Here is a 57,671-nt window from a genome sequence, read left to right as displayed (position 1 = left end):
AGCGCAGCAAAAAACTTACTCCGTTCTACATAACAAAAACCCCATCCAAGCGCCCGCCACGGCAAACTAAAATGAGGTCTCACAACATTTATGTATCCATATATCCATCATTCATGCATAAAACAACGTAGAAACGCCTGCCAGTCCCGCGAGGAAGAAGAACAGTCCGCCGAACCGGGTAGAAAAAAGATACAAACCGGAAGGCTCGGTACCGTCGTTGCTCTTCCAGCTCTCGGTCAGCACCCAGAGAACTTTCGGCTTCGTAAACATTACAGCCCCCACCAACAGCAGTAAAATATATAGCACAGACATGACAACATCTCCTTTGCGAGGAATCGTATCTTTCGTGCACACGCCACGCGGACGGACTTCCCCAGCCCAAAATTGGCATATGCAGAGCAGCTGCTTTTCCCCGTACGATTGGTGTTCCCACCTATGGGGCTTTGTCCGGGTAGCAGTCTCTTATTTAGCAAAAGCGCCAGCCGAAAAACGGCTTATGACCGTGTATCAGACTGGCGCAATTTTCTTGTATCCTATTCGGTTAAGCCAAGCAGAATCCATCAGACCGTTCCGCCCTGGACAACCATTGCTACACGACGAGGAATATCGCAGGCTCCTCGCAAAGCTCGCATTTTACCGGCGGGTCCCAGTTGGCAAAATGCGTCTCCTTCAGATCCACCACATCCGGTGCATCCTCAAATTCATCTACAAATTTGTCAATCGCCAGTTCAACATGTTTTTTACAAATACAGTACATAGTCGGGTATGCAGCTCCATCTCTTGCGGCGTTCAGCCCTTGGTTAGTTGTAGTTGAAATTAATCCTCTTCTTCTGTCATCTCAGCAAGGGTGAAAGAGGCTGTGTTGAGCTCTCCGTCACGGTAATAAGTAACTTCAATTGTATCACCAATTTGTTTTTTTGTGTACAGGTACTTGCGCAGCTCCATCATGCTGCCAATATCCTGGCGGTCCAGCTTCACGATTACATCGTTGAAGTTCAGTCCTGCCTTTTTCGCCGGGCCGACTGCCTCCAGGATGATCACGCCGCGCTTGACCTCTTTGGGCAGCTTGAGCTCCAGGCCGCTGTCCTTGCTGTCCGGCTTCTTCTTGCTCGAATCGGAGAATGCCTGCTGAGCGAAATACTGCTCCAGATCAAGTGTATACACACCCAGATAAGGCCGCTTCACCTTGCCGTATTCAATCAGGCTATCCACAATCGGCATCGCATTATTTATCGGAATGGCGAATCCTAATCCCTCTACGCCGTAATCGGCTACCTTCATGCTGTTGATGCCGATCAAGCGTCCGTTCAGATCAATCAAGGCGCCACCGCTGTTGCCCTGGTTAATGGAGGCATCAATCTGGATGACCTCCTGCTCCCAGTCGTAGACGCCATCCTGATTGAGCGAAACCGGAATAAGCCGCCGGGTCTTGCTGACGATCCCCATCGTGAGCGAGTCGCCCAGTCCAAGCGGATTGCCAATCGCAATAACTGTCTCTCCATCCCGCAGGGCGGTCGAATCTCCGATCTCCGCGGTCGTCTCAATTCCCTTCCCGTCTACCTCCAGTACCGCCAGATCCGTAATCTGGTCTTTGCCAAGCAATTTCGCGCTCCGCACTTGTCCGTCTGCGAGCACGACTTTAATCGACTCCGCACCATTGATAACATGATAATTCGTAATAATCCGTGCTTTGCCGCCTGCCTTTTCATAGATAACCCCCGAGCCAAGGCTGGCAGTCTGGTATGGCGATTCTCCATTTCCTTCATCCGCCTGCTTGCGGCCGGGGCTGGCCTTCTGCTCATTAATAATGCTGACCACAGCCGGTCCAATCTTCGCTGCTGCATGAATCGGCCGCTCATAAGGGTCCATCACCTGGATCGTGTTCGCCGATACCGGCTTGATGGCTGCCCTGCCGCTGGAATCAAAGATCAGGCTGAACAACAGAACTGCGGCGAGCGCACTGACAAAAGAAGACATGAAAGCGATTCGCACCGGGGTCCAGCGTATCTTGAAGCCATACCTCGGCGGCATGGGCTCCATCTGCTCTGAGCGAGCCCTTCGCGACACCTTGGTCGAATAGAAATCGTCATCGAACAAACTCATGATTGATCGCTCCCCTCGATGCAGCACACATCAAGACTATTATTTCCATATGATTTTTATTGTAATCCTCTTATTTTTCAGGAATGTTTTCAGAACTTGTAGACTACACTGTTAGTAGAGTCGTATTGCAGTTGCTAGATTGTCCAAGTGACTTCGCAGTGCATCACACAATACTGCTTTCACTATAAGAAACGTTGCTTGCAAGCGTCGAAACCTATTGCTATTTCAATTATACCTTACTTCCATTAAAAAGGAGCGATAAAAATGAGCACTTCCAAAAATGCCTGGGAACAGGTCAACCTTGCCGCCTCAATTGCTGATCTGAAGGATAATCACTACCAGTCCCTGCTTGCACTCAGCGCGATGCTGGAGCTTCTTATCGATAAGGGCCTGCTCACCAGAGAAGAAGTCGCCGCGAAGGCCGCCGTCCTTGACCAGGAGCTGACCAACACTATCTCCGCTTCACTTCGTCCCATTCGGTAGGACGGTCATGATATGTATCCTTGATGGCAAATTCATCCCGCTTGAAGAAAAATCCGCGGTTCTCTAATATACTATTCACCGTAAGCTTGGCCAAATCCATCTGATTATGGTCCAGACTGAGGTGCGCCAGATAGACCCGCTGCGTCCTGTCCGTCATTAATTCGCATAGCGCATCGCCCGCAGCTTCATTGGACAGATGGCCCATATCGCCGAGAATGCGCCGCTTGATATTCCACGGATACCGGCCTACCCGCAGCATGTCCACATCATGATTGGACTCCAGCACGATCACATCGGATTCAATGACCTGCTGCTTGACCTTCTCGCTCATATAACCAAGGTCCGTCACCAGGCTCAGCTTCGTATTCCCATTGTAAATACAATACCCGACAGGCTCTGCCGCGTCATGGGATATCGCGTACGATTCCGCCCGCAGCCTGCCCAGCACGCCGCCGAACTCTACCGAGCTGCCGGTCGGCAATATTTTGCGCTTATCCTCGGCGATTGCACCGACATGCTTGTGCATCTCTTCCCAGGTCGCTTCATTGGCGTAGATCGGCAGATCATACTTGCGCGCCATGGCCCCAAGCCCCTTGATATGATCCGAATGCTCATGCGTAACCAGAATCGCGTCCAGTCCGCTGGCTTCTACCTCGCGCTCCTTCATAAGCTGCTCCAGCTTCTTCGCGCTCAAGCCCGCATCGATCAAGATCATTGCATCATCCGACTGGACAATCGTCGCGTTCCCCGTCGAGCCGCTCGCCAGTACTGTAAACCGTAATCCCATACTTCTCTTGCCTTCCCTCTCCCTACGGGCCTTCTTCTGCCTTGCCGGCAGCTTCATTCTGTATGACGACCTCTGCGGTCAATGCATTAATATAATAGATTTCCCCGTCCTCCAGCAGCACCCTCCACGATGGAGTAGCTACCTGCATATCCGTATCAAAGAACAAGCCATGATAGCCAAGGCGTATATCCTTAATCGCCGATCCCGGCTGGAGATACTTCTCGATCAGCCGCCCGATCGCCTTCGAGGCTGACAGCACCGCCTGCTCTCTCGACTTGCCATGCTTGACCTGCTCTACTGCCAACTGTCTAAAAGCAATGATCTTCTGATTGCTGTAGCGCAGCTCAAGCCGCACATCGAACATCGGCAGCTTGTCCTGCATCCGGTACAAGACGAATACACCATCCGTGCCATACGTGCTGGCCTCCGAATCAAAAGCATAATCCCCCAGCGAAGGAATCGTGTCCCCCAGTTCGTCTAGAAGCTCCTTCTCATTGAAGACAATCCGGGTGTTGACTGGCGTCTTAAGCGGAATTTCCCCTGACGTATCCGGAGATTTCTTAAAACGGTACTCCAAATCCGGCAGCACAGGCGTCCCCGCCGGTATCTTGCCGATCAGACGCACATTTTTCTCCTGCATAATGCGCTGAATTTCCGGAGGAAGGTCCGTCATATCCATATTGGATTCGAGCCGCTCGCGGACATCCAGCCACAACTGATAGCCTAGCAAAATATTCAGCATAATAAACGCAAATATCAATACGCTCTTGGCTCTCCTCCAATCCATGGACCTTAACCTCCCAACCATTAAATTTGCAGCTGTATCCTTATCCGCCCTGTACCGCTTTTTGCTGCTCCTTGTCCTTGGACAGCGCCGTTCCGGCAGAAGAATGGGACGCTGCATTTGCAGGCGTATTCTCGTTCTGCGGCGGCAGGCTCCCTGCCGGCAGCGCCGGACTTAGAATCTCGCTTGTCCCGTCCTTTAACCGGATTGCCCATACCGGAGTCAGCCTGATCTCCTTCTCCTTCGTCAGCGAAGGTCTGAGAGCCGGATATACTGCTTCCACCTCAGATCGTCTGTGATAGCTGGAGAGCACCTGCTCCAGCTGCTCTCCCCCCGGCAGATACCGGATACGCTTATCAGCTTTGCCATTGCTGATCGTCATGAGCGACCGCTCATATTCCGTGACATTGCCCTGCTGGAGCATCAGCTCCATCAAGCCAAACCGGAAACTCGGCAGGCTCATGATAGGCAGCGACTGATAATATTGCCTGAACTCAATGACGCCGCTCTCCTTCGGATTGATGAACCGGTGCAGGCCATCCCAGCCGCCATGCTGATTGATGAAGGAAATCGCCGAGTACACATTGCTGCTGAGCTGATCCTTGCTGCTCGAAGCCGCGACCGGGTCTGTGTACTTAATCCACTGGCCGTCCTGTTCAACCTGCATTCCCCGCTTGCCGTCCGTATAGATTTGCGTCCCGCTGCGATCTTCGATCGTGCGGGTGCTGCTTGGATCGAAGAACAGATTTTTCTGCATCTGTTCCGGTGAGTAGGTCTCATACTTGATCACCGACTCGACCGCCTCCAGCGGCTTCATTGGCAAATACAGCTCGCCATCATTGGTCTTATAAGGCGCCCAGTATTCTCCATATCCTACATATTCCTGCACATCGCTGATCGTCAGATCCGCGCGGATCGATTCATATACAATGCCGGACTGCGAGCTGAAGAAGTATACCCGCACCTCATCGCGGTCCGCGACCTTGTAAATCCAGATCCGGTCAATATGATCATTCAGGAACACCAAATCGCCATCCAGCTTCATGATCTTTTGCAGCAGTTCTACAGGTACGCCATAGCCAAACCGCAGCTCAAGACCCAGCTCCCCCTTGCGGATGGAGCTCCAGTCCTGAACATTCACCATATTGCGCTCGAAGCCCTTGAACTCCCGGCCCCGCAGCTTCTCCAGTATACGCTTGTAGAACTCCGTATCCGGATACAAGACCGTATGCTTGTCCTCTCCCAGATGAAGCACAATATCCTCAGGGAAGACCAGGTTTTCCACCCGCTCCTCCTTGCCGATCTTCTCCGTCTGCACATAATCCTGCTCCGAGGAGACGATCGGGCCAAGGCTCGGGAAGCTGTAGGCGAGAAAATAGCTTTGCAGCAGGCTGAGCACGACCAGGAAAGCCAGCAAGCCTGTCTTGAACTTCTCTATCATTCTGCCGCCCCCCTCTCCTGCAAGGTAGGAAGGGTGAAGGTAACGATTGTGCCCTCGTTCCATTCCGACTCCAGCGCAATCGTTCCTCCATGCGCTTTGATAATTTCCCGGGCAATGGACAGGCCAAGGCCGGTGCCGCCCATATTTCTGGAACGTGCTTTATCTACACGATAGAACCGGTCAAAAATCCGGCTCAAATCCTTCTTGGGGATCCCGATTCCCGTATCCTTCACGCTGATGGAGATCGAGTCCGCACCTGTCATCCATGCAGACAACTCTATATGCCCGCCGTCCACCGTATATTTGATCGCGTTGGATACAAGATTATCCAGTACCTGGTCAATCTGGTCACGGTCCAGCCATACCGGCGTAATCTCATCTGCGATCCGCACATCGGCAATAATGGCCTTCTGGCGAAGCTGGAATGAGAAGCGGTCGGCAACCTCCTCCAGCATCTCCGCAATATCCGTCTCCTGCCGCCTTAGCGGAGCCTGGCTGGAATCCAGTCTCGACAGATGCAGGAGGTCCGTCACCAGACGGATCATGCGCTCCACCTCCGTGCGGATAACGCCGACGAACCGCTCGCCAAGCTCCTTCTCCTGCAGCGCGCCGTCCTCCAGCGCCTCCGCATAACTCTTGATCGTCGTGAGCGGCGTGCGCAGCTCATGGGATACATTCGCCACGAACTCCCGCCGCGACTGCTCCAGTTTCTCCTGCTCCGTCACATCCTGCAGCACGACAATCGTACCCGATGCACTCTTGTCTCTTCTGTGGATCGGTGTGAACGTTACCCGCATCGTGTAATCATGCTCATACTCCGGTGCTTCCTTCCGGATCATGATGACCTGCTCGGAAGGGCCGCGAAGCTGTGCCATCCGTTCTTCACTCAAGCCAAGCAGCTCTGTAAGAGACACACCATCGCCGGTCTCAATATCCAACATTTCACGTGCCCTGCGGTTCGTCACGACCACAATGCCGTGCTCATCCGTCGCGATCACGCCATCGCTCATATTGGTGAGAATGGAAGCAAGCTTCTCCTTCTCCTCCTCATTGGCCGACAGCGCCTCTTGCAGCCTGCTCGTCATTTCATTGAAGGCCTCGCTGAGCTGCCCGATCTCGTCATCGCCGTGCACCGGCACCTGCTGGTCGAACCGCCCCTCCGCCACCTGTGTCGCATGCCGGGTCAAGCCCTTGATCGGGTTCGTAATCGTATGCGCCAGCAGCACACTTAAGATGCCGGTCAATCCAAGCGCAATCAGCATCCCCGACATGAAGATGCCGTTCACCCGGTTAATCGTCTCGAACAGCTCATTCATCGAAGCGACAATATAGACTGCGCCAATGATTTTGCCTTCGTAGAAGGCAGGTTTGGCGACCACCTTTTTGCGGACATTGTCCTCCCCGATCATTTCCTGCTCATTGTCCCGTATCCCCTGCAGCGCACGGCTGACCGCAAGTGTCGTATTTTTACGCCCGACATAGGACTGATGGGACTGCATGGAGGTTGTAAGCACCTTGCCGCTTGCATCCAGCACCTGAATTTCCGCTTCGTTAATACTGAACAAAGTGCTCACAATATCCCGCAAGTCCTCAATCGTCTGCTCATCCGTCATATTCGCATTCTGCGGAGAAGGCGAGAGCGTCTGCTCGACAAACTTGGTTAATATATTCGCTTGCTCATTCAGATTATTCGTAAAGGATTCCATCAGCGATGTCTTCATCGTGCTAATAAAATATACACCAATCAGCTGCATGCCGATCAAAATCAGCAGTACATAAATAATGATCAGCTTCACCTGTATCGTGCGGAAGATACGGGCTCCCTTCATCGATAACCAAAGCCTCCTGACTTCGGATTGCGCATCAGATACCCAAGGCCTCTGCGTGTCAGAATATATTCCGGACGGCTCGGGTCATCCTCAATCTTCTCCCGCAGTCTGCGAATCGTCACATCCACCGTCCGCACATCGCCGAAGTATTCGAAGCCCCATACAGCCTGAAGCAGATGCTCCCGGGTCATGACCTTGCCGCAGTTGCGGGCCAGATAATAGACCAGCTCATATTCCCGGTGCGTCAGATCAAGCGGCTCCCCGTCTTTATAGACCACATACATATCCGTATCGATAAACAGATTGAACAGTTCCAGCCCCTGGCGTTCGGCAGGCTTGCTGTCCGCGGACTGATTGTCGCCTCCGGCAGCTACAAGCTCGGCTGTCTTCTGCTGTCTGCGCAGATGCGCCTTCACTCTTGCAAGCAGCTCGCGGGTGCTGAACGGCTTCGTCACATAATCATCCGCACCCATCTCCAGGCCCAGCACCTTGTCCAGCTCCGTATCCTTTGCTGTCAGCATAATGATCGGCGTCTGCAAGCGGGTTCTGATCTCGCGGCATACATCCATGCCATCCTTCACCGGCAGCATCAAATCGAGCAAAATCAGATCCGGCTCTTCCTCAAAAGCGAGCTGCACCGCTGTCCCGCCATCAAATGCGCAGATGACCTGGTGGCCTTCCTTTTCCAAATTAAATTTGATTATATCTGCAATCGGCTGTTCGTCATCGACAACCAGTATTTTTCCACGCATCATTTCACCGCCCCGTCCAAGCTTTGTTTCCTTTTATTCTAACATACCTGCCTGCCTGTATCCCAATTAAAGTTCTTTTAAAAGATTGTCCGGGAAGCTCCCATTTCAAAACATCCGGCATACTCGGTTGCGGCCGGCTTTAGGATTCAGGAGCATCTATACATGCGGCCATTTTTGATTGTTCACGGTATCTGCTTCCCGGTCAGTCCGAACATGAAAAGGCATCCCCCCGGGCCAAAGCCGGTAAGGATGCCTGATATTAAATAAGTGCGGGAATCTTCTGCTCGTTATGATTCGCTGCACCAGGCAGCGGTTTATAAATAACTAAGCGGATTTTCTGAGGTTCCGTTCTTAATGATTTCGAAATGCAGATGTGTTCCGGTCGATCTTCCTGTGTTACCCATAACACCAATCTGATCGCCCTTCTCCACGATTTCGCCCTGGCTCACTGTGAAGCTGCTCAAGTGGCCATACAGCGTCTTATAACCGTTCTTATGATCCAGGATGACTACATTGCCATACCCGCTTTTTTGTCCTGCGAATTCAACAACCGCTTCATCCGAAGCCTTGATTGTTTTGCTTCCCAGAATGTCCAGTCCCTTGTGCTGGCGTCCCCAGCGCTTGCCGAAGCTGCTCGAAATCTTCGCATTGCTGACCGGCCATGAGAACTTGCCGCTTCCTTCACCGCGAATCACCTTCGTGCCTTTCACAATAATCGAAGGAATTGCTGCTTCAATTACTTCTTCATTCACAATCTCTTCGCTCATCAGATAGCCGTTCTGCTTAACCAGCTTATAGGTGACGAGCTTCTTGCCCGGCTTGCCCTCCGTTATGACCTTGGATTCGCCGGCCCGCATCTCTTCATTCTTCTGCACTGTAACCGGAGGCTCTACCTTCTCCGTCTCTTTCAATTCTTCTTCCGTCTGTACCGTTACCGCCGGTTGAATGACCGTTAAATCCAGCACATCCCCGACTTTAATAATATCGTCTTCAATCCACGGGTTGTTCTGGTAAATGACTTGTCTGGATATATCAAACTTGGACGCGATGCAGCCTACGCAGTCGCCTTCCTGTACCGTATATTTCGTCGGCTTGTTCGTTCCCTTCGTCAACCGCTTGAACAGCTCATCCTCAGCTGTAATACGGTCAGGCGAAATATCAATATTGGCTGTGGCAACGTTCTCCACAATTTCAACTTTCTTCAGTTCCTTGGACTCTACTGTGACGGTATCACCGCCAAAGGATAGAGCCTTTACCTGCAAACCGCCCTTGGAGGACTTGGCTGCTGAAGCGGAAGCATATTGTGCCTGGACCTTCTCCAGCACACGCTCCGCGGTCTCACTGTCGGGCGCAATGCCGATCAGCTTGCCTTCTACCCGTACTTCAACACCAACCGCATGGGTTTTTACCAGTCCGCCCAGCTTCTCCAGTGTCTCCTCGCTGTTCGGTACCGCCTTGAAGCCGCTGCTCTCGGTGTATTCCAGCTTCCCGGCTGCCAGCACCATCTGGATGCCCGGATTCGCCTGTTCCACCTGCTTCTGCTTCTCTGCCAGCAGATCCTCTACCTGCTGTGGATTGCTAATCGTTCCGATTTCTTGCCCGTCTCTATATACATGATAGTAATCAACTGTGTTGGAAGAGATATATTGCTGTGTGCCAAACCCCGCTATAGCCAGCAAAGCCAGTGCGCTACCGGCAATAATGTATGGCTTTCTTCCGCGTGATACGGTCAGCGGTCTTGAACCTGCGGTGCTGCCTGCAGTCTTGCTCTGTAGATTTGTTCCTTTGAATCCTAGCTTGCGAATGCCGGTATGCAACCATTGTCCTACTTTCCGCAATGGATTCTTATCCCTGAAAACGGCCATGATCTGCTCCTTCTTAACGCATTCTCTAGTAATGTACAAAGTTTCGACAAAATCAATAGGTTAAAATCACCAAATCTTGTCACCCTGTGCTCTACTTTATCACACGCCAAAGAGGATGTTCAACCGAATCAGGGATAATGAAAGATTAATATTTTTTTAGAATCTTCATTAAGGCCTGGTATTCTTCGTCATTTAAATACTGCGCGACAATCTGCTGAATGTCCTGAAGCTCGCTCTCCGTGAGGCCGTCCTCCATATAAGTGGAGATCTTCTGCCACGCTTCCTGGGGCAGCTTGTCGATTAATAAAGTGAAGAGCTGCTGCCTGTCCTCGCTGCTGAGCTGCTCCTTGGTGCTGGTCAACTGATCCGGAGACATCACCAGCGGGTCTGAACCCGGATCTCCATTTCCCGGCATCCCTCCGGCGCCAGCCGCTCCTCCCGATACAGCGCCTGAATTCGCCTTCGGTCCGGTACCACCGCCAATCTCTACTGACAACGGAGGGGTATTTTCCTCATCATCTTCTCCGGCAGCCCCGGAAGCTCCTGATGCACCAGTATCCTCTGCTGTCGGCCCTTTCCCGGCCCCGGTATTCGCGTCCCCAATTGCGCCGGCTGAGCCTGTATTCCCGCTCCGTGTCTGTCCAGGCTCGTCTGCATCTCTACTGCTTCCGGGGCTGCTATCGTTCATCCCTTGCTTTGTGTCTCCTGTACTTGGCTTGCCGGAAGAAAACGGCGTCTGCCCGTCAGTATCTGTGCTGTTCCCGGTTGCCGTAATCGGGCCTTCTGCAGTAGGGTTTCCGATTTCCTTCGAACCGCCCCCGGAAGAGGATCCCCACAGGCTTTTCCATACGCCGGACAACGCAATCGGCGGCACCTCAATCGGCAGATTATACTGCTTCACCAGATTTTGCACATAGCTGTTAATAATAAAACCCGTCGTCCATATCGAAATTACACTCACTACCAACGCCGCTGCCGCCCATTTGCCAATCCAACCTGCAATCTTCCACATCTGCATCATCCTTTCCGTTTGCCCATGCTCTCTAAGCCATGCAGCGCAAAAGACCCCATATAAGATGAACCACTTATTTGCCGAAAGAGCCTTGTGCCTCTACTAGCATTATGGGCAATCCGGAGCAGAGCCAACCGTGCAAGACAAAAAAACAGCCCTCCCTGCTTCACAAGGGGCTGACCCCAATGAAGCCGGAAAGGCTGCTTAACGATAGGTTTGATTCTTATTCGTAGATAGACACAACAGGGTTTGTCTGCTCACGGTTGCGTCCTACAGAGAAGATCGCAATCGGAATGCCTGTCAGCTCGGATACACGCGCGACATAGCGTTGAGTGGACTCTGGAAGGTCCTCAAGCTTCTTCGTGTTCGAGATATCCTCGCTCCAGCCTGGAAGCTCTTCATATACAGCTTCACATTCAGCCAGCATCTTCAAGCTCGCAGGGTAGTGCTGAATCACTTCACCGCGGTATTTGTAGCCTGTGCAGATTTTGACGGTCTCAAGTCCGGTCAATACATCCAGAGAGTTCAGGGACAGACCTGTAATTCCGCTTACGCGGCGCGCATGGCGCACAACTACGCTGTCGAACCAGCCGACACGGCGCGGACGTCCGGTTACCGTGCCATACTCATGGCCAGTCTCGCGGATTTGATCGCCAATCGCATCATGCAGCTCTGTAGGGAACGGGCCGTCGCCGACACGGGTTGTATAAGCTTTCGCTACGCCGATAACCTGCTGAATTTTGGATGGGCCTACACCGGAACCGATACATACGCCGCCTGCAGTCGGGTTGGACGAAGTAACGAACGGATAGGTACCTTGGTCAATGTCCAGCATAACCCCTTGAGCGCCTTCGAACAGAATGTGCTTGCCTTCATCGATTGCATCGTTCAGAACGACCGATGTATCGGTGACGTATGGGCGAAGCTTCTCGGCATAGCCCAGGTACTCTTGGATGATCGACTCAGCATCTACCGGCTCACCGCCGTATACCTGCTGAATCACTTGGTTTTTCTCTGTAACCAGATGACGGACCTTCGCTTCGAACTCCTCCGCATCCATCAGGTCGGCAATGCGGATGCCCGCTCTCGCCGCTTTGTCCATATAGCACGGGCCGATCCCTTTGCGGGTCGTTCCGATCTTGTTGTCGCCCTTGCGATCCTCTTCCAGACCGTCCAGAATCATATGATACGGCATGATGACATGCGCGCGGTCACTGATCTTCAGGTTGGCGCTGGAGAATCCATTATCATGAATGTATTGAATTTCATCAATTAATGCTGCCGGATTGATTACCATTCCGTTACCGATGACACAAGTCTTGTCATTGTTGAAAATACCGGATGGAATCATGGTCAGCTTATATTTCTTATTGCCGATAAGAATGGTGTGGCCAGCGTTGTTTCCGCCTTGATAACGAGCGACGACATCGGCGCCATCTGCCAAATAATCCGTGATTTTGCCTTTACCTTCGTCTCCCCATTGCGTTCCGACAACAACAACTGTTGACATTCCCATACCCCCGATTCAAATATAAAACATGAAGTAATATGCTTGATTAATAGTGACAAATAATATCCGTATGCCCGCACGCTTGCAAGCAAAACGGCTGCCAAGGCCTTCAACCCGGCAGTAAATGATAGCACGCGAAGAAGAGGCTCTTCTTCCCGACCGTGCTTGGTTATCAACACTGCATCTCGATAAAGCAGCACTATAAGTGTAGCAGTATGAAAATTCAATGTCAACAAAAAACGAACAATAATAAGGACTAACCTATTATTGTTCGTAAACCCCACTCATGAAGCAGCTCCCGGCTCCTGATGGGTCCGGTCGAGCGACACGAATTTATTGTAGTTCTTCAGGAAAGCCAGTTCTACCGTTCCGACTGGCCCATTCCGCTGCTTGGCAATAATGATCTCGATAATGTTCTTCTTTTCGGATTCTTTATCGTAGTAGTCATCCCGGTAAAGGAACGCGACAATATCGGCATCCTGCTCGATCGAACCGGATTCCCGAAGGTCAGACATCATCGGACGCTTGTCCTGCCGCTGCTCTACGCCCCGGCTGAGCTGTGACAGCGCAATAACCGGAACCTCCAGCTCCCTGGCAATATGCTTGAGCGTCCGGGAAATTTCGGATACTTCCTGCTGGCGGTTCTCCCCGGCTTTGCCCCGGCCCTGAATCAGCTGGAGGTAGTCGATCAGAATCATCCCGAGTCCCTTCTCCTTCTTCAGCCTCCGGCACTTGGCCCGGATCTCTGCCACCGTAATACCCGGTGTATCATCGATAAAGATTTCCGCCTCCGACAAGGAGCCAATTGCCATCGTCAGCTTCTCCCAGTCGTCCCCCTCCAGATGACCTGTACGCATTCTTGTCGCATCGACATTCGATTCCGCACAGATCATCCGCTGAACGAGCTGGGCCGCGGACATCTCCAGACTGAATATGGCAACCGTCTCCCGCGCACGCACACCGACATTCTGGGCGATATTAAGCGCGAAAGCCGTCTTTCCTACGGAAGGACGGGCAGCAACAATGATCAGGTCGCTGCGCTGGAAGCCCGAAGTCATTCTGTCCAAATCCGTGAAGCCCGACGGAATCCCCGTCGATCCCCCTTTATTGGAATAGAGATGCTCCACCCGCTCGAAGACCTCCATCAGCACATCCCGAATGGAGATGAAGCCGCTGCTGGCGCGCCGGTTGGAGATTTCCATGATCTTCTGCTCAGCTTCGCTCAGCAGCATTCCGATATCATCCGAAGCCGCATAGCCATTCGTCACAATTTGGGTCGCAGTGCGGATAAGCTTGCGGTACATGGATTTCTCTTCGACGATCTGGGCGTAATAATCTACGTTGGCCGCCGTCGGCATACTGCCTACAAGCTTCGCCAGATAGCTGACGCCGCCAATCTCCTCCAACTGCTGCTTGTCCTGCAGACTCGCGGTCAATGTGACCAGATCAATCGGCTGATTCGCCTCTCCCAGCTCAATCATCGCTTCAAATATCAATTGATGGGCCGTGCTGTAAAAATCCTCGCTGCGAATGCGTTCCATTGACGAGATCAAGGCTTCGCTTTGCAACAAAACAGAGCCGAGCACAGCTTGCTCGGCTTCCATATTTTGCGGTGGTACTCTATCAAACATCAGATCCGGGTCCATGGTTCCAGCTCCTTACCCGAGTTCATTATTCTTCAACTGCGTGTACACTTACCTTTGCTTTCACCTCAGGGTGAATCTTGATAGCAATCTGAGTCACTCCCAGCGCACGAATCGGCTCATCCATCTCGATTTTGCGCTTGTCGATTTTGACACCCTGTGCAGCCAATGTCTCCGCTACCTGCTTGCTTGTAATGGCTCCGAACAGTCTGCCGCCTTCGCCGGCTTTGGTTTTGATGACAACCTTCATCTCCCCAAGTTTGACCGCAAGCTTCTCGGCATCCTCTTTTTCCTTATCCTTGCGCTTTTGCTCGGCCGCATTCTGCACTTCCAATGTTTTCAGGTTTCCATCCGAGGCCAGCTTGACGAGATTTTTCGGAAACAGAAAATTGCGCGCATACCCTTCCGATACTTCCTTGATTTCACCTTTTTTGCCTTGACCCTTTACATCTTGCAGGAAAATGACTTTCATTCGAACAACCCCTCTTCCTCTTCGATTTCTTTAAGCACCTGCTTCAGCCGCTTGGCTGCTTCCTTTGGCGAACACTCAAGTTGAGCAGCCGCATTCGTCAGATGGCCTCCGCCCCCCATGCGTTCCATAACAACCTGGACATTCATATGTCCAAGCGAGCGGGCGCTAATCGCGATAAATCCATCCGGACGTTCCCCTATAACAAAAGAAGCAAGCACATCATTCATATTGAGCAGCGTATCCGCTACCTGTGCAATCATCAGCTGCGAATATTTGCGATTCGGCTCCGTCACCGCAATCGCAATATGCTCGTGCACGATCTCCGCCTGCTTGATAATATCGGCTTTCTTCACATAATCATCAAGGTCTTCCTTGAGCATTTTCAATATCAGCGTAGAGTCAGCACCGTTGCGCCGCAGGAAGGAAGCCGCTTCAAACGTTCTTGCTCCTGTACGCAGCGAAAAACTCTTCGTATCAACCGTAATCCCTGCGAGCAAGGCGGTCGCCTCCGTAACATCCAGAGATACACGCTCATGGATGTACTGGAGCAGTTCGGTAATCAGCTCGCATGTCGATGAGGCATACGGCTCCATGTAGACAAGCAGAGGGTTATGAATAAATTCCTCGCTGCGGCGATGGTGGTCGAGCACAACGACCCGCTCTGTCATCGACAGGAGCTTCGGCTCCTTAACCATTGAAGCGCGGTGCGTATCAACCACGACAGCGAGCGACTTTGGTCCGATCAGCGTCAGCGCCTGCTCCGGCGAGATGAACCACTTGAACAGCTTCGGCTCCTCCCGGATCATCTCCATCATTCGTGTGATCGCAGGGTTGATACCCTCAATTACGATGTATGCCTCTTTATCAAATATCTGCGCCGCCTTGAGCACCCCGATTGCTGCACCGACCGAATCCATATCCGGCATCTTGTGGCCCATAATGACCACATTGCTGCTCTCCTTGATCATGTCACGCAGAGCATGGGCAACAACACGCGCTCTGACACGCGTGCGCTTCTCTACAGCTCCGGACTTGCCGCCGTAGAATGTTTGCTTCTCGCCAATCTTGATAGCAGCCTGGTCGCCACCGCGTCCTAGCGCAATATCAAGGCTGGTCTGCATCCACTGCCCCAACTCAATCGCATTCGCGCCGCCTGCTCCGATGCCGATGCTCAGTGTCATCGGAATTTTCTGTTCCTGCGTCATCTCGCGGACCTGATCCAAAATCGCAAATCGCGATTGCTCAAGATGCTTGAGCGTAGCGTAATCTGTAATAAATAAATAACGGTCGGAGGTCAGACGCTTCAGGTACAAGTGATGCTTCTGCGCCCAATCCGTTATTTCACTGGTTACCTTGGACAGCAGAGCGGCACGCTGCTGCTCATCCATCCCTTGCGTAACCTCTTCCAGATTGTCCATCATTACAGTACCGATCGCAAGCTTCTCATCCTCGTACTTCCTCTCCAGCGTCCAGCGCTGGGTGATGTCGCGGATGTAGATCAGACGTTCATCCGGCTTCACTGAAAAGGAGTACATTTTGGAGCCTACAGCCACCTCGCTCAACAGCTCTTTCCCTTTTACAGGCTGCCAGGCAGGAAACAGCTCCTTGAGCGGTTGCCCGATGAAGGACTCCCCCTCCAGCATTTCAGCCACGAAAGGATTATGCCACTCCACGATCTTGTCTTCGTTATAAAGGACAACTCCAAATGGCAGCTCGCTGATTACCTCATTGCCTGCCTTCTTGACACGATAGGACAAGGTGTTCAAATAAGCCCTCAGATCTTTGCGGAACGCACGCTCTGCAAAGAGGGTAAACAGCCCGTATCCGATCGTTGCCAGCAAGCCGAGCACTGCTGCAAGCCAATGAAGCCAGCTTAAGGCAGCCGTCATTGCAACCATAACAACAAAAGCGCAAATATGGTGCAAGCCGTGCCATCTTTTTACCAAAAACTTCGGCATTCTTTATCCGCCCCTGTATTTATGTTCTTTTGAACGATTTGCGAATCGGAAATGCTGTATCCAGCACCCCGATCAGACTAAGCGGCGGGAACAAGAAGACGGGTACCGCCAGTAATAGAGGAACAGCCTTATGCCATCTCTTCTGGTCGGCCACAAAAAAGAAGAAGCCTACAGTTTGAATCGCAAACACTAACCGCAAAAGAGGGATCATATTAATGAGTACAACACTGATGTAAGAATTATGATCTCCTGTCATGAAAAGTTCCAAAATCAGCGCCGCGACATAGTAGAAAACAAGCGACTTGGGCATCATCCAGTCCTTGGCGTGCGGCATTCCTGAAATCTCCTGACCATAGGCCCTGTTCAGCACTCTTCTGCTGATCCAGTGCGCGCTCACAGCCAGCACGAATGACAAGATGATGAACACAAGCGGTATGGACTGCATCATTAACTTGATGAGCGCATCGGTCATCGCATCATTCCATACCGGAGGCATCAGACCTTGCTGGCCCAATTCACGGACCGAGTTGCGGAACAGATTGCCAAGCTCCGATACCAGAGATACCCTCAAAATAGCGGAGAACAGCAAAAGCTCCAGCAGCATCTGGGCTAACAGTACAATCGTCGTTACCGTCAATACGGTTCTCGCCTGCGCCTTCCGCTGGTACATATGCCCTGCGACAATCGAAGGCACCAGGAAGAACAGCCCGAAGATCAGTACCGCCGGACCCATCAAGGCATACGCTAAGCCAAGTGTGATGACAACATAAAGAGCAAACAGCTTGCGCGGCAAAGTGGTGTACAGCACAATGAAAGGAACCATGATTAAGACACTTGCTAAAATGTTGATGACCGGTATCGTCATCATTAACAGCAGCACGATGGCTGCGGCGCTCCATAGCACCGATTTCAAACCGGTATTCAAGCCGTTCACCTCTTGCATTTTATAAGCTTGCGGACAAGCTTTACTCCCCATTATACCATAAACATGGCTCTGCCATAAACTTTTGACCGCTGCCAGGCCCTTGCGAAGAAATGCCAATCTGCAAACCAGGCCCGGGCGTAAAGTATAAATCAGGCCGGTAGCATCTACCGGCCCTGCAAATTTATTATGCCTCTTGTTTCATAGAAAATTTCATCATGGCTTCCGAGCAATAATCAATAATATCGCTGCGCCGCACAATTCCGATAAAGCGGTTCATATCATCGACGACGGGTACAAAGTTTTGAACCTTGGCAAGGGAAATCAGGTCCTCCATATTGGCATCGATCTGCACAGCCAGATTTTTCAGCCGTCTGGGGATGTCGGCCAGCTTGACCTTATGGCACTGCTCAAATGTAATTTCCGGATGATTCTTCATAAACCAGAGCAAATCACCCTCTGTTACGGTGCCAGCATAGCCGCCCTCCTGATCGAGTATCGGCACTGCGGTGTAACGGTGATATTCCATGCGCTCCAGCGTCTGTCTAAGAGTCACTTCCTCAGTAACAAATATAACATCCTGTTTAGGTAACAAGAAAAACGCAATATTCATAATTGTAAAACACTCCATTCCTAAATGGTAAGTTGCACTCTTACCCTGCCTAGTCTATTTTAACGTTTTTTGGCATTACAGTTCAATGGCATTCCACCTGAATATTAAACCGCTGCCATATCGCTCAAACCGAAATTGTTAAATTGAAAGCCCTGAACGGGCAAGGAAATTATATCCTGCTCATTCAGGGCTTCGTTAGCCAGGCTATGGATTATTCCTTGCCGGATTGATCCGTCTCGGGGACAGGCAGCTGATTCAGCGTGAGGGAATCATCCATCCAGCTCTTGATCCATTGTTTGGCTTGCTCTACATCTTTGTCATTCAGGAAGAAGTACCATGGCCCGCCATTCACCAGACGATGTCCGTCGCCTTTAAGCGTGTAGCTGTATACCGTACGCTTATCGAGCATGGATTTGCCAAGACCGATGATTTGCTCCGGATTCAAGTCGGTAGTAAAATTGTCCCCCATAATATCAAATAATCCGGGAAGCTTCGACAATTGGGATAAGTGGGTCGCTTCATTCATCAAGTTGGTAATAAAAATCTGATGGCGGCCCGCGCGGCTGCTGTCGCCTCCCGCATCCTCACGGTAACGGACATAATTCAGAGCATCCGTCCCGTTATAGCGGTCCTGTCCGCCTTTGATCGTGAATTTTTCATGATCATATCCTTTATTGACAATATCCTTGTCAATCGGCAGCGGAATGCCTCCAAGCGCATCAATCGCCTCACGGAAGCCTTTGAAGTTGATCGCAGCATAATGATCGATTTTTATCCCCAGCAGTTCCTCTACAGTAGCTACCGAAAGGTCGGCCTTGCCAAATGCATAAGCGTGCGTAATTTTATCCTTGGACTTGCGGCCCGGAATGTCCACAAAGGCATCACGGGGAATCGAGAGCATCAGCAGCGCGCCGTCCTTCGGCCGCACCACCGTCACAATCATGGTATCCGAGCGCCCTCTCTCCTTATACCTCTGGTCAATCCCAAGCAGCAGCATTGTCATCGGCTTCTTGTAAGCTTCGCTTAATTCTCCCCCGGACTTGTTCGTATCCGGCCGCTGCAGCGGCTTGTAGCTCTGCCCCAGTTTATTTTCCACATGATCAGACAGGAATTGATCAAAGCCCCACAGTGCCAGCGCAGTCCGGTTAAAGTAGCCCACGCAGCCCAGCAATACAATAAGTGCAATGATAGCTGTCAGCCATACTTTTTTATTTAATCGACGCATGACGCATTTCTCCTAACCCTAATTTGTAAATCCCTACCCCAGTTGACGATCTAAAATTGCAGGAAGTTACAAAAACCAAGCGGTCAAATTATTCCTCTCCCCTTTAAAAAGAGGAAGTCACAGGTCTTTACTATGTGTAGGGCGGGACATTTTCATGTGTGCGTATAGACCGTTGTCAGCATTATGCAAGATAGGCGTTTCATGAAAACCTGTAGCGACGGCTGTAATTCTCCTCCATAAGCAGCCATCTGTACCGATACAGTTGGCTCTGAAATGCATTGTGCAATCTATCACCCGCGCATACAATGAGTCTATCAATAACGGTTGAGATTATTCTAAAGAAAAAATAAAACTTTATTAAATAAGGGGGAACCAATCATGTATACCATGACAAAAGAAGAAGTCAAGGCATATCTGAACCGTATTGGAATCGCAGAGATTCAGCCGCCAACCAAGAATTTTTTATTTGAGCTGCATAAGGCGCATGTAAGCAAAATTTCCTGGCAGACTGTCGATATTTATATGGGGGATCCCTCCGGCATCGATATCGAGCAGTCCATTGCGCTTATTTTAGGCAATCGAAGCGGCTATTGCTTTCATCTGAATGGGGCATTCAGCACTTTGCTTCGCACCCTTGGCTATCAGGTTTCAATGCACCGGGCAGGAGTACAGCCGCCAGGCACAGAGCCGCGTATCAATTCTTTCCATTTAGGGCTTACCGCTACCCTGAACAATGAGCAAGGGGAAACAGAAACCTACATTGTTGACGCCGGGCTCGGGGACATGCCTTATGAACCGCTCCCTTTACGCTTCGGAACCTATAAGCACGGCCCGCTTACCTATCAGGTGGTACAATCTGAAGTGGCTGCCCAAGGCTGGCGTCTGCTGCATGATCCGCGGGGCTCCTCTGTCGGCGTAGACTTTGATTCTGCTGTTGTTTCAGATATGGAGGAGTTCAAGCCGAAGCATGAATTTTACAGCCAGTCGGCAGACTCGCCATGGACCAAGCTATTCCTGGCCAAATTGCGCAATGAACACGGAAGCTATGAATTAAGAGGCTGCATGTGGAATACAATTGATATTAATGGAGTCAAAAAAACGGAGATTACGAACAAGTCCCAATGGCTGGAGTTACTGGGTGATGTGCTTGGAGAACAGCTCGTCCGGTATAACAGTCTGGAGCGGGATGAGCTGTGGAAAAAAGTATATGCTTCACATGTTGAATGGAAGAAGTCCGTTGAACGAAGCAAATCATAAATCTCATCCAAATCATTAATCATTATCAAATAAAAAACAGCCCTGAGGGGCTGTTTTTTATTAAAGAAAGGCTGCTCAGCCAAGTGGCAGGGCAGCCTTTCAATGAAGCTCGAACTATTCCGTTGTGTATGGCAGCAACGCCACTTGACGTGAACGTTTGATGGCAACAGTCAGCAGGCGCTGGTATTTAGCGCTAGTGCCTGTTACACGACGTGGCAAGATTTTGCCGCGCTCGCTGATAAACTTACGGAGCAAGTCGATGTCTTTATAGTCAATGTGAGTAATTTTGTTTACAGTGAAGAAACATACTTTACGACGTTTGTTACGTCCGCCTTTACGGCCGCCGAATTTGCGTTCTGGACGCTCATCGCCGCCTTCTCTTTGCTTAAAGCTCATTCGTCATTCATCCTTTCATCTAAAATGGCAGATCATCTTCTGAGATATCGATCGGGCGACCGTCATCCGAGAACGGATCATTGTTGTTATTCCGTGATGGAGCATTCCCGGAACGGCTTGAGCCGTACGAAGAGTTTCCACCGCCTGCATTATTGCCCCCACCGTAGTTGTTGCCACCACCGCCATGTGAGCCGCCGCCACCGCCACCAGCACCGCCGCTAAATTCCTCACGGGGCCCGTTGTCACGGTTGCCTGACTCCAGGAAGCGAACATTGTCTGCGATGATCTCTGTCACATAGACACGTTTGCCTTCATTGTTGTCATAGCTGCGCACCTGGATACGGCCTTCAACTGCAGTCAGACGTCCTTTGCGAAGATAATTCGCACAGGTCTCTGCCAGCTGACGCCAGGTAACAACCGGGATAAAATCAGCTTCACGCTCGCCTTGATTGGACGTAAACGGCCGATCTACAGCCAGTGTGAACTGCGTTACCGCTACACCGGAAGGTGTATAACGCATTTCGGGATCTCTTGTAAGCCTGCCTATCAGAATAACACGGTTCAACATCGGTTCTCGCCTCCAATCGAAAAAACATTCTTGCGTAAGAATTAAGCTACATCTCTAACGATCAAGAAACGGATAACTTCATCCGTAATCTTCATGACGCGGTCAAGTTCAGCAACAACTTCGGAAGTTGCATTGAAATGTACCAGGACGTAAATCCCGTCACGAATCTTATTGATCTCATACGCAAGACGGCGTTTTCCCATCAGATCGGATTTTGTAACCTCTCCGCCATTATTGATGATGCCTTCGAATTTCTCGACGATAGCTTGTACAGTTTCCTGCTCAGCTTCTGGACGAATGATGTACATCACTTCATATTTGCGCATATTGTTTCACCTCCTCTTGGACTAGCGGCCCTCACCAAAAAAATCGAGAGCAAGGAGCGAGCTGACTCGCATTCCATAATACTATACCAAATCAGGTTTCCTGTGGCAAGTCGCCACCCAAAATAAATCCCGGATTCCCTGTATAAGCACACTGGTTTGCTTTCGCAAGGTCGGGCGGCTGCGACACCAGATATCCTGACAGCTCGATCATTTTGTTCTCAACCTGCTGATACGCTGACTTGGACCGTGTCGATATCTGGGTCTCTACATTTGGCCACTGCAATATGAATTGCTGTACCTTGTCATAAGCGGCAGAAGCATTCCCGGCTGCAATCTGTGATTGCGCATCTTCTAATAGAAGAAGCATATCCGTGACGGTTATTTGCTGGCTCACAGTGTCGGGCTCATCCGCCTCGTCACCATATAGCTGCCATTTTCCATCCATGCCGGACCATCAGCTGAAGGAACCCACACTGTTTTGGCCATCGCCTGCGTATCGTTCACATTAGGATTGCCGGTGCCATCCTTGAAGCCAAGCAAATTACGCGGCGTCTGCCCCTTGGGATCGGCCCCTGCCGTACGCTGGAACCCTTCCTGAGTCCATACAGCACCGCTATTCCCCGGGCAATACGCGCCAGGTTGCGGATCGCATGGAAAGCGACCTGCAGATCATTGGCACATACCTGAATACCAATATCTCCTCCACACCAATCCTCGGATAGCTGATCCCCGCTATAGGAAGGCAGATCTTGAAGCTCGGCCGGACGTTTCCCTGCCAGACCAAAACGCCCGTCAAAAAAAGACGGGCCAACTCCAAAAGTAATCGTAACCTTGGAAGCAGACAGCCCTTCGGCTTCTTCCGTGTCTAAGGGCGGTGCATTATGCTGCTCATTCAAATCGCCGATCATCTGTCCCGTCGCCATCTCAGCCGCTGCAGCGGTCCATTTTTGAAACAGTATCCGCACATTAATTTCTCGCTCAGACAGTGTCAACACGATTCTTTTTGCTTGGAAATCATTTCCGATTATAAAAAAACGAGTGCAGGGTATGCTATTGTTGACGGTGAAAAGAGAGGTGTGGTTCCGTTGAACCATTTGGAGCAACAACCGCAGGTGGTATAGTTTCACTAAGCATTTAGAAGCGGAGGGTTGTGCCAAAGACAATTAGTCTGCAACACAAGCATCGTATAAACGGTGGGCCAAGGTTTCTTAAGGTGAAAAGTGCAATGCTTTACCCGATCCAAATCAATCACCGTCAGGAGCCAGTATTGCCGAGAGGCAATGCTGGCTTTTTTGCATTCACTCCCCTCTTTTTATACGGGTATGAAATCAATGTTGCCCTTTCTTCTCAATTATTTCCTCCTGTTAACGTCACCTGTCCTTTATCTTTATAAAACCGCTCAATATTTACAAATGATTATTGCTGAGCATATATTGCTCAAACATTACGGCGTTAAATTGAATTCATGGGAACGATCCCACATAAATGAAATGAATCGAAAAGGAAGCGTCTTATGTTCATTGATATTAAAAGTGCCGTTAATCCCAATCACAGCCAAAGCCATATCCGTTATTCATTTCCGCTGGACAGACCTGTTAAAGCTCTTTATCTCTATTTCGAATACGAGCCCAAATTATTGGATGATAACGCTCAGGGCCGCAAGCTTCTGGAACAAAGTCTGGAGCGGTATGTTTTGCCGGAACAAAAAGAATTGGCCTTATCCGGTATAGACCGCTACCTGCCCCTTAGCAATCTCATTACCATCTCGGTAGATGATCCGAATGAATATCGCGGAGCCTGCCATCGCCATGATTCCATACAACAGCTCTTTCTCTCGGAAAGTGCCGCTTCTCCGGGATTATTGCCTGGAGAGATCATCACAGGAACATGGACAATTACGCTGAGTCTTCATTCTATTGTAACCGGGTCATGTACCTATCATCTGAAAGCATGGGCAGAAGAGGAGGAAGCGATATGAGGTGGCTCGCTTGTGAGCTTCATACGCACACCGTGCACAGTGATGGCAGACAAACCTTGCAAGAGCTGGGTAATGGAGCAGCAAGGCTGGGTTTTGACTGTCTGGCACTCACCGATCACAATACGATGTCAGGCCTGGCAGACAAGCAAATCGTCGAACAATCAGCGGGGATCTTCATTTTGCCGGGTATGGAATGGACCACCTTTCACGGGCATATGGTTACCATCGGACTAGACGATTACGTCGATTGGCGCGAAGCGCAACCGGCCAACATTCATGATGGCGTAGCCGCCGTTCATCGGCATGGCGGCCTTGCAGGGCTCGCACACCCGTTCCGCATCGGCAGTCCGGCTTGTACAGGCTGCTATTGGGAATATGCCGTGCAGGACTGGAATGATTTTGACTATATCGAAGTATGGTCCGGTACGTTCGCGCCTATTAAAACGGACAACAGCCGTGCATTCTCACTTTGGACAGATAAACTGAATGAGGGCCACCGCATTGCGGCAACTTCGGGGCGGGACTGGCATGAACAAGCCGATACAGAAGAGCCAATCTCGGTTACCTATCTGGGAGTGAAGAATGAGACAACAATAGATACTGAACAAGCCGTAGCAGCGCTCCGTCAAGGACGGGTATCCGTCACAATCGGTCCGCTCGTGAACCTGGAAGTGATAAGCGCTGCACAGGTCTACGGGCTGGGCAGCATCGTGCCTGCCGGTGAAGGGGCCGTTACCGCACAGGTCTCGATTGATTGTACAGTTCGCAGCGGACTGTGGGCGCTCCCCCACCCTGATTACCACCTTATACTAATCAGCAATAAGGGGGTCATTGCCGACTATCCGCTCGGATCATCTGACGGTCTGCTGGAGCTGCAAGCTGAACTGCCAAGGGATGGCCTGATCTGGATGCGGGCTGAATTACGGGGTATTGTGCGCGGGATACGCACGATGGTTGCCTTTACGAATCCCGTTTATTTTGAATAGGAGTTGAATATATGGCCCAATTTCCACTGATTACTGCCCATACCGGATGTATGGGTACGCCTGATAATTCGCTTGCATCGGCTCAGACTGCCCTTTCCCTGGGTGCTGATATTATTGAGGACGACATTAGAGTAACGCGCGACGGCGTCCTTGTGCTTAGCCACGATGACCATGTACCATGCACAGACGGACAAACCGGAAGCTTGTCCTCCCTGACCCTCCAGCAATTGAATGACAGAGCGGCAGAGCCGGTTGTTTTACTGGAGACCGTACTTCAACTGCTTCTGTCACATCCCGGCAAACGAATGAATCTCGACCTCAAGACAGACGCATGCATCGCCCCGGTCGCCGATCTAGTTCACAAGCTGAATGCAGCCGAACACGTATTTTTGACCGGATGTCCTTACAGCAGAGCCTTGCAGGCCGCGCAGCAGGCCCCTTCACTCAAGAAGCTGTTGAACATAAATACCGACCGTTTCCTGTCCGGTGACTATTTAAGCGGGGTGAAGCAGGCTTGTGAAGAAGCCGCTCATGCAGGCTGCTTCGGTCTTAATGTGCCCTATCAGCTAATAAGGCCTGAACTGTTGGAACATGCGGCTGACCTTGAACTACCCGTCTATATCTGGACGGTGGGCACAGCCCGGGAGATGAGTGAATATGCCAAGATGGGTGTCCACTCCATCACGACAAGAGACGTGGCAACACTGATGATGGTGAAACAGCGGTGGGAAGAGGAGCTTTAGTTCTTATGAAATATAACATCAAGGAGATTGCTTTGCTGGCGGGTGTATCCAAATCTACCGCATCGCGCGTAATTTCCGGTAAAGGATACGCCAGCCCCGAAGTGAGGCAGCGGGTCAATGAAATCGTAGAGCAGCTGCAATACAGACCAAATGCGGTAGCCAGAGCTATGGTAGCCAAACGGACCAACAGCATCGGAGTAATCATCTTCCGGGAAAAGCAGCCGATTGTCTCCCACCCCTTGTACGGAAAGCTCATCGATTCTATCCTGATGGCCGCCCAGCAGCGGGGCTACTCGGTATTTCTAAAGACGGATCAAGAGATGTCCATACAATCAACCGATTATATGCTGGAGCAACGCGTAGACGGCCTTATTCTAATTAGCAGGCTGCAAAAAAACGTCATTGAACATGTGAAAAAATTTAACGTTCCTTACCTGATGGTCAACGGTTCGACTGATGATCCGGAAGTCGTCCATCTGGTCAGCAAGGATGAAATTGGCGGAGCCCGCGCCGCCGCTTATCTGCACAGTCTCGGGCACCGGAAATTTTTTATTCTTGCCGGACCTCAGGAGCACCGGAGCCACAATCTGCGGCTTCAAGGCTTTCGTGAGGAGTTGCGGCGGCTGAATGTTGAAGAGTCTCATATCCATGTCGTCCCTGCAATGGAATCCGATTTTGACCAGGGTTATACCCTGATGGCCAAACACTTGAGCACCTTTATTGGCGAGGCGTACAGCGTCCTCTTCACTACCAATGATATGCTGGCGCTCGGTGCCATGAAGGTCATGCTGCAGAACGCTATCCGAATACCCGAACAGGCAGCAGTCATGGGTTTTGATGATATTGATTTTGCCGCCGCTTACTCCCCTTCCCTGACGACTGTGAAGGTGGACACAACGCGGATGGGCAGGGATGCCGTGGTTCTGCTGGATCGCCTGATCAGCCGGAATCAGGATATGTCCAAGCTGTATGAATACGCAAGCGAAATAATAATTCGTCAGTCAACCTAAGAAGGAGTGATTTCCTTGGGATGGTATTTTAGAGCGCTCAGCAAACGGAGAATTATTGAATTTGTTCTATTGACCGTGTTTGCCGTGTTTTTTGCCGGTCCGTTGCTGAACCTGGCCGTACTCGCATTCAGTGACCAATGGAGATATCCGGACATGCTTCCCCAGCATTGGTCCCTCAGATGGTGGAGCTTCGTTCTCGGTCAGGATGATATCGCCAAGTCCATCGGCCTTTCTTTCCTTATTGCAACGATAGTCACGGCATTGTCCATCGTCCTGTGCATCCCGGCGGCATATGCTTTCGCCCGGATCCGTTTCCCTCTTAAGAAAGTGTTTCTATTCTCGTTTCTGCTCACGCATGCTTTTCCGAAGATGGGTCTTTATGTATCCATTGCCGTTCTGTTCTATCAAGTCGGTCTAATGAACACGCTGCTTGGGGTAGTTCTCATTCACATGATCAACGTCCTGATGTTTATGACATGGATTCCAACGGCCGCTTTCCGCAACGTACAGGCTGCCCAGGAAGAGTCCGCCCGTGATGTAGGGGCCTCCCCTTTCCGGGTATTCCGCAGCATTACGCTGCCGCTCGCCATGCCCGGCATTTTGGTCGCATCCGTATTTACCTTCCTGAACTCGCTTGATGAGGCACAAGGCACCTTTCTGGTCGGAATTCCCGATTTTAAGACGATGCCCATCGTCATGTACTCGATTATTTCAGACTTTCCAAGCAGTGCAGGCGCGGTCTTCTCAATCATTCTTACAGCCCCTACCCTCATCCTGCTCCTGGCTGCCCAACGGCTGGTAAGCGCGGAGGTGCTGTCCAGCGGGTTTCAAGTGAAATAAGGGCTCACACAGATTTCGCATACGAAAGGCGGAGGATTGGAATCAATGAGTATTCAACTGGCTGTTCGCAATATGACGAAGCGCTATAAGACAGGTGAAGGCGTCACCGGCATTAATCTGGAGATTAAAAAAGGGGAGCTTGTCACTCTCCTTGGACCATCCGGCTGCGGGAAAACAACGGTTCTCCGCAGCATAGGAGGCTTCCTGGAACCCGATTCAGGGGACATTCTGATTGAAGGCCACAGCGTAATCAGTCTGCCGCCTGAAAAGCGTCCCACTTCGATGGTTTTTCAGAGCTATAATCTATGGCCGCACATGTCAATATTCGATAACCTGGCCTTTGGGCTGAAGATTCGCCGCACGCCAAAAGCCGAGATTCAAAGCGCCGTATCCGACGTGTTGAAGCTGGTACGGCTGCCAGGTTCGGAAAAGAAGCTGCCAGGTCAATTGTCTGGAGGCCAGCAACAGCGGATCGCATTAGCCAGATCGCTCCTGCTAAAACCCGCCGTATTGCTGCTGGACGAGCCCTTTTCCGCCCTGGATGCGAAGCTGAGACATGAAATGCGGGAAGAACTGCGGGAAATACAGGCGCAGACTGGCCTGACGATGGTATTTGTTACGCATGACCAGGAGGAGGCATTGTCTTTATCCGACCGCATTGTTGTCATGAACCATGGACATGTCGAGCAAATCGCTGAACCGCAGCAAATTTACAATCAACCGGAATCACTGTATGTTGCTCAATTTATCGGCAAAATGAACTTCTTGCAGGGGGTGGTGAGCGAGGGCAGCATTCACGTTGGACATTTAAAATTGCCCAATGAGAAACAGCTCTCGGGACAAGTTAAAGTAGCCGTAAGACCGGAAGATGTCAATCTGAATCCATCAGCAGATGGAGGAAACGGGCAGACGCTGCCTGGTGCAATCAGGCAAATTATGATTCTTGGGCATTATGCAGAGGTATCGGTGGAATTGGATGATCTGGCAATGATACGTACGTTCCAATCCAAAGAAGCAGTTCAGTTATTGAAGACCGGACAAAGGGTTCACGTCAATTTTGCCTCAACACTTGCTTTTCCAACCCAGTAAGCTCAACTCAGGAGGATGATGAGAATGATTCGTCTGAACAAAATGGTGAAGATGCTAACGGTACTTGCATTAACAGCAACTGTAATGGCTGGTTGCGGCAGCAAAGACAACGCGGGCACAGAGGTAAACCCTGCGGCTTCTCCGGCTGCTTCCACAAAACCGGTTGAGTTCCAGTTTTACTTTACAGGCTCCCAGAACGTAAAAGACCTTTGGGATACCCTCGTTCCGATGTTCGAGAAACAGAACAGCAACGTAAAAGTAAAAACCGTGTACATTCCTTCCGGAACCGGCGCCGATTCTACGTATGACCGGATACTTGCAGCCAAAAAAGCAGGCAAAGGCTCGGGTGACATCGATTTGTATGAAGATGGAATCAACGTTGTCAACCAGGGTACCAAGGAAGATGTATGGTCGCCGCTAGATGCCCAAGGAATCCCTAACCTGAACAACATCGACTCGAACACGATGAACGATGTAGCAAATATGGCAGTGCCTTACCGTTCCTCTGCTGTCGTGCTGGCTTATGACAGTTCCAAAGTAGCTGCTCCTCCAACCACACTGGATGCATTGCTGGACTGGATCAAGCAGCATCCGGGCAAATTTGCCTACAACGACCCGTCTACCGGGGGTTCGGGAAGCTCCTTCGTCACAACCGTACTGTACAAAGATCTTCCGGATGCCGACATTCATAACAGTGATCCTGCCGTTATGGAGAAGTGGAGCAGCGGGTTCAATACGTTGAAGGATTTAGGCAAATATGTATACGGCAACGGAATTTATCCGAAAAAAAATCAGGGAACACTTGACTTGCTTGCCAATGGTGAAGTAGAGATTATCCCGGCCTGGTCAGATATGGTACTCCAGCAGCTCGGCCAAAATTTGCTCCCGGACACAGTAAAGCTTCAACAAATTACACCGGGCTTTAATGGCGGACCCACGTATTTAATGGTGAACAAACTTTCCGAGAAAAAGGATGCAGTCAACCAGTTCCTGAACTTCGTCCTGTCCCCGGAAGCACAAGCTGTAATCGTGGATAAAATGAATGGTTTCCCTGGCATTAAACTCTCCAATATGTCACAAGACATGCAGGATAAATTCAAAGGCGTTGCCGAAGGTTTCCGTACCTTTAACATCGGTGATCTGAGCAATGAAATCAACAAACGCTGGCAGAGTGATGTGGCAGCGCAATGAGGAAAGAAGTCAAACAAGCTATCGTAGGGCTGATTATGGTCAGCCCTGCTTTCCTTCTGCTGCTGTTCACTGTCGTCATCCCCATCATCCAATCCTTTGTAACCAGTCTTGGCAATGGATCAGGAGGCTATGATTTAAGCCGCTATCAGAACCTGTTTACAGACAAGGGACTGCGCTCCAACATTCTGTTCACTATTAAGGTTACCCTGTTGTCTTGTGTACTGGTGCTTTTGGTCAGCTACTCGCTCGCGCTTTATATGAGGTTCAGTTCAGGGAAGCTGGTGGAGCTGATCCGCAAATCCTATATGATTCCTTTATTTATACCGGGAGTTATCGCCACCTACGGACTCATGAATCTTTTAGGCAATAACGGCTGGCTGGCCCGGCTGCTTTTACCGGTCGGGATTACTTTGCCACGCATCATTTTCGATGAAAAAGGGATTATAATTGCGAATCTTTGGTTTAACATCCCGTTCGCGACGATGCTTCTCAGCTCTGCCCTGGCATCGATTCCGGCATCGGTTATCGAGAGCGCCCGTGACATAGGGGCAAGCAAGCTCCGAATCTTTTTCAGATTTATATTCCCGTTGTCCTACAAGACCTTCCTGGTTGCGGTGACTTTTGTCTTTATGGGTGTGATCGGTTCCTTTACTGCCCCTTTCCTGCTGGGTGCGAACTCGCCTCAGATGCTGGGCGTATCGATGCAGCAAGTATTCAGCGTATTTCAGGAACGGGAGCAAGCCGCAGCCATGGCCGTTTTCTCCTTTCTGCTTTGCTCATTCTTAGGGTTTTTCTACATCCGCTCCATGGCGAAAGAAGATCAATTAAATGACTAAGTCGAACATGCTATGGAAAGAAAACAACAAAGGGGTTGAGCGCAGTGGGACACTTGGCTCAACCCCTTTGTTTGTCCTGATGCAATGACTGCAATCATCTGTTCAGGAATTAGAAATTAAAAAACCCCCCACGTATAAACGTGGGAGGTTAGTAAGCAAATTCATATGTAGGTGGTAAAGATATATGGCGGAAAGAGTGGGATTCGAACCCACGCACGCCGTGAGACGCCTAACTGATTTCGAGTCAGCCCCCTTGGACCACTTGGGTACCTTTCCGCGTTGATAACACAAGTAAGATTGTATCACAGCCTGTACGGGGAATGCAAGATGCTTTTAACGAAAGTTTTGGCCAAAAATCATCCTGATTTTATGCACCTGGCGGTTCTTATTCCAAGCCGGACACCAGCACAACATCCTGCCCGTATCCCGTTACTTCTTCAGCTTTTACCCACAAAAAAACCTTCCGCAAGCAACATATTTATTGCAGAAGGCTTTGGGAGGCTAGCTAAGCTCATTACTGCCGCCGCCAGCTTTATTTTCTTCCTTGCTGCGGAGCACTTTTTTCATGTTTTTTTCAAATTTCAGCCGGGGAATAAGGACGCTATGCTTGCAGCCTACGCATTTGATGCGAATATCCATCCCCATCCGAATGATCTCCATTTCGTTCGTCCCGCATGGATGCGGCTTTTTCATCTGGACGATATCTCCAAGCTGGAATTGCTTACGTTCCATTTGATACTCTCCCCTCCTTATTTTGCTGATACGTAATCATTCGCGGATAAGCCATTTCAATCCTGTTTGCTTCCAGCGCTTTTTTTATTTCCCTGTTCAGCAATCGGGATAACGCAATCTGGGTTGTCGGCCGGCATTCCGCAACAATGCGCAATGATGCTTCCGTTGCGGTCAACGTTTGTATGCCCAGCACTTCAGGCTGTTTGACCAGATTCACATCTTCAATCTTCGCCAAAATGCTATTAATCACAGATATGGTATGGTCAATATTTTCTTCAAAGGCAATCGATATATCCAGTACAGCGAGAGAGTTATTAATGGAAAAGTTCGTAACCTCATTAATCATGCCGTTCGGGATAATATGAATTTCTCCAGTCCAGCTCTGGATGCGCGTGGAACGCAAGCCGATCATTTCTACTGTGCCTTTGAAATTCCCGGTCTGAATCACATCTCCTACCGCAAAGTGATCCTCCACAACGATAAAGAAACCTGTAATGACATCCTTGACCAGACTTTGGGCACCGAACCCGATTGCCAGCCCGATAACACCTGCACCAGCTAGCAGCGGTCCCAGATTAATATTGAATTCGGAAAGAATAAGCATGACACTGACAAAATGAATCGTATACGCCGCTATATTTTTGAGCAGCTTACCGATCGTACGTATGCGTCTGACCTGCTGCCCCAGCCTTTCCGGTTCTCTATTAAACACGACATGGTCAATCGTTTTGTTGACGATAATGATAGAGACTCTGGCCAAAATAAGAATCATAATAATTCGGAAAGCCGACCAGCCGATGCTTTGCCACAACTTTTCATCGCCCAATTCAGTTTTGATCGAATCATACAATGATTGAAGCCACATCTTCACTCTCTTCCTTTCTTCCCCTCGCGAATACTAAAACTATATCTCGAGATAACCTTCTTCTTGCCGGATAAAGATTCCTCTAATCTCGACCTTTTCACTTGCTATGACGGATTTCACCGTCTCCAGATCGTCATCAGGGAATTCGATGGAAAGCGCACAGCCTGCTGTGATTTCCTTTGGTGTAGGACAAATATCGATTTCGATATCTGCATACTCCAGAAGCATCTCTGCCCTAAGCGCCTGCTGCGTTGAATCAAATGCAATCAGCAAGTCCTCTTCCCCCTGTCTCTCTTGCATGCCCGATTTCCGGTGATGAAAGTATAAAACATCCTTTTTGTCCATATACTATTACTATTACTTTAGCCGCGGAGGGATTCTATGAAACTCGCATCCTCTCATGCTTCATCCTTTAAAATAGCTTCATCTGAGCCGAACGTCAATGGTCAGTTGATTAACCGTATACGGCCGATGGTCAGGAATGTGCCTGCCGGCCAGCGTATCGCTGTTGTATGCATCGGGACAGACCGCTCCACAGGCGATGCGCTTGGGCCGCTGGTAGGCACCGCACTAAGCCGGCATCAAAATAAACCTTTTGATGTATATGGTACGCTCGAATCCCCTGTCCATGCCATGAATTTGGAGGAAACAATTAATTCAATCAGCGACACGCAAAATCCGCCCTTTATTATTGGCATCGACGCCTGTCTCGGCCAGGTTGCCAGCGTTGGCTGCATTCAGGTAGGTGAAGGCCCTGTCCGTCCCGGAGCAGGTGTCAACAAACAGCTCCCCCCTGTTGGCGACATGCATATTACCGGCATTGTTAACGTTGGCGGATTTATGGAATATTTTGTCCTGCAGAATACCCGGCTGCATCTCGTCATGAACCTGTCCGAGATTATTTCCTTCAGCCTGTTTCATGCGATTCTCTCCGAGAGCACAAGCAGCCTCTCCGCACTGGACGGATAAGGCCGCTCTTCCTGATGCTTGTATGGATTTCAGGCTGTCTTGCTGTCCCTTCACGTCAGCCCGAAAGCTCATATATAATTCTTACTCTTGCATTGCCAGACTGACTGCTTTCTTCTCCTCCGGTGAGAGCGCGTAAGCCGAATCTCCCTGCTTGAGCGGCTTCGCATATACATACGTCTCTTCCCGCCCGTGAATGCCGCTGACAACAACGCCATCCTGCTTCTCATTCAGAATTGCCAGCGAGAAGCTCAGATCGCTCCCCTGATCTGAAAATGCATTATATCGATGAATGCCAACACGCCCTTTAATAGTAGCCAATGAATCCTTCATAAGCTGCAATTGCTCATTTTGCAGTTGCAGTTTGTCTTGCTGCTGCTGATTACTCTGCTGCAAATGTATAATCAGCTGCTCCAAGTTATCAATTCCTGTGTCTGCTATCATTCTATTGTACCGCTTGCGAATTTTACCAAACCGGATACTGAGCACCATCAGCCACACAAACAACAAGAGCAAGATAGCCCCCGCCGCTGCGACTACCCAAGCTTCAACTGAGATTGATGTTGATACTTCTGACATTCTCGCTTTGCTCCCCCTACAAATAATTCATTTTGCCCTGAACTTGTTGTGCTCTCCCTCTTTTGCCTGCTCCTCAAACTCCCATAACCCTGATTATGTTACCGGTTCCCTCTGACGATCTCCTTCACCGCTTCCGCGAATGCCTCCACCTCATCCATCGTGGTGAAACAGCCTACACTCGCCCGTACCGCTCCTGTACCCTGTGTACCTGCCTGTATATGAGCCAGCGGTGTACAATGATAGCCTGTACGTACGGCAATGTTGTAGTGCTGATCGAGAATGAAGCCCATCTCGGATGAATCCAGTCCATCCACAACGAAAGCGACAATTCCTGTTCTAGGCTGACCCAATTCCGGTCCAAGCAGCTGAAGGCCAGAGACAGGCTTAAGCTTCTCCATCAGATGCTGTGTCAGTGTCCATTCTTTAGTATGGATGTTTTCGACCTTCTCATGCAGTACATATTCGACCCCTGCCTGCAGCCCTGCCAGCCCAGGCGTATTCTGTGTACCCGATTCATATCTGTCCGGACGAACCTTAGGCTGCTCAATGGCCTCGGACTGACTGCCAGTACCGCCATGAATAAACGGCTCCAGCTCCAATTCAGGATGAATGTACAAACCACCCGTCCCCTGAGGCCCCAGAAGCCCCTTGTGGCCCGGGAAGGCAAGCATATCAATACCCAACAGCCCCACGTCTATATCGACCACTCCAGCGCTCTGAGCGGCGTCTACAAGCAGCTTCACACCGTGCCTGCGGGCAATCTCCCCCACCTCGGCAACAGGCAGTATGCTGCCAAGCAAGTTGGAGCTGTGATTCATGACAATCAGGGTTGTAGAAGATGTAATTTCAGCCTCCACCCGTTTGGGGTCCAGTCTCCCTGCCGCATCAGTCTCCACATAACTCACCTGAACACCGGCAGTCCGTTTCAGATACTCCAATGGACGACGCACGGAATTATGCTCGACGGAAGTCGCAATGACATGATCCCCCGGCTTCACAAAGCCCTTGATGGCCTGATTCAGAGCGCCAGTCGTATTGAGTGCAAAGGAGATATCATTCGGGTTACCGATGTGGAACAGCCTCGCCAGCTTTTTGCGTGTATTGAACAATATCCGGCTGGCTCTGACCGCCATGGCATGGCTGCCCCGTCCCGGGTTGGCCGAGTCATGTATAAGCGCTTGCTGCATGGCCTCAATCACCTGCGGGGGCTTCGGCCAGGAAGTAGCCGCATGATCAAGATAAATCACTTCACTCCCCTGTTCTCTAACCATCCCTTTACACCTCCATATAATCTCATTTGCTCTTTCCCAAGCATCTTCTTGTCCTTCTTATTCTACTATCAACCAGCCTTCCGTTCCAACCCTGCATACAATGAGAGTCAACTTGCTGCCACACTCAATCACCCATTCGAAGTGCATTCAGCAATATTATCTGCTCTTCCCTCAAGCAAAAGGACATACTATCCTTACACCCTTCCCTTTTACAAGCAGTAGCACCTAGAGGCATACTCCTAAAAGAAGCCGATTCATGTCAAGTATCTCTTCTACGGTTTGCATGGCAGATAGAATATTGAAGCCCAAAAAAATAAGCACACCTTGGCTTGTCTTCTGTCCAGAAGGTCAGCGCCCGGCATGCTATTACGCAGCTAATTTATTACTGTTACACCATTCCATATAACACCCTCAGAAACGGCTTAGAGCAAAAAAGCGTAAACGGCCTTGCCGTCTTTAACAGGTACAACATCGTTTTGCGTAAAATAGAAGCCGATTATGAATGCGAACCTTATACTTCCCATAACTCCAACCACAAACGGCTCGTCTACCCGTAAAACAGAATAACTGCACCGTCCTGTAATGCACCTTGGATTTTACGCCATGCGATCGAGCAGTTCCAATAAACGCTCCAAATCTTGTTTGTTGTAATACAACAATTCGATCCGCCCGCGGTCCTTTTGCTGTTTCACTTTAACCGTTGTTTTAAACCGTTCTCTCAACGATTCTTCAATGTGCTCAATAAAAGGATCTTTTTTCTTAGTTTTCGCCTTTACCTTTTGGTTTTCCTTATTCGGCTGATCGAGCTTCTGAATCGCCTCCTCCAGTTCCCGAACACTCCATTCATGTTCAACAATCTGACTGGCAAGCTCTTTGCGGACAGCCTCCTCCTTCACACCGACAAGTGCACGTGCATGTCCCATGGAAATTGTTCCACGTGAAACATCATCCTTAATCTCAGAAGGCAAGGTCAGCAAACGAAGAAAATTAGCAATATGAGAACGGGACTTACCTACTTTCAGGGAAAGCTCTTCTTGAGTAAGTCCAAATTTTTCCATAATTGCCTGGTAAGCAATTGCTATTTCGATAGCATTCAAGTCTTCCCGTTGAAGGTTCTCAATCAGGGCGATCTCCATCACCTGTTGGTCAGAGAACGAACGGACTACTGCCGGAATTGTCTGAGACCCAATAAGACCGGAAGCTCTGAACCGTCTCTCCCCTGCAATAATCTCATAACCCTTCAATACACTGCGGACAATAATCGGCTGGATTACGCCGTGTTGCTTGATCGATTCTGCAAGTTCCTTAATGGAATCGTCATCGAAGGTTTTGCGGGGCTGATACGGGTTCGGCCGAAGCTGGTTTAGAGCGACCTCAATCACTTTATCCTCATCGCTTACAGATAAGGATGGAATCAATGCGTCCAACCCTCTACCTAGCCGCTTGCTCATATGTGATCACTTCCTTTGCCAATTCAAGATAAACCTCAGCGCCCTTCGATCTTGGATCATACGTTATGATGGATTGACCGTGCGATGGAGCCTCACTCAAACGGACATTTCGAGGAATAATAGTCTGATAAACCTTCTGTTGGAAATACTTTTTAACCTCTTCGATAACTTGTATACCAAGATTCGTCCGGGCATCAAACATCGTCAGCAGAACACCTTCAATTTGCAAATTCGTATTTAAGTGCTTCTGCACCAGACGAACTGTATTGAGCAGTTGGCTCAAGCCTTCCAGCGCGTAATACTCACACTGAATCGGAATAATCACGGAGTCAGCCGCTGTCAATGAATTAATGGTCAAAATACCGAGCGAAGGCGGGCAATCAATCAATATATAATCAAACATATGCTTGACCTGATGAATCGCTTTCTTCAGTCTGACCTCACGGGATATCGTGGGTACCAATTCAATTTCTGCTCCGGCAAGTTGTATGGTCGCTGGTATCATGGTGAGTCCGGGGATATTGGTTTCAACCATTGCCTCTTGTGGATGAACCTCATTAATGAGCACGTCATAAATACAATTTTCCACATCAGCCTTATTGATGCCTATTCCGCTAGTTGTATTGCCTTGCGGATCAATGTCTATTAGCAGTACTCTTCTCCCTAACGAAGCCAATGAAGCGCCTAAATTAACAGAAGTTGTTGTTTTGCCAACTCCGCCCTTCTGGTTCGTAATTGCTATTATTTTGGACAAACCAGTTCACCTCAATATTATTAAAGCTAGCGTTCAAGCACACAAAAGATGATAGCCGCCCCTGCCCAAGGGCGGCCGTCTATACTTTATTATGCTACTCTTCTTATTTTAACGCTTTGGAATGCGAATAACAATTTCATAATGGTCATCGTTGTCTTTTTCATCGGTTTTGATCTTCAAGCCTGACCCCGATACCATCTCAATAGAATGGCGTATTGTATTGACAGCCAGCCGGACATCCTTGGAGAAAGATACCCGTTTTGACTTTTTGATTTTGGAAGATTCTTTATAAAAAGCAACCCTGGCCTCTGTCTGTTTCACGTTCAGCTCTTTAGTTATTACATCTTCTAATACCTTTTGCTGAAGCTCCTCGGTATCCAGAGCAAGCAACGCACGGGCATGACGCTCCGTAATTTTCCGCTCTATCAATGCATTTTTGACCGGTTCACTCAAATTCAGCAGACGAATCTTATTGGCGATTGTTGATTGGCTTTTGCCTAGCCGTTGGGCCAAGCTTTCCTGGGTCAAATTATGCAGATCAATCAGCTTTTGGTAGGCAACCGCCTCCTCAATCGCCGTCAATCCCTCACGCTGCAAATTCTCAATCAAAGCAATAGATGCTGCTTGGGAATCATTAAAGTCACGAACAATGCCGGGAATTGTTTCCAGACCCAGTTTTTTGACCGCACGAAACCGCCGCTCACCGGCGATGATCTCGTACCTTTGGTTTCTCATCCGGACGACGATTGGCTGAATAACTCCATGAGTTTTGATGGTCTGACAGAGCTCATCAATTCTTTCATCATCAAAAATCGTTCGTGGCTGGTACGGACTAGGATCGATGTTTCCAACTGGAAGCTGCTTCACTTCATCCTGAGCAACCTTTTCCCCAAGCCCGAACAAACGCGAGAATTGTTCTTTCATACTTTTGTTAACCACCCAATTTCTAATATGCCGCTATTCGAAAATAGCCTTTCCTAAAAACGCAATCAACAACTGACAAATCAGATCATATACACCGTTTTTCCGACCATTAAATCAGAGGCCCACGGCCTCTTCAGTATCGCTTGCCTAATTGTCTGCATTCACAGCATCCAGGATTTCCATACACATCCTGATTTTTAAAATATAAGGATGTATACGTCTTAACTATACATTCTTATACTTCTACTCCCTGCTTACTATTCAGGCAGGTTGAAGCCCTTTGCGCGTATCTAAACTTCGTAAAATTAAATTATGAACTAACTTTAATATTTCGCCAAGTCGTTCTCATTTTCCTGCTTGAAACTTTGGCAAAAAAATAAAAAATCAGCTATTGTTTCACGTGAAACAATAGCTGATTTAGAAAAACTATAATCACTATATAATTGGCATTTTAATAGGAGTTCCTGCTTTTCGCGGATATTTCTTTGGCGTAGATTCAAGTTTTTTAATCATCACGATATGCCGCTCAGATTGCTCAAATGGCAAGGCCATGTTGAATACAGCTTCTACCTTTCCGCGCAGCTCCTTTAGGCTTTTCACTGATTCATCTACCTCTTCTTGCGGAGAGGCTCCTTTCATGGAAGCGAAGTGCCCTCCCTTTTTCACAAAGGGCAAGCAAAGCTCATTCAAGGATGCAAGTCTCGCAACAGCTCTGGCCGTCGCCAAATCATACTTGTCTCTGTGATCAGCCTGACGCGCTACATCCTCCGCTCTGCCGTGGATACAGGATACATCCGTCAAGCCAAGCTGTTCCACAACATGCTGCAAGAACAATATCCGCTTGTTCAATGAATCCACAATTGTAACCTTCAAATGAGGGAAAGCAATCTTGATGGGAAGGCTTGGAAAGCCTGCCCCGGATCCAATGTCGGCGATGGATTTAATTTGATTGAAATCTTTGAAAAAGGTGAGGGAAAGAGAATCGTAGAAGTGCTTTTCATAGACAGCCTCCTCCTCCGTAATTCCCGTCAAGTTCATCTTCTCATTCCACTCAACCAACAGCTTGAAATACAATTGAAACTGTTCGTTCTGCTGATCGGTTAATGATATACCCCGCTCTGACAACATCTGTGCAAACCATTGAATTCCCATCGATTACCCCCGTGCCGCAACCACACGGTTGTAATGCTCTAAGTAGACTAGCAAGATGGAAATATCAGCTGGTGTAACCCCAGCAATCCTGGAGGCTTGCCCGATCGACAACGGCCGGATATCGGACAGCTTCTGCTTCGCCTCGGATGCAATTCCGTTGACATCCATGTAATCAATGTCCAATGGAATACGCTTCTTCTCCATCTTCGCCAGGCGCTCTACCTGAAGCAGCTGCTTCTCAATATAGCCTGCATATTTAACTTGAATTTCAACTTGCTCCTTCATTTCCTCGGTCAATTCAGCCGGAGCATCAATAAATGGCTCCAAATGAGCATAAGTCACCTCAGGACGACGAAGCAAGGATAGTGCATCGGTCGAATGCTGCAGCGCCGTTGAACCCAGATCAGCCAGCATTTGCTGAGCTTCACCATCCGCCTTGATTTTCGTCTCCTTCAAGCGTTCAATCTCCCGCTCGACAAATTGCTTTTTCGCCAGGAAGCGGGCATACCGCTCGTCATTAATCAGACCGATTTCATAGCCTGTTGGTGTTAATCTCAGGTCTGCATTATCATGGCGAAGCAGCAGTCTGTATTCAGCGCGGGAGGTCAGAAGGCGGTACGGATCATTCGTCCCTTTCGTTACGAGGTCGTCAATCATAACCCCAATGTAACCTTGAGAACGTGATACAATGACCGGCTCTTTGCCAAGCACTTTGCAAGCAGCATTGATGCCCGCAATAATCCCCTGCCCAGCCGCTTCTTCATAGCCGGACGTTCCGTTGATTTGACCTGCTGTGAACAATCCTGGAACAATCTTCGTCTCCAGTGTCGGCCAAAGCTGTGTCGGCACAACCGCATCATATTCAATCGCATACCCTGTCCGCATCATCTCGACTTTCTCCAAGCCAGGGATCGAGCGAAGAATGGAGAGTTGAACATCCTCAGGCATGCTTGTAGACAGACCCTGAACATAATATTCAGATGTGTTCCGTCCCTCCGGCTCCAGGAAAATTTGATGCTTCGGCTTATCTGCAAAGCGTACAACTTTATCCTCGATCGACGGGCAATACCGTGGTCCTGTCCCCTCTATTGCACCAGAGAACAGCGGCGAACGGTGAATGTTATCGTTAATGACACGGAGTGTCTCTTCAGACGTATAGGTCAGCCAGCATGGAAGCTGTTCATTCTCCGAATATTGCGTCTCATAAGAGAAGAACTTCGGATTCTCATCTCCAGGCTGAATTTCCGTTTGGCTAAAATCAATGGAATCCTTATGCACCCTTGGCGGCGTTCCCGTCTTGAAACGCGCAAGCTGGAAGCCGAGCTGGCGCAGGCTCTCCGACAACTTAACGGACGGCTGTTGATTATTTGGTCCGCTGTCATATATCAGCTCGCCCATTATAATTTTACCGCGCAAATACGTGCCTGTCGTCAGAACGACAGTCTTAGCCCGATAGACAGCTTGGCTCTTAGTAATAACGCCAATGACAACGCCATCCTCTACAATCAGCTCCTCCACCATCCCCTGGCGAAGTGTCAACTTGTCTGTTTCCTCAATCGTTTGCTTCATCGTGTGCTGATAAAGGAACTTGTCGGCTTGTGCACGCAGTGCATGAACTGCTGGTCCTTTCCCTGTGTTCAGCATCCGCATTTGAATAAATGTTTTGTCGATGTTGCGGCCCATTTCCCCGCCCAATGCATCAATTTCACGAACGACATGCCCCTTCGCAGGTCCGCCAATCGACGGATTACAAGGCATAAAGGCTACCATGTCCAGGTTGATCGTCAGCAGCAATGTTTCACAGCCCATCCGGGCTGAGGCAAGTGCGGCCTCACAGCCTGCATGGCCCGCCCCAATTACGATTACGTCATACTGACCGGCTTCATAACTCATGTTGTACTCTCCCCCACTTTCATAGATGAGGATTTTGCAAGAACTCAAAAGCGACTTCTACAACGAACAATATAGACCGAAATCGGTTTGTTTGCGAATCTTGCAAAACCCTTTGAGATGGATTTCTTCTATTTGAATATTAGACCTTGAATGTTAGAACATTAAAATTTGGATTACTTGCCGAGACAGAATTGGGAAAAGATCTGATCAATTAACGAATCTCCCGCAGAGTCGCCAATAATCTCTCCCAACTGCTCCCATGCAGTTCGTACATCAATTTGAATAATATCGATCGGAATTCCCGAATTCGTTGCTTCTATCGCATCAAATAACGACTGTTTAGACTGCTTCAACAATGCAATATGTCTTGCATTACTCACATAGGTCATATCGGCCGTTTCCAGCAAGCCGCTGAAAAACAGCGACGATATTGCTGCTTCCAGGCTTTCCAGCCCCTGTTCTGCCAGCACGGACATTTTTACAATTGCCTCCGGAGGATACAATTGTTCCAGGCGATCCATCTCCAGTTGGTTCTCCAAATCCGTCTTATTCACAATGATAATCACCTGACGGCCCTTCAATAGTTCCATCAGTTCAAGCTCATCCTTGTTCAGCTGTTCGTGATTATTCAACACGAGCAGAATCAAATCGGCATCATTCAGCGCATTCCGTGACCGTTCGACACCAATCTGCTCGACAAGATCCGTCGTCTCCCGTATGCCTGCCGTGTCCAACAGCTTGAGCGGAATGCCCCCGACCGTGACGAACTCCTCAATGACATCTCGTGTCGTTCCCGGGATATCCGTTACAATCGCCTTATTGTCCTGGGCGAGTGCATTCAGCAAGGAGGACTTACCGACATTCGGGCGGCCGATAATTGCCGTCGTTATACCTTCTCTTAATATTTTGCCTTCATCTGCAGTTTTTAACAGTCTATCCACCTGAGTGATGACTTTATTACACTGCTCTCTAATATAGCTGCTCGTCATTTCCTCGACATCATGCTCGGGGTAATCAATGTTCACCTCAATATGCGCGAGCAGCTCAATGACTTCGCCTCTTAACGTCTTAATCTGACGGGACAGCTTGCCATCCACCTGCTTGAGCGCAATGGAGAAAGCCCGGTCAGATTTGGAACGGATCAGATCAATTACGGCCTCCGCCTGGGCAAGATCAATACGCCCGTTCAGGAAAGCGCGCTTGGTGAATTCTCCCGGCTCGGCAGCGCGTACATCCTGCTGCTGCAGCACAAGATCCAACACCTTTTTTACCGATATATATCCGCCATGCGTGCTGATCTCCACAACATCCTCGGCAGTAAAGGAACGTGGTCCTCTCATTACGGTCAAGAGAACCTCCTCCACCACTTCACCCGTGCGCGGGTCTGCAATATGCCCGTAATGAACGGTATGGGTTGCAGCTTCGCGAATATCTGTGGCGGACTTGAAAATTGCATATGCCGAATCGACAGCCTGCGGCCCGCTAATCCTTATTACTGCAATGCCGCCCTCTCCGACAGCTGTGGATATGGCGGCAATTGTATCCTGTATCATCTTTATTACACCTCTATTTTGAAAGTACGGTGCTGGCTCTATCTAAAACCTATAACCAAACCCTTTGCTACACGCCTCTCCCTCTTTTTCAGCACGTCGCATCTAATCACAATGATCAGCTCTTGAGGGGAATTTCCTGTTCGGGCTTTGCGTTCTCGATATCCGGATAGATGGCCACCTTACTTATATTTCATCATCACCAGTCTTGCCGGAAGGCCTTCATTCATTTTAGCATTTTATTGCGGCTTAAGCGGAAACAATTGAGCTGAAAAATTTTGACACTGGCACTTTCTTCTTCACGAAGCAAGTCTCAATGTTCAGCTTGATCCCTCAAAATTAAGGCCTTAAATTGAAAAAGAGCAATGCCTCATGCGAGCCATTGCCTTGAATAGTAATGTCTATGATTTCACAGAGATGACCACACGTCTGTATGGTTCATCTCCTTTACTGAAAGTTCTCACCTTGCTGTGATTCTGCAGCTTCGCATGAATCACCTTGCGCTCGGCCGGCGACATCGGTTCGAGCACAACCTCCTTGCGCGTTCGAATGACCCGCCCAGCTAAGCGTTCAGCTAACTCTTCCAGCGTCTTGCGCCTGCGTTCCCGAAAATTCTCTGCATCAAGCACGATGCGCTGATGGCTGTCGGAATAACGATTAGCCACAATGTTAGCCAGGTATTGCAATGCATCGAGTGTTTGGCCGCGGCGTCCAATCAGCATACCCAGATCTTCTCCACCAGATAGCTCGTAGACCCAACCATCCCGGGCCTGGCGCCGCTCAATTGTAACTGACAATCCCATTGTCCGGGCAACGTCCTGAAAGAATTTCTCCGTTTCTTCCGCCGCATCGGGAATAAGCTCCAATTCCACTTTCGCTTCCTTGGCTCCAATTAATCCGAATAAACCTTTAGTGGGATGTTCCAATACAGTAATGCGAACACGATCTTCTGACACTTGCCATTGTGCTAATCCTTTTTGAACAGCATCGTTCATCGTTTTTCCTGATGCAATGATTTTCTTCATTTTGCAGGAACCTCCTTGCCCTTGTCAGAGGAGCGAACATACAGGAAGTAGTTTTGTACAATCGTATAGATGTTGCTGTAAATCCAGTACAGCGGCAGTGCTGCCGGGAAGTTGAGCGCCATGACGAAAATCAGCACAGGGAAAATAAGCAAAATCGCCTGCATCGGATTGTTCGGCTGCTGCGGCATCATCTTCGACTGGACAAATGTCGTAATTGCAGCGATAATCGGCAATACATAATACGGGTCTTTCGCGCCGAGCTCCAGCCAAAGGAACGTATGGCTCCGGATATCCGGATTCATGTAGATCGCGTTATAGAGTGCGATGAAGATCGGCATCTGGATTAATAAAGGAAGACAGCCTGCCAGCGGATTGATCTGATTCTGCTGGAACAGCTTCATCGTCTCCTCCTGCTGCTTCTGCGGGTTATCCTTATACTTATCCTTGATCTTCTTCATTTCAGGCTGAATTGCCTGCATGGCTTTGGAACTGCGGTACTGCTTCAATGTCAATGGCAAAATCGCCGTTCTGACAATAATGGTCAGGAGCAGAATGGATAATCCATAGGAGCCGCCGAACCAGGTGGCAAAGCTGTCGAGCATGGTGGCGAAGTAGTAGACTACGTTACGCTCCCAAAAGTTGCCCTTTTGCAGGTCTGCTGTCGAAGTCGTGTGATCCATGGGAACACAGCCCGCAAGCACGACCATCAGCATGACCAATGCGAGTACAACTAACCATTTTTTCTTTGTCAATCGGGACAACATCAAAACTCCTCTCTAAAGAGCAACACATCTAACCTATAAGACACCTGCAGTCATTGGCTGCAAGGGCTTGTCCATCAATTGGGAACACTCTCAGATCACTCGTATTCCAAGATAAACTATACCATATTATCCTAAACAAAGAAACAGCCCGTCCATCCTTAAAGCTGCTTAGTTTTTCACAGCGGCCGGGTTGGGCTGGGCTTGAATTAATTTTGCTTTTCGGAGAAGATGCAGCACGCTCTTTTCAAGCTCTTTTGACGTCATCGATACCGACGGCATCCGCGCAATCAGAATGAAATCAATGTGAGGAACAATCTTGTCCTTGTTATGCCTCACAATCTCCTTCAATATCCGGCGCATCCGGTTCCGTACGACCGCATTGCCCAACTTTTTGCTGACGGACACTCCCATCCGGAAGTGCTCCACCTCAGGCTTGCGGGACCAGTAAATGACGAGCTGGCTGTTCGCGAACGATCTTCCTCCTCTATATATTCGGTTAAAATCCTGTCTTTTCCGCAGACGAAGCTTTCTATGCACGGGCTTCCAACACCAGCCCTTCCCTGACTTCTACATTATATAGTTGAAAAAAAGACCACCCTATTGTGGTCTTCATCCAATTATGCACTTAATACTTTTCTGCCCTTCTGGCGGCGTGCACTCAACACTTTGCGTCCGTTCTTTGTGCTCATCCGCTTGCGGAAGCCATGCACTTTTTTACGTTTGCTTACATTCGGTCTAAAAGTCGGTCTCATCTCTTCGCACCTCCTTACAAAGGAATCGTTCGGACATGTCCATCTATGCTTTACAATCCCTTGAACTCTCAAGCGTAAACGGCCCCGTCCTTTAAGAAAGACGAAAGCAACGCTTCACGTGATATGAAGTCCGCACACCTGCCTTAACAAGCATACTTACCCCGTACCCTGAAAAAACGCCTTTTTTAATTAAACCATGCGATTGTGCAAAAGTCAACTGTGGTAATAATCAGACGCTGTCATTTGGAGATGTGCCCAAGCGAGAGCAATTTTTGCTGTGGATAATTGTAAAAAGTCACGAAAAAATGTCCACATCCGAAAATACCGGCGAAAAATTAGTAACATGTGGACATTTTTTTCTGAAATTCACGTTGATCTGTCGAATTTGCACAAGATATAAACAATATCTAGTGTTGTACATAACATTTATACACAACCTATTGAATATGTGGATAAAATCGAGCAATTCGTTGAAATCAAGGGCTTATTTTGCTATGATAGATTTGTTTTCTGTGTGGATGACTGGAAAGGTCAAAATGAGTTATTAACACCCTGTGGATAATATTGTGAACAATTTTCATCCTCTTTTGATAACTATTCATACAGCATTCTTAGTATTGTGGATATTTTCTACGTTTTTTTTGTTTTTTCGACATTTCCTCGATATTGGCGCCGCCAAACTGGAGTCGGAAACACTTGGATAAGGAGTGACAGTCTGTGGATAGCCATACCCAAGAAATATGGCAACAAGTGTTGTCTATTATCCAAACCAAATTGAGCAAGCCCAGCTATGATACCTGGTTCAAAGCGACCAAGGCTTCTTTTCTAAAAGAAGACCTGATCGTCATTACAGCGCCGACAACCTTCGCAGCCGAATGGCTCGAAAGCAAGTACACCAAGCTGGTTCGCACAACTCTATTTGAATATTTGGGTAGACAAATCGACATTAAATTTGCAATTGAAGAGAATAAGCCCCCGGAACCCGCAGCGCCTTACCCATCAATCGCTCCAGCGGCAACGGTCGTCCAAGAGGAAACCTTCTCTCATATGCTGAATCCGAAATACACCTTTGACACCTTCGTCATTGGTGCAAATAACCGGTTTGCGCACGCAGCCTCGCTGGCTGTCGCGGAATCACCGGCCAAAGCCTATAACCCGTTATTTTTATACGGGGGCGTCGGTCTCGGCAAAACACATCTGATGCATGCGATCGGCCATTATATTTTGGAGCATAACCCGAGTACCCGAGTACTTTATATATCCTCCGAGAAGTTTACGAATGAATTCATTAATGCCATTCGGGACAACCGCGGCGAAAGCTTTCGCATGAAATACCGGAACATTGACATTCTTCTTATTGATGATATTCAGTTTCTGGCCGGCAAAGAACAGACACAGGAGGAATTTTTCCACACCTTTAATGCCCTGCATGAGGAGAGGAAGCAAATTATTATCTCCAGTGACCGGCCGCCCAAGGAGATTCCAACACTGGAAGAAAGGCTTCGTTCCCGCTTTGAATGGGGCTTGATTACCGATATTCAGCCGCCGGACCTGGAAACCCGGATTGCGATTTTGCGCAAGAAGGCAAAAGCCGAGAACCTGGATATCCCGAATGAAGCCATGGTCTATATTGCCAACCAGATCGATACGAACATCCGTGAGCTTGAAGGTGCACTCATTCGCGTTGTTGCTTATTCTTCACTCATTAACGAAGATATTTCCTCGCATCTGGCTGCCGAAGCGCTGAAGGATATTATCCCCTCTAGCAGGCCTAAAATGATTACCATCCAGGATATTCAACAAAAGGTTGGAGAATTTTACGGATTGAAGCTTGAGGATTTCAAAGCCCGCAAACGGACTAAAGCAGTGGCTTTCCCGAGACAAATTGCGATGTACATTGCGAGGGAGCTGACCGATTATTCGCTGCCGAAAATCGGAGAAGCATTCGGAGGGCGTGACCATACGACAGTCATTCATGCTCATGAGAAGATTACACAGCAGCTTAAAGTTGATTCGGAATTATATAAGATTGTGAACAACCTGATGGATAAAGTAAAAAATCATACGTGAATAACAAGCAAGCCTGTACACATTGTATGCACATGTGGATAAGCTTGCTTGATCACCTTTTAGACCACTTATCCACATATCCAGCGCCCCTACTACGACTACTAACAAAATAATGTTAAAATAACTTAATATATAGGCGCTAAAAGCATTAACGCTTCGCTTCCCAATAAAAACGATGACCCTTTCTTTCGAGACCTCACAGCCATATGATTTTTCCCTAGGAGTGAAATTATGAAATTAATGATTTTGAAGGACCAGCTGAATGATGCGATTCAGCAAGTATCCAAGGCAGCCTCTTCCAGACCGGCCATTCCTATTCTTGGCGGAATAAAAATCGATGTTACGCATCATGGCATTACCTTAACAGCAAGCGATACGGATATTTCCATTCAGAGCTTTATTGAGACTGAATCGGGCGATAAGGTGAATGCAAGAATCGACAAACCGGGCAGTGTTGTGCTTCCGGCCAAATTTATTGTGGAAATCGTCAAGAAGCTTCCGGCTGATGAAGTAGAAATCGAGGTTGGGGATAACTTTCAGACTAAAATCCGCAGCGGCTCCTCCGATATCCAGATGGTAGGTCTTGATCCGGAGGAATTTCCTGTGCTTCCGTCCATTGACGAGAATGAAAGCTTCTCCGTTCCCGGCGATCTGCTTAAATCGATGATTCGCCAGACGAGCTTTGCAGCTTCCACGAGCGAGCAAACGCCAATTCTGACGGGTGTACTGTGGAATCTGATGGAAGAGCAGTTCAAATTCGTGGCCACAGACCGTCACCGTCTGGCAAGCCGCAACTCCCACGTCGAGACAAGTTCCGGCTACCGTTTTTCCAATATCGTCATTTCCAGCAAAACGCTGGTCGAGCTCTCGAAAGTTGTTCCGGACAACCAATCCCTTGTGGATATCGTCGTAACGGACAACCAGGTGCTGTTCAAGCTGGGTCATGTCCTGTTCTACTCAAGGCTGCTGGAGGGAACATATCCGGATACTTCCAAGATTATTCCGCAAGTGTTCAAAACAGAACTTGTTTTGGATACAAAAAAACTGATGGACGCAATCGACCGTGCTTATTTGATGTCCCGTGAGGAGAAAACTAATATTGTTCGTCTGATTACGCTTGAGAACGGCGTGATTGAGATTTCCTCCAGCTCCGCTGAGCTTGGCCGCGTTACCGAGCATCTTGATGCATCCGATCTCCAGGGTGACCCGCTTCGCGTAGCCTTCAACTCTAAGTATATGCTGGACTGCCTGAAAGTTATCGACAGCGAGAAAATCTTTATCGGCTTCAATGGTGCGATGAGCCCCATTATTATCAAGCCGACCGACCATGCGCACAGCCTGCACATCATATTGCCATACCGGACAACGGGCTAAGGAAGGATATAAGCCATGAATGAGGTAAAAATTTCAACGGAATACATTACGCTGGGACAGTTTTTAAAGTTAGCGGATTGTATCGATTCAGGCGGACAAGCAAAATTCTTTTTGACGGAAACGAAGGTTCACATTAACGGGGAGCCCGATAACCGCCGCGGCCGAAAATTGTATAAGGGAGACCGCGTCGAGGTGGAAGGGCACGGTTCTTTTATCGTTGCTGAGCGTTAACCCTGGCGCAACTTTCCCGCAGGAGGCTTCCCACATTGTTTTTAAAACAAATTGCACTGCAAAACTACCGGAACTATGAGCGGATCGAATTAAATACAGACAGCCAGGTCAACCTGTTTGTCGGAGAGAACGCCCAGGGCAAAACGAACTTGCTGGAGGCTATCTTTGTGTTGGCGCTGACGAAGTCTCACCGGACGAACAAGGATAAGGAACTGATCGGGTGGGAAGGCCCGCATGCTCATATCCATGGCGAGGTCGAGAAGAAGTACGGAACGGTCAAGCTCGACCTCATGTTCTCCGGCCAGGGCAAGAAGGCCAAGGTAAATGGGCTGGAGCAGCGCAAGCTGAGTGATTTTGTCGGGGCGCTGAATGTAGTCATGTTCGCTCCGGAAGACCTGGAAATTGTTAAAGGCGCGCCGGGCATCCGCAGGCGGTTTCTTGATATGGAAATCGGCCAGGTACAGCCCGGCTATTTGCATACTCTTCAGCAATACGGAAAAGTGCTGGCGCAGCGCAACAATTACCTGAAATCATCAGGTCCCGGCTCAGCCCAGCAGCCGCTGCTTGATGTGTGGAATATGCAATTAGCAGAATTTGGTGTTAAAATTATTAAAAAAAGGCAAAGCTTTATTCATAAACTGTTACGCTGGGCAAGAAGCATTCATAGCGGGATTACAAACGGGGTAGAAGAGCTGGATATCCGGTATCGGCCGTCTCTGGATGTTGACCTGGAACAAGATGAATCTGTTTTATTTGAGCAATTTATGATAAAGTTAACACAGGTGAAAGACCAGGAGCTGCGCAGAGGTGTAACATTAATCGGCCCGCACAGGGACGATTTGACCTTTTATATAAACGGAAAAGAAGCGCAAGTATACGGTTCTCAGGGGCAGCAGCGAACGACGGCGCTGTCGCTTAAATTGGCTGAGATTGAGCTGATACATGAGGAAATCGGGGAATATCCCCTGCTGCTGTTGGATGATGTGCTATCGGAGCTTGATCAGAACCGCCAGACCCAGTTGATCGAGACCTTTCAGACCAAGGTTCAGACCTTTATTACGACAACTGGACTTGAGAGCGTTAATTTAAGCAAGCTTAAGGATGCGCGTGTCTATCAGGTGAGCAAAGGACAGGTTGCAAGCGCAGGACGTCCTTCAGAGACGGAGTAACGCAGCGTTTTTCAAAGGGAATACAGGCGGATATGCGGACAGTTGGAATACTTCACTTGTATTTTCAAACAAAGGGGCGAATGGTGATGTATATCCATTTAGGCGGAGAGAAGATTATTCGGGCCATGGAGCTGGTGGCCATATTTGATATTTCCATTGAGCAGTCCTCCAAGCTGTCGAAGCAGTTTGTAGCCGGCGCGATGAAGCGCAAGGATGTCGAAGTCATTGGCGAAGAAGAATCCAAATCTATTGTGATTACGAAGAAAAAGGTCTACTACTCTCCGATTTCATCCTCCACTTTGAAGAAACGGGCCCATAGCTTTGCGGCCAACTAATGCCTAGAACTTCGCAGCAATCAGTAGCAAGCAGTTGAGAGGAGCAGTGAAAGAGGTATGTCTTTAAATCAGCATACGTATGATGAGAATCAGATTCAGGTTCTCGAAGGATTAGAGGCCGTCCGCAAAAGGCCGGGGATGTACATCGGCTCCACCAGCGGCAAAGGCCTGCACCATCTTGTATGGGAAGTTGTGGACAACAGCATTGATGAGGCGTTGGCCGGTTATTGCGACAAGATCCAAGTGATCATTCATGAGGACAACAGCATCACAGTCATAGATAACGGGCGCGGAATTCCTGTCGGCGAGAATACGAAGCTGAAGAAGTCCACGCTTGAGGTCGTTATGACGGTGCTTCATGCCGGCGGTAAATTCGGAGGCGAAGGCTATAAAGTATCCGGCGGTCTTCATGGTGTAGGGGTATCGGTAGTTAATGCGCTTTCCGAGCATGTCACGGTGCAAGTTAAACGCGACGGCAAAATCCACCAGCAGGAATACAGACGGGGTGCGCCTCAGTACGATATCAAAGTGGTCGGGGAAGCGGCAGATACAGGCACAACGACAAGATTCAAGCCCGATCCGGAGATTTTTACCGATACGACAGTTTATGAGTATGAGACGTTGCAATCCCGTATTCGCGAACTGGCATTCCTGAATAAAGGCATTGAGATTTCTTTGCTGGATGAACGGACAGGAGCCACCAATACGTTTAAATATGAGGGCGGGATTATTGAGTTCGTAGCCTACCTGAACCGCAACCGTGAAGCTTTGCATGAACAACCAATCTATGTAGAAGGTTCCAAAGATCATATTCAGGTTGAGGTTGCTCTGCAGTACAATGACAGCTATACCGAGAATATTTATTCTTTTGCCAATAATATCAATACGCATGAGGGCGGTACGCATGAATCCGGCTTCAAGAGCGCTTTGACACGGATTATTAACGATTACGCCCGCAAGACGGGAACGATCAAGGACAATAACTCCAATCTTTCCGGTGATGATGTGCGCGAGGGATTGACGGCGATTATTTCCGTGAAAATTCCTGAGCCGCAATTTGAAGGGCAGACGAAGACGAAGCTCGGCAACAGCGAGGTTCGCGGAATCGTGGAATCTTTCTTCGCTGAGAAGCTTCAGGAATTCCTGGAGGAGAATCCGGCTGTATCGAAAAAAATTCTGGAAAAAGGCTTGCAGGCTGCGCGTGCACGTGAAGCAGCACGCAAGGCGCGCGAACTGACACGCCGTAAGAGTGCGCTTGAGGTCAGTTCATTGCCTGGGAAATTAGCGGACTGTTCCTCCAAGGATGCAACAATCAGCGAGCTGTATATCGTAGAGGGTGACTCTGCCGGCGGATCGGCCAAGCAAGGCCGCGATCGTCACTTCCAGGCGATTCTGCCGCTGCGCGGTAAAATTTTGAACGTAGAGAAGGCGCGTCTGGACCGGATCTTGGGCAACACGGAAATCCGGGCTATTATTACAGCGCTAGGTACAGGAATCGGCGACGATTTTGATATTGCCAAGGCAAGGTACCACAAGATCATTATTATGACCGATGCCGACGTTGACGGCGCCCATATCCGGACGCTGCTGCTTACTTTCTTCTACCGTTACATGCGGAAAATCATTGAAGCCGGCTTTATTTACATCGCACAGCCGCCGTTATTCAAGATTGAACGCAATAAGGTCGTCCGTTACGCACAAAGCGAACGGGAGCGCGATGGAATTATCGCTGAGTTTGGCGAAGGTGTGAAGATCAATGTTCAGCGCTATAAAGGTTTGGGCGAGATGAACGCAACCCAGCTTTGGGAAACAACGATGGACCCTGAGAGCCGTACAATGCTTCAGGTCACGATCGAGGATGCGATCGAAGCGGATGTTGTGTTCGATACCCTGATGGGTGACAATGTTGAGCCGCGCCGTGATTTCATTCAGACTTACGCGAAGACCGTTAAGAACCTGGATATTTAATAGAGCAGGCAGCCTTCCTGGCATTAGGAAGGCTGCTTTTTTTATTGATTAAAATTTAATAAGCAGTCAGGCTCGTTTTCCGATCCGGCCGTAAGCTACTGCATACCGGTATACTTTGCGGAATACTCTCCGGTCCTTGAGCTTGCGGAACAGATAGGGATCCGGCTTTGTATTCACCTCTAGAATCCACGGGTTTAGCTTCGTATCAATTGCAACATCAATTCCGATCTCTTTAATTCGGGGATAGGCGCTTTGAAGCTGATGTGCAACCTGAACCCCCATTTTGCGCAGCATTCCCAAGTAATTTTGCTGCTGGGAAGTGTTCATGTGGGTGGACATCAGTCTTTCGAACGGGAGAGGGGTTCCGCCGCTATGATAGTTCGTGACGATCTTCTTCGGGTGCGCGAGCCGTCCGATAATGCCGGTCGTCTCCCATTTTCCCTTCAGATTCACCTGTACCATGACCCGGAAGTCAAAGCGTCTTCTCGAATGCTTCAGCAGATGAATCCCCTTCTGAATTAAAAACAAGCGGTTCCCGGTCACGCTTCGCATATGGGCATACAGCGAATCCAGTTGGGGAAAGCTGCGGGTCTGTGTCCCCGTTTGGTATTTATAGCCTACACTGGTCTTTTCCACACGGATAACTCCATTGCCGAACGTTCCCCGGTTTGGCTTCACATACACCATGCCATAGCGGTTGAGCATTTCTCCCAGCCGGGTTTTGCCCAGCTTTGCAGTCTCCGGGATCAAACGGTGAAAAGCGGAATTGCGCAGGAGGACGTTCGTTTTATCCCATTTGCTTGTAATGCGCTGGATGGCCAATTGTTCCTTCCACCTTTCGCCAAATGAAAATAAGTTCATTGATTTTTACACACAGGGGAGTGAATGAATGGTATAATGAAATTTGGCAAGCTGCTTAACAGGACGCGGATTTTATCACCGCTGTGAACCCCAAAGACAGTTCCTTTTTCCTGTTTTTATAGTATGAAGCTTGGGTCAATGCGGGTAACGGCAACTGCCTAGCATAAGTCCAAGGTTTAATTGTGCTGGGTTTGTGAAAGTAATATAATAACAATAGTGTAGTTTTTAGATATGTCAGGAGGTAAAGCATGGCGGAAGAGCAAAGTTCCCAAACACGAGACCGTGATATAGGCGTCGAAATGCGAGAATCGTTCATGGATTATGCCATGAGCATTATCGTTAGCCGTGCGTTGCCCGACGTAAGAGACGGGCTTAAGCCGGTGCACCGCCGTATTTTGTATGCGATGTCGGAGTTGGGGATGTCCCCGGACAAGCCTTACAAGAAATCCGCCAGAATCGTAGGCGAGGTCATTGGTAAATATCACCCGCACGGTGATTCGGCTGTTTATGAGTCTATGGTTCGTATGGCGCAGGATTTCTCGCTGCGTTATATGCTGGTAGACGGGCACGGAAACTTTGGTTCGGTTGATGGCGATATGGCAGCGGCAATGCGTTACACCGAGGCTCGTTTGTCCAAGATTGCCATGGAAATGCTGCGGGATATTAACAAGGATACCATTGATTTTGTTCCTAACTATGACGGAGAAGAGCACGAGCCTGCCGTATTGCCTGCCAGATATCCCAATCTGCTGGTCAACGGTATCTCCGGGATTGCAGTAGGGATGGCAACGAATATTCCTCCCCATAATCTCGTTGAGATCATTGACGGTACACAGGCGATTATTGATAATCCGGATATTACATCCCTGGAGCTCATGGAGTATATCACAGGCCCGGACTTCCCGACGTCAGGGATTGTCATGGGACGGGAAGGTATTCGCCAGGCTTACATGACCGGACGCGGATCTGTGACGATGCGTTCCAGAACGAACATCGAAGAGAACGGCGGCAAAGCCCGGATTATTGTGACGGAGCTTCCGTACCAGGTGAACAAGGCAAGACTGGTAGAGAAGATTGCGGAGCTTGTCAGAGAAAAGAAGATTGATGGCATCACCGATCTTCGTGATGAGTCCGACCGCACAGGTATGCGGGTTGTTATTGAGCTAAGACGCGATGTTAATCCGAATATCGTGTTGAACAATCTGTTCAAGCATACGCAGATGCAATCCAACTTCGGCATCAATATGATCGCTCTAGTGAACGGCGAGCCGAAGATGCTCAACTTGAAAGATGCTTTGTACCATTATTTGCAGCATCAAATAGAAGTTATTCGCAGACGTACGGAATTCGAACTCAAGAAGGCCCGTGCACGGGCGCATATTCTGGAAGGCTTGCGCATTGCGCTGGATCATCTGGATGAAGTCATTGCTCTGATTCGTGCCTCCCAGACGGCGGATGAAGCGCGTGAAGGACTCATTGAGCGCTTTGCCCTCAGCTACGAGCAGGCGCAGGCTATTCTCGATATGCGTTTGCAGCGTCTGACAGGACTCGAGCGCGACAAGATCGAAGCCGAGTATGCGGAACTGCTCCGCAAGATCGCCGAGTATGAAGCGATTCTGGCTGATGAGCGTCTCGTATTGCAGATTATCAGCGAAGAGTTGAATGAAGTGAAGGAGCGCTTCGGCGATGAGCGCCGCACTGAGATTGCGGCCGGGGAGAATGAAATTCTTGACGAGGACCTCATTCCTCAAGAGGATGTAATTATCTCTATTACGCATAGCGGCTATGTCAAGCGTCTGCCGGTCACCACGTACCGCAGTCAGAAGCGCGGAGGACGCGGTGTAGTGGGCATGGACACGAAGAATGATGACTTCGTAGAGCATCTCTTTGTTTCCAATACACACCAATTCCTGCTCTTCTTCACCGATAAAGGGAAGGTATACCGGCTCAAGGCATATGAGATTCCGGATTTGAGCCGAACTGCGCGCGGAACGCCAATTATCAATCTGATTCAGATTGAGCAGGGCGAAACTGTCAACGCGGTAATCCCGGTACAATCTTTTGAAGAAGACCAGTATCTCTTCTTTGCGACCCGCCAGGGAATCGTCAAGAAGACCCCGCTGGAGGACTATTCCAATATCCGCAAAGTCGGTCTGATCGCTATTTCCTTGCGCGAGGATGACGATCTGATCAGCGTGAAGCTGACAGACGGCAAGCAGGAGATTATTATGGGTACAGCCCAAGGGATGTCCATCCGCTATTCGGAATCCGATGTCCGTTCGATGGGAAGATCGGCTACCGGGGTAAAAGGAATTCAGCTCGATGAAGGCGATATTGTCATCGATATGGATGTGGTCGTACCGGATAATGACGTACTGATCGTAACCTCCAAGGGATATGGCAAGCGTACGCCAATTTCCGAATACCGCATTCAGACCCGTGGCGGTAAAGGGATCAAGACCTTGAATGTAACCGACCGCAACGGTCAGATTGTTGGCTTGAAGGTCGTGAACAATGAAGAGGACCTGATGATTATGACTTCTTCGGGGACATTGATCCGTACCAGCATGGCCGGAATTTCCACAATGGGCAGAAACACACAAGGCGTCAAGCTGATTAACATCCGCGATGACGATGCAGTGGCTACCGTATCCCGTGTAGACCGCAATGAAGAAGCAGAAAACAGTGACAACGCTGAGTTGGAAGCTGAAGGAGATATCAGCGAAACACCGTCCGAGGAATAAGGGACGGTGTTTCCCATTACTGGCGTAAGCTAATGCAAATTAGGGGTGGAACCCGATAATCATAGAAAGCTTGTAAGCAGACCTACATATTGAATCGTGCAGGGAGGAAACATTGCATGCCAACAGTCTTGCTTCATCAGGTAAAAGCAGGCGACAAGCTGACTCAGGACGTTCATACCAAGCTGGGCGGCACATTGTTTTACAAAGGCAAGGTTCTGATGCCAAGAGAGATGGAGATTCTTCAGGCATTCATGGTACCTTCGGTTATCATTGAAGCAAGAGAGGGAACCGGGGAAGCACCGGCTGCTCCTGACGCTCCGGCTCCGAAAGAAGAGCCTTCTGCCGGGCCCGCTGCTCCAGTTACGACTTTTGAGCAGGAGTATGTGAAAATGGTTGAGCTTCTAAAGAAAGTTCATCGCCAGTATTCACCTGGAGAAGTGTTCCCGATTCTTGAAATTCGAAAACAGCTTGAGCTGCTGATCGGTCATATTGGGGAGTATAATGTACTGACCTTTATTCCTACCGTAGACGATTCCTATGATTATATGTTCCATAATAGTGTGCTTTCGGCCCTGACCTCCTATTTGCTGGCCCAGTGGGGCGGATTCAAGCAAAGGGACTGGATACCTGCGGCGCTTTCCGGGCTATTTCATGATATTGGCAACCTGAAGGTGGATCGTGATCTGCTCATCAAGCCGCTCGCTCTTACGGCAGACGAAATTGAGGAGATCAGGAAGCATACTGTACTCGGTTATCAGCTTTTGAAGTCTGTGCCGGCTATTAATGAAGGGGTAAAGCTCGCTTCCCTGCAGCACCATGAGAGAGTGGACGGCAGCGGCTATCCGCTGGGGATGGGGGGCGAGCAGATTCATCCGTATGCCAAGATCGTGGCAATCGCAGACATCTTCCATGCCATGACCCTGAAGCGCTCCTACCGCGAGCCTACGTCTCCCTATCTGGTGCTGGAGGAGATCCAGAAGGAATCATTCGGCAAGCTTGATCCTGCCCTGGTACGTGTCTTCATAGAAAAAGCGACCCGGTTCCATAACGGGACCGTTGTGCGTCTTAATGATGACAGGGTCGGCGAGATTGTCTTCTCGGACCGTGATCACCTGACACGACCATGGATATCGGTTGACGGGACGATTATCAATCTGACCGTAGAGAGACAGCTCTATATCAAGGAAATCATTAAATTATAAGATTTATAATTTATGCTTGACTCTTACTTTGAAACTGTGATATATTATTCCTTGCCGCTTCTGAGGCGGTGAATAATGCATCACAGTTTTTGTTCTAGCGAGAAGGGCTTTGAAAGACTTCGAAAAAAAAGTTTTAAAAAAAGCTTGCCAAGACATAGTGAACTGTGATATATTATAAAAGTCGCCGCTGAGACATGGCGGTAACGAAAACAAAGTAATTTGTTCTTTGAAAACTGAACAACGAGCGAAATGCCCTGTGACTTGAAAGAGTCGCAGAACAGCAACAAAATGTAATGAGCTAACAAGCTTATCTATAACTTTTATGGAGAGTTTGATCCTGGCTCAGGACGAACGCTGGCGGCGTGCCTAATACATGCAAGTCGAGCGGACTTGAAGAGAAGCTTGCTTCTCTGATAGTTA

At 49.2% G+C, this 57,671-nt stretch carries 56 protein-coding genes, 1 tRNA gene, 1 rRNA gene and 1 pseudogene; 20 read left to right on the top strand and 39 right to left on the bottom strand.

Translation table 11 applies throughout. The features are described from left to right. Positions 1–111: 111 nt before the first annotated feature. From H583_RS0129325 to H583_RS0129315, 3 genes are all read right to left on the bottom strand, one after another. Complete coding sequence (locus H583_RS0129325; RefSeq protein WP_028563605.1) at positions 112–312, bottom strand: DUF6199 family natural product biosynthesis protein; 201 nt, start codon at positions 310–312, stop codon at positions 112–114. Positions 313–589: 277 nt separating this feature from the next. Next, positions 590–757 carry a CxxH/CxxC protein gene (locus tag H583_RS36365; RefSeq protein ID WP_081667652.1) on the bottom strand — a complete coding sequence of 56 codons (168 nt, stop codon included), beginning with the start codon at positions 755–757 and terminating at the stop codon, positions 590–592. Positions 758–816: 59 nt separating this feature from the next. Next, positions 817–2,103 carry a S1C family serine protease gene (locus H583_RS0129315; RefSeq protein ID WP_028563604.1) on the bottom strand — a complete coding sequence of 429 codons (1,287 nt, stop codon included), beginning with the start codon at positions 2,101–2,103 and terminating at the stop codon, positions 817–819. 264 nt (positions 2,104–2,367) lie between these two features. Between H583_RS0129315 and H583_RS0129310 the strand changes: the two genes are divergently transcribed. Continuing rightward, positions 2,368–2,586, top strand: coding sequence for a hypothetical protein (locus H583_RS0129310; RefSeq protein ID WP_028563603.1), 219 nt, complete (start codon positions 2,368–2,370; stop codon positions 2,584–2,586). On the opposite strand, the gene H583_RS0129305 is transcribed toward H583_RS0129310, so the two are convergent. The 14 genes from H583_RS0129305 to H583_RS0129240 form a co-directional block, all read right to left on the bottom strand. Beyond that, positions 2,555–3,373, bottom strand: a complete 819-nt coding sequence (locus tag H583_RS0129305) for an MBL fold metallo-hydrolase (protein WP_028563602.1) — start codon at positions 3,371–3,373, stop codon at positions 2,555–2,557. The two genes, H583_RS0129310 and H583_RS0129305, sit on opposite strands and share 32 nt — an antisense overlap. A 22-nt stretch (positions 3,374–3,395) precedes the next feature. Next, complete coding sequence (yycI, locus tag H583_RS0129300; protein WP_028563601.1) at positions 3,396–4,160, bottom strand: two-component system regulatory protein YycI; 765 nt, start codon at positions 4,158–4,160, stop codon at positions 3,396–3,398. A gap of 40 nt (positions 4,161–4,200) precedes the next feature. Beyond that, the gene (locus H583_RS34700; protein WP_081667651.1) at positions 4,201–5,598 is read right to left on the bottom strand and encodes a YycH family regulatory protein; all 1,398 of its coding nucleotides are present in this window, start codon (positions 5,596–5,598) and stop codon (positions 4,201–4,203) included. Further along, on the bottom strand, positions 5,595–7,427 hold the full coding sequence (walK, locus tag H583_RS0129290; protein ID WP_028563600.1) for a cell wall metabolism sensor histidine kinase WalK: 1,833 nt from the start codon (positions 7,425–7,427) through the stop codon (positions 5,595–5,597). The genes H583_RS34700 and walK overlap by 4 nt, the downstream gene beginning before the upstream one ends. After that, entirely contained in the window at positions 7,424–8,179 is a 756-nt protein-coding gene (yycF, locus tag H583_RS0129285) for a response regulator YycF (RefSeq protein ID WP_028563599.1), read from the bottom strand. The genes walK and yycF overlap by 4 nt, the downstream gene beginning before the upstream one ends. A gap of 314 nt (positions 8,180–8,493) precedes the next feature. After that, positions 8,494–10,044, bottom strand: coding sequence for a M23 family metallopeptidase (locus H583_RS0129280; protein ID WP_028563598.1), 1,551 nt, complete (start codon positions 10,042–10,044; stop codon positions 8,494–8,496). Between the two features lie 145 nt (positions 10,045–10,189). Further along, the gene (locus H583_RS35770; protein WP_028563597.1) at positions 10,190–11,056 is read right to left on the bottom strand and encodes a hypothetical protein; all 867 of its coding nucleotides are present in this window, start codon (positions 11,054–11,056) and stop codon (positions 10,190–10,192) included. A 223-nt stretch (positions 11,057–11,279) separates the two neighbouring features. Continuing rightward, entirely contained in the window at positions 11,280–12,566 is a 1,287-nt protein-coding gene (locus tag H583_RS0129270) for an adenylosuccinate synthase (RefSeq protein WP_028563596.1), read from the bottom strand. A 284-nt stretch (positions 12,567–12,850) separates the two neighbouring features. Then, positions 12,851–14,212, bottom strand: a complete 1,362-nt coding sequence (gene dnaB, locus H583_RS0129265) for a replicative DNA helicase (RefSeq protein ID WP_028563595.1) — start codon at positions 14,210–14,212, stop codon at positions 12,851–12,853. Between the two features lie 25 nt (positions 14,213–14,237). Further along, positions 14,238–14,681: a 50S ribosomal protein L9 gene (gene rplI / locus H583_RS0129260; protein ID WP_028563594.1), complete on the bottom strand. Its 444-nt coding sequence runs from the start codon at positions 14,679–14,681 to the stop codon at positions 14,238–14,240. Beyond that, positions 14,678–16,639, bottom strand: coding sequence for a DHH family phosphoesterase (locus H583_RS0129255; protein WP_028563593.1), 1,962 nt, complete (start codon positions 16,637–16,639; stop codon positions 14,678–14,680). The genes rplI and H583_RS0129255 overlap by 4 nt, the downstream gene beginning before the upstream one ends. Before the next feature lie 19 nt (positions 16,640–16,658). After that, positions 16,659–17,573, bottom strand: coding sequence for a DUF2232 domain-containing protein (locus H583_RS0129250; protein WP_245586042.1), 915 nt, complete (start codon positions 17,571–17,573; stop codon positions 16,659–16,661). Positions 17,574–17,748: 175 nt separating this feature from the next. Next, on the bottom strand, positions 17,749–18,174 hold the full coding sequence (locus H583_RS0129245) for a CBS domain-containing protein (protein ID WP_028563591.1): 426 nt from the start codon (positions 18,172–18,174) through the stop codon (positions 17,749–17,751). Between the two features lie 211 nt (positions 18,175–18,385). Continuing rightward, positions 18,386–19,399: an LCP family protein gene (locus H583_RS0129240; RefSeq protein WP_028563590.1), complete on the bottom strand. Its 1,014-nt coding sequence runs from the start codon at positions 19,397–19,399 to the stop codon at positions 18,386–18,388. A 378-nt stretch (positions 19,400–19,777) separates the two neighbouring features. On the opposite strand from H583_RS0129240, the gene H583_RS0129235 reads away from it, so the two are divergent. Next, complete coding sequence (locus H583_RS0129235; protein WP_028563589.1) at positions 19,778–20,656, top strand: arylamine N-acetyltransferase family protein; 879 nt, start codon at positions 19,778–19,780, stop codon at positions 20,654–20,656. Positions 20,657–20,770: 114 nt separating this feature from the next. Here H583_RS0129235 and rpsR read toward each other — a convergent pair whose 3' ends face one another. The 5 genes and pseudogenes from rpsR to H583_RS34690 all read right to left on the bottom strand — a co-directional run. Continuing rightward, the gene (gene rpsR / locus H583_RS0129230) at positions 20,771–21,052 is read right to left on the bottom strand and encodes a 30S ribosomal protein S18 (RefSeq protein WP_028563588.1); all 282 of its coding nucleotides are present in this window, start codon (positions 21,050–21,052) and stop codon (positions 20,771–20,773) included. 19 nt (positions 21,053–21,071) lie between these two features. Continuing rightward, positions 21,072–21,620 (bottom strand): single-stranded DNA-binding protein, encoded by a 549-nt coding sequence (locus tag H583_RS0129225; RefSeq protein WP_028563587.1) that lies wholly within the window; start codon positions 21,618–21,620, stop codon positions 21,072–21,074. Between the two features lie 41 nt (positions 21,621–21,661). Then, on the bottom strand, positions 21,662–21,946 hold the full coding sequence (rpsF, locus tag H583_RS0129220) for a 30S ribosomal protein S6 (protein WP_028563586.1): 285 nt from the start codon (positions 21,944–21,946) through the stop codon (positions 21,662–21,664). Positions 21,947–22,037: 91 nt separating this feature from the next. Beyond that, positions 22,038–22,391 carry a hypothetical protein gene (locus H583_RS0129215; RefSeq protein ID WP_028563585.1) on the bottom strand — a complete coding sequence of 118 codons (354 nt, stop codon included), beginning with the start codon at positions 22,389–22,391 and terminating at the stop codon, positions 22,038–22,040. Then, positions 22,352–22,914: pseudogene (locus H583_RS34690) on the bottom strand (Dyp-type peroxidase); the annotation flags it as partial. The gene H583_RS0129215 and the pseudogene H583_RS34690, both read right to left, overlap by 40 nt. A gap of 545 nt (positions 22,915–23,459) precedes the next feature. Here H583_RS34690 and H583_RS0129205 point away from each other — a divergent pair. From H583_RS0129205 to H583_RS0129170, 8 genes are read left to right on the top strand one after another with little or no spacing between them, the layout of a single operon-like run. Further along, the gene (locus tag H583_RS0129205) at positions 23,460–23,924 is read left to right on the top strand and encodes a hypothetical protein (protein ID WP_028563583.1); all 465 of its coding nucleotides are present in this window, start codon (positions 23,460–23,462) and stop codon (positions 23,922–23,924) included. Beyond that, a complete protein-coding gene (locus H583_RS0129200) occupies positions 23,921–24,910 on the top strand; it encodes a CehA/McbA family metallohydrolase (RefSeq protein WP_028563582.1) in 990 nt (329 codons plus the stop codon). Before H583_RS0129205 ends, H583_RS0129200 begins: the two co-directional genes overlap by 4 nt. Positions 24,911–24,921: 11 nt before the next feature. Further along, positions 24,922–25,653, top strand: a complete 732-nt coding sequence (locus tag H583_RS0129195; protein ID WP_028563581.1) for a glycerophosphodiester phosphodiesterase — start codon at positions 24,922–24,924, stop codon at positions 25,651–25,653. 5 nt (positions 25,654–25,658) lie between these two features. Continuing rightward, positions 25,659–26,663, top strand: a complete 1,005-nt coding sequence (locus tag H583_RS0129190) for a LacI family DNA-binding transcriptional regulator (protein ID WP_028563580.1) — start codon at positions 25,659–25,661, stop codon at positions 26,661–26,663. 15 nt (positions 26,664–26,678) lie between these two features. After that, a complete protein-coding gene (locus tag H583_RS0129185) occupies positions 26,679–27,503 on the top strand; it encodes an ABC transporter permease (protein WP_028563579.1) in 825 nt (274 codons plus the stop codon). Between the two features lie 45 nt (positions 27,504–27,548). After that, complete coding sequence (locus H583_RS0129180; RefSeq protein ID WP_028563578.1) at positions 27,549–28,592, top strand: ABC transporter ATP-binding protein; 1,044 nt, start codon at positions 27,549–27,551, stop codon at positions 28,590–28,592. 24 nt (positions 28,593–28,616) lie between these two features. Beyond that, complete coding sequence (locus H583_RS0129175; protein WP_028563577.1) at positions 28,617–29,783, top strand: extracellular solute-binding protein; 1,167 nt, start codon at positions 28,617–28,619, stop codon at positions 29,781–29,783. Beyond that, complete coding sequence (locus tag H583_RS0129170) at positions 29,780–30,619, top strand: ABC transporter permease (RefSeq protein WP_028563576.1); 840 nt, start codon at positions 29,780–29,782, stop codon at positions 30,617–30,619. The genes H583_RS0129175 and H583_RS0129170 overlap by 4 nt, the downstream gene beginning before the upstream one ends. A 185-nt stretch (positions 30,620–30,804) precedes the next feature. Here H583_RS0129170 and H583_RS0129165 read toward each other — a convergent pair. The 4 genes from H583_RS0129165 to H583_RS0129150 all read right to left on the bottom strand — a co-directional run bounded on the left by H583_RS0129165 (position 30,805) and on the right by H583_RS0129150 (position 32,516). Next, a tRNA-Ser gene (locus tag H583_RS0129165) sits at positions 30,805–30,895 on the bottom strand. A gap of 225 nt (positions 30,896–31,120) precedes the next feature. Beyond that, positions 31,121–31,351, bottom strand: a complete 231-nt coding sequence (locus H583_RS34685; protein ID WP_036711489.1) for a DUF951 domain-containing protein — start codon at positions 31,349–31,351, stop codon at positions 31,121–31,123. Continuing rightward, positions 31,341–32,216: a mechanosensitive ion channel family protein gene (locus H583_RS0129155; protein ID WP_028563575.1), complete on the bottom strand. Its 876-nt coding sequence runs from the start codon at positions 32,214–32,216 to the stop codon at positions 31,341–31,343. Before H583_RS0129155 ends, H583_RS34685 begins: the two co-directional genes overlap by 11 nt. 39 nt (positions 32,217–32,255) lie before the next feature. Then, on the bottom strand, positions 32,256–32,516 hold the full coding sequence (locus H583_RS0129150; protein WP_036711487.1) for a putative Se/S carrier protein: 261 nt from the start codon (positions 32,514–32,516) through the stop codon (positions 32,256–32,258). An 81-nt stretch (positions 32,517–32,597) separates the two neighbouring features. Between H583_RS0129150 and yyaC the strand changes: the two genes are divergently transcribed. Then, positions 32,598–33,185 (top strand): spore protease YyaC, encoded by a 588-nt coding sequence (gene yyaC, locus H583_RS0129145; protein WP_028563573.1) that lies wholly within the window; start codon positions 32,598–32,600, stop codon positions 33,183–33,185. An 81-nt stretch (positions 33,186–33,266) separates the two neighbouring features. Here the strand turns inward: yyaC and H583_RS0129140 are convergent, their stop codons facing one another. The 12 genes from H583_RS0129140 to rpmH all read right to left on the bottom strand — a co-directional run bounded on the left by H583_RS0129140 (position 33,267) and on the right by rpmH (position 45,297). Then, a complete protein-coding gene (locus H583_RS0129140) occupies positions 33,267–33,761 on the bottom strand; it encodes a DUF4446 family protein (RefSeq protein WP_028563572.1) in 495 nt (164 codons plus the stop codon). Positions 33,762–33,859: 98 nt separating this feature from the next. After that, the gene (locus H583_RS0129135; RefSeq protein WP_036711484.1) at positions 33,860–35,032 is read right to left on the bottom strand and encodes an aminotransferase class V-fold PLP-dependent enzyme; all 1,173 of its coding nucleotides are present in this window, start codon (positions 35,030–35,032) and stop codon (positions 33,860–33,862) included. Between the two features lie 596 nt (positions 35,033–35,628). Continuing rightward, on the bottom strand, positions 35,629–36,483 hold the full coding sequence (locus H583_RS0129130) for a ParB/RepB/Spo0J family partition protein (protein WP_028563570.1): 855 nt from the start codon (positions 36,481–36,483) through the stop codon (positions 35,629–35,631). Further along, positions 36,464–37,237: a ParA family protein gene (locus H583_RS0129125; protein ID WP_028563569.1), complete on the bottom strand. Its 774-nt coding sequence runs from the start codon at positions 37,235–37,237 to the stop codon at positions 36,464–36,466. The genes H583_RS0129130 and H583_RS0129125 overlap by 20 nt, the downstream gene beginning before the upstream one ends. 108 nt (positions 37,238–37,345) lie before the next feature. After that, positions 37,346–38,161, bottom strand: coding sequence for a nucleoid occlusion protein (gene noc / locus H583_RS0129120; RefSeq protein ID WP_028563568.1), 816 nt, complete (start codon positions 38,159–38,161; stop codon positions 37,346–37,348). Between the two features lie 435 nt (positions 38,162–38,596). Further along, positions 38,597–39,313: a 16S rRNA (guanine(527)-N(7))-methyltransferase RsmG gene (rsmG, locus tag H583_RS0129115; RefSeq protein ID WP_028563567.1), complete on the bottom strand. Its 717-nt coding sequence runs from the start codon at positions 39,311–39,313 to the stop codon at positions 38,597–38,599. 3 nt (positions 39,314–39,316) lie between these two features. Next, the gene (gene mnmG / locus H583_RS0129110; RefSeq protein ID WP_028563566.1) at positions 39,317–41,206 is read right to left on the bottom strand and encodes a tRNA uridine-5-carboxymethylaminomethyl(34) synthesis enzyme MnmG; all 1,890 of its coding nucleotides are present in this window, start codon (positions 41,204–41,206) and stop codon (positions 39,317–39,319) included. Between the two features lie 173 nt (positions 41,207–41,379). Beyond that, complete coding sequence (gene mnmE, locus H583_RS0129105; RefSeq protein ID WP_028563565.1) at positions 41,380–42,759, bottom strand: tRNA uridine-5-carboxymethylaminomethyl(34) synthesis GTPase MnmE; 1,380 nt, start codon at positions 42,757–42,759, stop codon at positions 41,380–41,382. Between the two features lie 398 nt (positions 42,760–43,157). Then, positions 43,158–43,781: an RNA-binding cell elongation regulator Jag/EloR gene (gene jag / locus H583_RS0129100; protein ID WP_028563564.1), complete on the bottom strand. Its 624-nt coding sequence runs from the start codon at positions 43,779–43,781 to the stop codon at positions 43,158–43,160. Then, positions 43,778–44,545 (bottom strand): YidC/Oxa1 family membrane protein insertase, encoded by a 768-nt coding sequence (locus H583_RS0129095; RefSeq protein WP_036711480.1) that lies wholly within the window; start codon positions 44,543–44,545, stop codon positions 43,778–43,780. Before H583_RS0129095 ends, jag begins: the two co-directional genes overlap by 4 nt. 168 nt (positions 44,546–44,713) lie before the next feature. After that, the gene (rnpA, locus tag H583_RS0129090) at positions 44,714–45,082 is read right to left on the bottom strand and encodes a ribonuclease P protein component (protein WP_028563562.1); all 369 of its coding nucleotides are present in this window, start codon (positions 45,080–45,082) and stop codon (positions 44,714–44,716) included. Positions 45,083–45,162: 80 nt separating this feature from the next. Next, positions 45,163–45,297 carry a 50S ribosomal protein L34 gene (gene rpmH, locus H583_RS0129085; RefSeq protein ID WP_028563561.1) on the bottom strand — a complete coding sequence of 45 codons (135 nt, stop codon included), beginning with the start codon at positions 45,295–45,297 and terminating at the stop codon, positions 45,163–45,165. Positions 45,298–46,014: 717 nt separating this feature from the next. Between rpmH and dnaA the strand changes: the two genes are divergently transcribed. The 6 genes from dnaA (at position 46,015) to gyrB (ending at position 52,444) form a co-directional block, all read left to right on the top strand. Then, positions 46,015–47,367: a chromosomal replication initiator protein DnaA gene (gene dnaA / locus H583_RS0129080; protein ID WP_028563560.1), complete on the top strand. Its 1,353-nt coding sequence runs from the start codon at positions 46,015–46,017 to the stop codon at positions 47,365–47,367. A gap of 231 nt (positions 47,368–47,598) precedes the next feature. Beyond that, complete coding sequence (dnaN, locus tag H583_RS0129075; RefSeq protein ID WP_028563559.1) at positions 47,599–48,741, top strand: DNA polymerase III subunit beta; 1,143 nt, start codon at positions 47,599–47,601, stop codon at positions 48,739–48,741. A gap of 15 nt (positions 48,742–48,756) precedes the next feature. Continuing rightward, positions 48,757–48,972, top strand: coding sequence for a S4 domain-containing protein YaaA (gene yaaA, locus H583_RS0129070; protein WP_028563558.1), 216 nt, complete (start codon positions 48,757–48,759; stop codon positions 48,970–48,972). A gap of 35 nt (positions 48,973–49,007) precedes the next feature. Continuing rightward, positions 49,008–50,141, top strand: coding sequence for a DNA replication/repair protein RecF (recF, locus tag H583_RS0129065; RefSeq protein WP_028563557.1), 1,134 nt, complete (start codon positions 49,008–49,010; stop codon positions 50,139–50,141). An 86-nt stretch (positions 50,142–50,227) separates the two neighbouring features. Further along, the gene (gene remB, locus H583_RS0129060) at positions 50,228–50,476 is read left to right on the top strand and encodes an extracellular matrix regulator RemB (RefSeq protein ID WP_028563556.1); all 249 of its coding nucleotides are present in this window, start codon (positions 50,228–50,230) and stop codon (positions 50,474–50,476) included. Positions 50,477–50,533: 57 nt separating this feature from the next. Then, on the top strand, positions 50,534–52,444 hold the full coding sequence (gyrB, locus tag H583_RS0129055) for a DNA topoisomerase (ATP-hydrolyzing) subunit B (protein WP_028563555.1): 1,911 nt from the start codon (positions 50,534–50,536) through the stop codon (positions 52,442–52,444). A gap of 66 nt (positions 52,445–52,510) precedes the next feature. On the opposite strand, the gene H583_RS0129050 is transcribed toward gyrB, so the two are convergent. Continuing rightward, positions 52,511–53,266, bottom strand: coding sequence for a YheC/YheD family protein (locus H583_RS0129050; protein WP_028563554.1), 756 nt, complete (start codon positions 53,264–53,266; stop codon positions 52,511–52,513). 287 nt (positions 53,267–53,553) lie between these two features. Between H583_RS0129050 and gyrA the strand changes: the two genes are divergently transcribed. The 3 genes from gyrA to H583_RS0129035 all read left to right on the top strand — a co-directional run. After that, positions 53,554–56,049, top strand: coding sequence for a DNA gyrase subunit A (gyrA, locus tag H583_RS0129045; protein WP_028563553.1), 2,496 nt, complete (start codon positions 53,554–53,556; stop codon positions 56,047–56,049). A gap of 116 nt (positions 56,050–56,165) precedes the next feature. Then, the gene (locus H583_RS0129040) at positions 56,166–57,251 is read left to right on the top strand and encodes an HD-GYP domain-containing protein (RefSeq protein WP_028563552.1); all 1,086 of its coding nucleotides are present in this window, start codon (positions 56,166–56,168) and stop codon (positions 57,249–57,251) included. Between the two features lie 319 nt (positions 57,252–57,570). Further along, a 16S ribosomal RNA gene (locus tag H583_RS0129035) occupies positions 57,571–57,671 on the top strand; the annotation flags it as partial.

Origin of the sequence: Paenibacillus pinihumi DSM 23905 = JCM 16419, from assembly GCF_000422505.1 — a bacterium.
Taxonomy (GTDB): domain Bacteria; phylum Bacillota; class Bacilli; order Paenibacillales; family Paenibacillaceae; genus Paenibacillus_D; species Paenibacillus_D pinihumi.
This window is presented reverse-complemented; position numbering and strand designations above follow the sequence as displayed.

Coding starts and splice junctions, on each gene's coding strand:
- H583_RS0129325 (WP_028563605.1), bottom strand. CDS start 312: ATGTCTGTGCTATATATTTTACTGCTGTTGGTGGGGGCTGTAATGTTT.
- H583_RS36365 (WP_081667652.1), bottom strand. CDS start 757: ATGTACTGTATTTGTAAAAAACATGTTGAACTGGCGATTGACAAATTT.
- H583_RS0129315 (WP_028563604.1), bottom strand. CDS start 2,103: ATGAGTTTGTTCGATGACGATTTCTATTCGACCAAGGTGTCGCGAAGG.
- H583_RS0129310 (WP_028563603.1), top strand. CDS start 2,368: ATGAGCACTTCCAAAAATGCCTGGGAACAGGTCAACCTTGCCGCCTCA.
- H583_RS0129305 (WP_028563602.1), bottom strand. CDS start 3,373: ATGGGATTACGGTTTACAGTACTGGCGAGCGGCTCGACGGGGAACGCG.
- yycI (WP_028563601.1), bottom strand. CDS start 4,160: ATGGATTGGAGGAGAGCCAAGAGCGTATTGATATTTGCGTTTATTATG.
- H583_RS34700 (WP_081667651.1), bottom strand. CDS start 5,598: ATGATAGAGAAGTTCAAGACAGGCTTGCTGGCTTTCCTGGTCGTGCTC.
- walK (WP_028563600.1), bottom strand. CDS start 7,427: ATGAAGGGAGCCCGTATCTTCCGCACGATACAGGTGAAGCTGATCATT.
- yycF (WP_028563599.1), bottom strand. CDS start 8,179: ATGCGTGGAAAAATACTGGTTGTCGATGACGAACAGCCGATTGCAGAT.
- H583_RS0129280 (WP_028563598.1), bottom strand. CDS start 10,044: ATGGCCGTTTTCAGGGATAAGAATCCATTGCGGAAAGTAGGACAATGG.
- H583_RS35770 (WP_028563597.1), bottom strand. CDS start 11,056: ATGTGGAAGATTGCAGGTTGGATTGGCAAATGGGCGGCAGCGGCGTTG.
- H583_RS0129270 (WP_028563596.1), bottom strand. CDS start 12,566: ATGTCAACAGTTGTTGTTGTCGGAACGCAATGGGGAGACGAAGGTAAA.
- dnaB (WP_028563595.1), bottom strand. CDS start 14,212: ATGGACCCGGATCTGATGTTTGATAGAGTACCACCGCAAAATATGGAA.
- rplI (WP_028563594.1), bottom strand. CDS start 14,681: ATGAAAGTCATTTTCCTGCAAGATGTAAAGGGTCAAGGCAAAAAAGGT.
- H583_RS0129255 (WP_028563593.1), bottom strand. CDS start 16,639: ATGCCGAAGTTTTTGGTAAAAAGATGGCACGGCTTGCACCATATTTGC.
- H583_RS0129245 (WP_028563591.1), bottom strand. CDS start 18,174: ATGAATATTGCGTTTTTCTTGTTACCTAAACAGGATGTTATATTTGTT.
- H583_RS0129240 (WP_028563590.1), bottom strand. CDS start 19,399: ATGCGTCGATTAAATAAAAAAGTATGGCTGACAGCTATCATTGCACTT.
- H583_RS0129235 (WP_028563589.1), top strand. CDS start 19,778: ATGTATACCATGACAAAAGAAGAAGTCAAGGCATATCTGAACCGTATT.
- rpsR (WP_028563588.1), bottom strand. CDS start 21,052: ATGAGCTTTAAGCAAAGAGAAGGCGGCGATGAGCGTCCAGAACGCAAA.
- H583_RS0129225 (WP_028563587.1), bottom strand. CDS start 21,620: ATGTTGAACCGTGTTATTCTGATAGGCAGGCTTACAAGAGATCCCGAA.
- rpsF (WP_028563586.1), bottom strand. CDS start 21,946: ATGCGCAAATATGAAGTGATGTACATCATTCGTCCAGAAGCTGAGCAG.
- H583_RS0129215 (WP_028563585.1), bottom strand. CDS start 22,391: ATGGATGGAAAATGGCAGCTATATGGTGACGAGGCGGATGAGCCCGAC.
- H583_RS0129205 (WP_028563583.1), top strand. CDS start 23,460: ATGTTCATTGATATTAAAAGTGCCGTTAATCCCAATCACAGCCAAAGC.
- H583_RS0129200 (WP_028563582.1), top strand. CDS start 23,921: ATGAGGTGGCTCGCTTGTGAGCTTCATACGCACACCGTGCACAGTGAT.
- H583_RS0129195 (WP_028563581.1), top strand. CDS start 24,922: ATGGCCCAATTTCCACTGATTACTGCCCATACCGGATGTATGGGTACG.
- H583_RS0129190 (WP_028563580.1), top strand. CDS start 25,659: ATGAAATATAACATCAAGGAGATTGCTTTGCTGGCGGGTGTATCCAAA.
- H583_RS0129180 (WP_028563578.1), top strand. CDS start 27,549: ATGAGTATTCAACTGGCTGTTCGCAATATGACGAAGCGCTATAAGACA.
- H583_RS0129175 (WP_028563577.1), top strand. CDS start 28,617: ATGATTCGTCTGAACAAAATGGTGAAGATGCTAACGGTACTTGCATTA.
- H583_RS0129170 (WP_028563576.1), top strand. CDS start 29,780: ATGAGGAAAGAAGTCAAACAAGCTATCGTAGGGCTGATTATGGTCAGC.
- H583_RS34685 (WP_036711489.1), bottom strand. CDS start 31,351: ATGGAACGTAAGCAATTCCAGCTTGGAGATATCGTCCAGATGAAAAAG.
- H583_RS0129155 (WP_028563575.1), bottom strand. CDS start 32,216: ATGTGGCTTCAATCATTGTATGATTCGATCAAAACTGAATTGGGCGAT.
- H583_RS0129150 (WP_036711487.1), bottom strand. CDS start 32,516: ATGCAAGAGAGACAGGGGGAAGAGGACTTGCTGATTGCATTTGATTCA.
- yyaC (WP_028563573.1), top strand. CDS start 32,598: ATGAAACTCGCATCCTCTCATGCTTCATCCTTTAAAATAGCTTCATCT.
- H583_RS0129140 (WP_028563572.1), bottom strand. CDS start 33,761: ATGTCAGAAGTATCAACATCAATCTCAGTTGAAGCTTGGGTAGTCGCA.
- H583_RS0129135 (WP_036711484.1), bottom strand. CDS start 35,032: ATGGTTAGAGAACAGGGGAGTGAAGTGATTTATCTTGATCATGCGGCT.
- H583_RS0129130 (WP_028563570.1), bottom strand. CDS start 36,483: ATGAGCAAGCGGCTAGGTAGAGGGTTGGACGCATTGATTCCATCCTTA.
- noc (WP_028563568.1), bottom strand. CDS start 38,161: ATGAAAGAACAATTCTCGCGTTTGTTCGGGCTTGGGGAAAAGGTTGCT.
- rsmG (WP_028563567.1), bottom strand. CDS start 39,313: ATGGGAATTCAATGGTTTGCACAGATGTTGTCAGAGCGGGGTATATCA.
- mnmG (WP_028563566.1), bottom strand. CDS start 41,206: ATGAGTTATGAAGCCGGTCAGTATGACGTAATCGTAATTGGGGCGGGC.
- mnmE (WP_028563565.1), bottom strand. CDS start 42,759: ATGATACAGGATACAATTGCCGCCATATCCACAGCTGTCGGAGAGGGC.
- jag (WP_028563564.1), bottom strand. CDS start 43,781: ATGAAGAAAATCATTGCATCAGGAAAAACGATGAACGATGCTGTTCAA.
- H583_RS0129095 (WP_036711480.1), bottom strand. CDS start 44,545: ATGTTGTCCCGATTGACAAAGAAAAAATGGTTAGTTGTACTCGCATTG.
- rpmH (WP_028563561.1), bottom strand. CDS start 45,297: ATGAGACCGACTTTTAGACCGAATGTAAGCAAACGTAAAAAAGTGCAT.
- dnaN (WP_028563559.1), top strand. CDS start 47,599: ATGAAATTAATGATTTTGAAGGACCAGCTGAATGATGCGATTCAGCAA.
- yaaA (WP_028563558.1), top strand. CDS start 48,757: ATGAATGAGGTAAAAATTTCAACGGAATACATTACGCTGGGACAGTTT.
- remB (WP_028563556.1), top strand. CDS start 50,228: ATGTATATCCATTTAGGCGGAGAGAAGATTATTCGGGCCATGGAGCTG.
- gyrB (WP_028563555.1), top strand. CDS start 50,534: ATGTCTTTAAATCAGCATACGTATGATGAGAATCAGATTCAGGTTCTC.
- gyrA (WP_028563553.1), top strand. CDS start 53,554: ATGGCGGAAGAGCAAAGTTCCCAAACACGAGACCGTGATATAGGCGTC.
- H583_RS0129040 (WP_028563552.1), top strand. CDS start 56,166: ATGCCAACAGTCTTGCTTCATCAGGTAAAAGCAGGCGACAAGCTGACT.